The sequence below is a fragment of the Streptomyces phaeofaciens genome (assembly GCF_014648915.1).
In the GTDB taxonomy this organism is placed as follows: domain Bacteria; phylum Actinomycetota; class Actinomycetes; order Streptomycetales; family Streptomycetaceae; genus Streptomyces; species Streptomyces phaeofaciens.
Genome location: NZ_BMSA01000026.1, coordinates 115,344 through 156,329 on the forward strand (window position 1 = coordinate 115,344; position 40,986 = coordinate 156,329).

At 73.4% G+C, this 40,986-nt stretch carries 35 protein-coding genes and 3 tRNA genes (1 of these 38 cut by a window edge); 14 read left to right on the forward strand and 24 right to left on the reverse strand.

The genetic code is table 11. The features are described 5' to 3' along the window. The 4 genes from IE275_RS34545 to IE275_RS34560 form a co-directional block, all read right to left on the reverse strand. Nucleotides 1-66: the start of a GDP-mannose 4,6-dehydratase gene (locus IE275_RS34545; protein ID WP_189716565.1), read on the reverse strand. Its footprint begins 936 nt before the window's first position; 66 of the gene's 1,002 nt are visible here — the first part of the coding sequence; its start codon is at nt 64-66; the stop codon falls past the left edge of the window. Between the two features lie 76 nt (nt 67-142). Continuing rightward, nucleotides 143-1,576 (reverse strand): hypothetical protein, encoded by a 1,434-nt coding sequence (locus IE275_RS34550; protein WP_189716567.1) that lies wholly within the window; start codon nt 1,574-1,576, stop codon nt 143-145. After that, the gene (gene pelF, locus IE275_RS34555; protein ID WP_189716569.1) at nt 1,573-3,084 is read right to left on the reverse strand and encodes a GT4 family glycosyltransferase PelF; all 1,512 of its coding nucleotides are present in this window, start codon (nt 3,082-3,084) and stop codon (nt 1,573-1,575) included. Before pelF ends, IE275_RS34550 begins: the two co-directional genes overlap by 4 nt. A gap of 119 nt (nt 3,085-3,203) precedes the next feature. Beyond that, nucleotides 3,204-3,398 carry a hypothetical protein gene (locus IE275_RS34560; protein ID WP_189716572.1) on the reverse strand — a complete coding sequence of 65 codons (195 nt, stop codon included), beginning with the start codon at nt 3,396-3,398 and terminating at the stop codon, nt 3,204-3,206. 619 nt (nt 3,399-4,017) lie between these two features. Between IE275_RS34560 and IE275_RS34565 the strand changes: the two genes are divergently transcribed. Together IE275_RS34565 and IE275_RS34570 are read left to right on the forward strand one after the other, a co-directional pair. Further along, nucleotides 4,018-6,063: a phosphocholine-specific phospholipase C gene (locus IE275_RS34565; protein ID WP_189716574.1), complete on the forward strand. Its 2,046-nt coding sequence runs from the start codon at nt 4,018-4,020 to the stop codon at nt 6,061-6,063. An 80-nt stretch (nt 6,064-6,143) separates the two neighbouring features. Continuing rightward, nucleotides 6,144-6,965, forward strand: a complete 822-nt coding sequence (locus tag IE275_RS34570) for an LURP-one-related family protein (RefSeq protein ID WP_189716576.1) — start codon at nt 6,144-6,146, stop codon at nt 6,963-6,965. A 215-nt stretch (nt 6,966-7,180) separates the two neighbouring features. Here the strand turns inward: IE275_RS34570 and IE275_RS34575 are convergent, their stop codons facing one another. Beyond that, nucleotides 7,181-8,128: a DMT family protein gene (locus IE275_RS34575; protein ID WP_189716578.1), complete on the reverse strand. Its 948-nt coding sequence runs from the start codon at nt 8,126-8,128 to the stop codon at nt 7,181-7,183. Beyond that, a complete protein-coding gene (locus tag IE275_RS34580) occupies nt 8,125-8,928 on the reverse strand; it encodes a phosphatase PAP2 family protein (RefSeq protein ID WP_189716580.1) in 804 nt (267 codons plus the stop codon). Before IE275_RS34580 ends, IE275_RS34575 begins: the two co-directional genes overlap by 4 nt. A gap of 244 nt (nt 8,929-9,172) precedes the next feature. Between IE275_RS34580 and IE275_RS34585 the strand changes: the two genes are divergently transcribed. Beyond that, nucleotides 9,173-9,835 carry a TetR/AcrR family transcriptional regulator gene (locus IE275_RS34585; protein WP_189716582.1) on the forward strand — a complete coding sequence of 221 codons (663 nt, stop codon included), beginning with the start codon at nt 9,173-9,175 and terminating at the stop codon, nt 9,833-9,835. A gap of 119 nt (nt 9,836-9,954) precedes the next feature. Here IE275_RS34585 and IE275_RS34590 read toward each other — a convergent pair whose 3' ends face one another. Further along, nucleotides 9,955-11,040, reverse strand: a complete 1,086-nt coding sequence (locus tag IE275_RS34590; RefSeq protein WP_189716584.1) for a DUF2510 domain-containing protein — start codon at nt 11,038-11,040, stop codon at nt 9,955-9,957. A 296-nt stretch (nt 11,041-11,336) separates the two neighbouring features. On the opposite strand from IE275_RS34590, the gene IE275_RS34595 reads away from it, so the two are divergent. Beyond that, nucleotides 11,337-14,027 (forward strand): ATP-binding protein, encoded by a 2,691-nt coding sequence (locus IE275_RS34595; RefSeq protein ID WP_189716586.1) that lies wholly within the window; start codon nt 11,337-11,339, stop codon nt 14,025-14,027. Between the two features lie 205 nt (nt 14,028-14,232). Here IE275_RS34595 and pcaDC read toward each other — a convergent pair whose 3' ends face one another. Genes pcaDC through IE275_RS34630 form a run of 7 tightly spaced genes read right to left on the reverse strand, consistent with a single transcriptional unit; the run spans nt 14,233 to nt 20,662 of the window. Further along, complete coding sequence (pcaDC, locus tag IE275_RS34600; RefSeq protein WP_189716588.1) at nt 14,233-15,348, reverse strand: bifunctional 3-oxoadipate enol-lactonase/4-carboxymuconolactone decarboxylase PcaDC; 1,116 nt, start codon at nt 15,346-15,348, stop codon at nt 14,233-14,235. Then, nucleotides 15,345-16,673, reverse strand: a complete 1,329-nt coding sequence (pcaB, locus tag IE275_RS34605) for a 3-carboxy-cis,cis-muconate cycloisomerase (RefSeq protein WP_189716590.1) — start codon at nt 16,671-16,673, stop codon at nt 15,345-15,347. Before pcaB ends, pcaDC begins: the two co-directional genes overlap by 4 nt. Continuing rightward, the gene (pcaG, locus tag IE275_RS34610; protein ID WP_189716592.1) at nt 16,670-17,275 is read right to left on the reverse strand and encodes a protocatechuate 3,4-dioxygenase subunit alpha; all 606 of its coding nucleotides are present in this window, start codon (nt 17,273-17,275) and stop codon (nt 16,670-16,672) included. Before pcaG ends, pcaB begins: the two co-directional genes overlap by 4 nt. A gap of 6 nt (nt 17,276-17,281) precedes the next feature. Continuing rightward, nucleotides 17,282-18,055, reverse strand: a complete 774-nt coding sequence (pcaH, locus tag IE275_RS34615) for a protocatechuate 3,4-dioxygenase subunit beta (protein ID WP_189716593.1) — start codon at nt 18,053-18,055, stop codon at nt 17,282-17,284. 5 nt (nt 18,056-18,060) lie between these two features. Beyond that, on the reverse strand, nt 18,061-19,263 hold the full coding sequence (locus tag IE275_RS34620; RefSeq protein ID WP_189716594.1) for a thiolase family protein: 1,203 nt from the start codon (nt 19,261-19,263) through the stop codon (nt 18,061-18,063). After that, on the reverse strand, nt 19,260-19,907 hold the full coding sequence (locus IE275_RS34625; RefSeq protein ID WP_189716595.1) for a CoA transferase subunit B: 648 nt from the start codon (nt 19,905-19,907) through the stop codon (nt 19,260-19,262). The genes IE275_RS34620 and IE275_RS34625 overlap by 4 nt, the downstream gene beginning before the upstream one ends. Next, nucleotides 19,907-20,662 carry a CoA transferase subunit A gene (locus tag IE275_RS34630; protein ID WP_189716596.1) on the reverse strand — a complete coding sequence of 252 codons (756 nt, stop codon included), beginning with the start codon at nt 20,660-20,662 and terminating at the stop codon, nt 19,907-19,909. The genes IE275_RS34625 and IE275_RS34630 overlap by 1 nt, the downstream gene beginning before the upstream one ends. Nucleotides 20,663-20,958: 296 nt before the next feature. Between IE275_RS34630 and IE275_RS34635 the strand changes: the two genes are divergently transcribed. Further along, nucleotides 20,959-21,423: a MarR family winged helix-turn-helix transcriptional regulator gene (locus tag IE275_RS34635; protein ID WP_189716597.1), complete on the forward strand. Its 465-nt coding sequence runs from the start codon at nt 20,959-20,961 to the stop codon at nt 21,421-21,423. A 3-nt stretch (nt 21,424-21,426) separates the two neighbouring features. On the opposite strand, the gene IE275_RS34640 is transcribed toward IE275_RS34635, so the two are convergent. After that, nucleotides 21,427-22,446: a DUF3048 domain-containing protein gene (locus IE275_RS34640; RefSeq protein ID WP_189716598.1), complete on the reverse strand. Its 1,020-nt coding sequence runs from the start codon at nt 22,444-22,446 to the stop codon at nt 21,427-21,429. 326 nt (nt 22,447-22,772) lie between these two features. Between IE275_RS34640 and IE275_RS34645 the strand changes: the two genes are divergently transcribed. Further along, a complete protein-coding gene (locus IE275_RS34645; protein WP_189716599.1) occupies nt 22,773-23,963 on the forward strand; it encodes an alcohol dehydrogenase catalytic domain-containing protein in 1,191 nt (396 codons plus the stop codon). Between the two features lie 10 nt (nt 23,964-23,973). Here IE275_RS34645 and IE275_RS34650 read toward each other — a convergent pair whose 3' ends face one another. Then, complete coding sequence (locus IE275_RS34650) at nt 23,974-25,050, reverse strand: ATP-dependent DNA ligase (RefSeq protein WP_189716600.1); 1,077 nt, start codon at nt 25,048-25,050, stop codon at nt 23,974-23,976. 74 nt (nt 25,051-25,124) lie between these two features. On the opposite strand from IE275_RS34650, the gene ligD reads away from it, so the two are divergent. Together ligD and IE275_RS34660 are read left to right on the forward strand one after the other, a co-directional pair. Continuing rightward, nucleotides 25,125-26,144: a non-homologous end-joining DNA ligase gene (ligD, locus tag IE275_RS34655; protein WP_189716601.1), complete on the forward strand. Its 1,020-nt coding sequence runs from the start codon at nt 25,125-25,127 to the stop codon at nt 26,142-26,144. Between the two features lie 251 nt (nt 26,145-26,395). Beyond that, entirely contained in the window at nt 26,396-27,421 is a 1,026-nt protein-coding gene (locus IE275_RS34660) for a LacI family DNA-binding transcriptional regulator (RefSeq protein ID WP_189716602.1), read from the forward strand. A 66-nt stretch (nt 27,422-27,487) separates the two neighbouring features. On the opposite strand, the gene IE275_RS34665 is transcribed toward IE275_RS34660, so the two are convergent. Beyond that, the gene (locus IE275_RS34665; protein ID WP_189716603.1) at nt 27,488-28,279 is read right to left on the reverse strand and encodes a VOC family protein; all 792 of its coding nucleotides are present in this window, start codon (nt 28,277-28,279) and stop codon (nt 27,488-27,490) included. A 279-nt stretch (nt 28,280-28,558) separates the two neighbouring features. Here IE275_RS34665 and IE275_RS34670 point away from each other — a divergent pair, with 279 nt between their 5' ends. The 5 genes from IE275_RS34670 to IE275_RS34690 all read left to right on the forward strand — a co-directional run bounded on the left by IE275_RS34670 (nt 28,559) and on the right by IE275_RS34690 (nt 31,687). After that, nucleotides 28,559-28,801, forward strand: coding sequence for a WhiB family transcriptional regulator (locus IE275_RS34670; protein ID WP_189716604.1), 243 nt, complete (start codon nt 28,559-28,561; stop codon nt 28,799-28,801). Between the two features lie 76 nt (nt 28,802-28,877). Continuing rightward, nucleotides 28,878-28,949: transfer RNA gene (locus IE275_RS34675), tRNA-Gly, on the forward strand. A gap of 8 nt (nt 28,950-28,957) precedes the next feature. Then, nucleotides 28,958-29,029, forward strand: a tRNA-Asp gene (locus IE275_RS34680). A 28-nt stretch (nt 29,030-29,057) separates the two neighbouring features. Further along, nucleotides 29,058-30,452, forward strand: a complete 1,395-nt coding sequence (locus IE275_RS34685; protein ID WP_229870892.1) for an SDR family NAD(P)-dependent oxidoreductase — start codon at nt 29,058-29,060, stop codon at nt 30,450-30,452. Continuing rightward, nucleotides 30,449-31,687 (forward strand): leucine-rich repeat domain-containing protein, encoded by a 1,239-nt coding sequence (locus IE275_RS34690; protein WP_229870894.1) that lies wholly within the window; start codon nt 30,449-30,451, stop codon nt 31,685-31,687. The genes IE275_RS34685 and IE275_RS34690 overlap by 4 nt, the downstream gene beginning before the upstream one ends. Before the next feature lie 51 nt (nt 31,688-31,738). On the opposite strand, the gene IE275_RS34695 is transcribed toward IE275_RS34690, so the two are convergent. Both IE275_RS34695 and IE275_RS34700 read right to left on the reverse strand, forming a co-directional pair. Further along, complete coding sequence (locus tag IE275_RS34695; RefSeq protein WP_189716605.1) at nt 31,739-33,553, reverse strand: MoxR family ATPase; 1,815 nt, start codon at nt 33,551-33,553, stop codon at nt 31,739-31,741. Beyond that, the gene (locus IE275_RS34700; protein WP_189716606.1) at nt 33,554-34,960 is read right to left on the reverse strand and encodes a vWA domain-containing protein; all 1,407 of its coding nucleotides are present in this window, start codon (nt 34,958-34,960) and stop codon (nt 33,554-33,556) included. A 99-nt stretch (nt 34,961-35,059) separates the two neighbouring features. Between IE275_RS34700 and IE275_RS34705 the strand changes: the two genes are divergently transcribed. Next, a tRNA-Trp gene (locus IE275_RS34705) sits at nt 35,060-35,135 on the forward strand. Nucleotides 35,136-35,168: 33 nt separating this feature from the next. Here the strand turns inward: IE275_RS34705 and IE275_RS34710 are convergent. The 5 genes from IE275_RS34710 to ssgD all read right to left on the reverse strand — a co-directional run bounded on the left by IE275_RS34710 (nt 35,169) and on the right by ssgD (nt 40,720). Beyond that, a complete protein-coding gene (locus IE275_RS34710; RefSeq protein WP_189716607.1) occupies nt 35,169-36,011 on the reverse strand; it encodes a hypothetical protein in 843 nt (280 codons plus the stop codon). Between the two features lie 225 nt (nt 36,012-36,236). After that, nucleotides 36,237-37,211: an acyl-ACP desaturase gene (locus IE275_RS34715; protein WP_189716608.1), complete on the reverse strand. Its 975-nt coding sequence runs from the start codon at nt 37,209-37,211 to the stop codon at nt 36,237-36,239. 219 nt (nt 37,212-37,430) lie between these two features. Continuing rightward, on the reverse strand, nt 37,431-38,207 hold the full coding sequence (ddaH, locus tag IE275_RS34720; protein ID WP_189716609.1) for a dimethylargininase: 777 nt from the start codon (nt 38,205-38,207) through the stop codon (nt 37,431-37,433). 166 nt (nt 38,208-38,373) lie between these two features. Next, the gene (locus IE275_RS34725) at nt 38,374-39,996 is read right to left on the reverse strand and encodes an ABC-F family ATP-binding cassette domain-containing protein (RefSeq protein WP_229870897.1); all 1,623 of its coding nucleotides are present in this window, start codon (nt 39,994-39,996) and stop codon (nt 38,374-38,376) included. A gap of 307 nt (nt 39,997-40,303) precedes the next feature. Further along, the gene (gene ssgD / locus IE275_RS34730; RefSeq protein WP_189716611.1) at nt 40,304-40,720 is read right to left on the reverse strand and encodes a spore wall synthesis regulator SsgD; all 417 of its coding nucleotides are present in this window, start codon (nt 40,718-40,720) and stop codon (nt 40,304-40,306) included. Nucleotides 40,721-40,986 lie beyond the last annotated feature (266 nt).

The following is a 40,986-nucleotide window of genomic DNA, read 5'->3' on the forward strand; positions in this document are numbered from 1 at the left end:
CTCGGTGAGATGCGAGCCGATGAAACCCTCGGCTCCGGTGACGGCGGCGAGCGGTGTGGAGGTCAACTCCGGTGTTCCTTCCGGTTGATTGGTCGGTCGGTCGGATGTGCAGGTGTAGGTGCGTGTGGGGGAAGCGGGCCGCTCAGGCGTGCGGCGCGGGGCGGCCGAGCCGCCACAGCGCGTACGCCGTCAGACAGAGGGCGGCCGCGCCGCAGCCCAGGGAGAGCGCCGCGGCCGGGCCCGGCGGCAGGCCGAACAGCGTGACGGCCCCGGCGCCCCCCGCCGCGAGGAGACAGATGACGGCCGACGGCCAGGCGGCCCCGAACGCCTGGAGCAGCAGTGCGGTCCACAGGGCGGCCGCGAGCGGCAGCAGCCCGGCGGGGTCCGCACCGGCCAGCAGGGCGGCCGGCCACAGGGGCAGCAGATAGACGGTCAGACAGAGCCCGAGGGTCCCGGCCGAGCGCAGCAGGAACCCGGCGGGTGTGGCGGTGGTCCGCAGCGCGACGACCGACAGACCCCGGTAGCGGTACAGCAGCCACTCCGCCGGCCCCATGCTGACGGTCAGCACGATCACCGCGTACGGCTCCCGGCCGCACTCCAGCAGGACGAGCACCCCGGCCGCCAGCCCGAACAGGCCGTACGGCAGGGACGACAGCGGGCTCGGCCGGACGCCGCCCGCCACCGGCGGATCGGCGAGGGCGCTCCACAGCACCCGGCCGGTCAGGGTGAGGGTGGCCGACAGGGCCAGCGCCGGCAGCCCGGCCCGCAGCGGGCCGCCCGGCTCCCACCAGGGCAGCACGGTGGCACCCGCGATCAGCGGGCTGAGCGCGGCGAGCAGCAGCAGCTCCCGGGCCAGCACCAGCAGCACACCGGCGGCCGCCAGGTACAGCGACTGCGCGGCCACGACCAGCGTCACCGGGCCGCCCCCGGCGGGCACCGCCCCGGCGGGCACCGCCCCGGCGGCGGTGGCCAGGACCGCCCCGACGGGCGCGCCGACGAGCAGCGTGCGGCCCGCCTCCCGCGGTCCGGTCGCCCTCCGCAGATGGGCGCGGTGGCCGAGCGCCTGCCCCCAGGCCCAGGAGACCAGCCCCGCCACGATCAGCGCGGGGGCGTGCCGGCCGGCGTTCCACAGGGGCACGGTGAGCAGATGGGCGAGGCCCGGCAGCGCGAACAGCACGCCCCGCAGCAGGCAGCGCACGGTGTCCGGCCGCCAGGGGTCGGGTGCCCGCGCGGGCTCCGGGAAGGTCCGCGGCACCTGTTCGTACAGCGCGGCGGCCAGCGAGAACAGATCGGGGTGGCCGTAGCGCTCCTTGATCAGGGAGGCGGTGAGGCCCTCCGCCTCCAGCAGCGCCGCCACCTCGTAGGGGTGGACGGCCGGGCCGACGCGGTCGGCGAGTTCGGCGGCGAGTTCGCTGACCGCCTCCTCGTCGGGGCCGTGCCGGGGCGGCCGGACGGCGAGCGCGGTGTCGTCGGCGGCCCGGCGGGGACGGCGGCGCGGCGGCCGGGTCTCGGCCAGCCGCAGGGCCAGTGTGTCCTGTTCGGCGCCGCCGGGCTCCAGCCACATCGGCCCGCTCATCCGGCCACCGAGCCCACCGGTGCGGCGAGCGGGACCGGCGGAGCCGGTATCGGCGCCGACGCCCGTGCCCGCGAGGGCAGTTCGCGGTAGAGGGAGCGGAAGGTGTCGATGGTCCGGCGCAGCGTGAACCGTTCGATCACCCTGAGCCGTGCCGCCTCGCCCATGGCCCGGCGCCGCGCCGGGTCGCCCAGCAGTTCCAGGGCGGCGGCCGCCATCGCCTCCGGGTCGCGCGGCGGCACCACGAGCCCGGTGTCGCCGACCGCCTCCCGCACTCCGCCCACGTCGGTCGAGACGGTGGCACGCCCGCACGACATGGCCTCGATCAGGGTGAACGGGAAACCCTCGCTGATGCTGGAGAGCATCACCACGTTCCCGGCCGCGTAGGCGTCCTTGATGTCGTCGACCCGGCCCTCGAAGGTGACCGCGTCCGCATGGCCCAGTTCGGCGGCCAGCGCCTCGCAGCGCTCCCGGTACGCCTCGCCGCCGCGCGGGGTGCCCCCGAACAACCGCAGCCGGGAGTCGGGGACTTGGGCGCGGACCAGGGCGAAGGCCCGGATCAGGGTCTCCAGGTCCTTGATCGGGTCGACCCGGCCCGCCCAGCTGAGGGTGGGGGTCCGCGGCTCGGGACCGGCGGGCGGGAAGGCGGCCGGGTCCACGCCGTTGTAGACCGTGCGGATCGACTCCGGGTCGGCGCCGCCCTGTTCCTCCCAGAGCCGGTTGTAGCGGTTGCCGGGGGTGATCAGGGCGGCCCGGCGGTAGCTCTCCTCGGCCAGCAGCCGGAAGAAGCCCAGGACGACCGCCTTCACCGGCCAGCGGTAGGGCGCGGTGCGGTAGCCGAGGTAGCGCTCGCGCAGATAGACGCCGTGCTCGGTCAGCAGCAGCGGTACGCCGTGCCGGTCGAGCGCGGCGAGGCCCGGCAGCACGGCGACACCGCCGCTCACCGCGTGCGCGACACCCGTGAACGGGGCCGGCGCGGCCAGCGGGCGCAGGGCGTGTTCCAGCAGAGCGGTCGCGGTGAGCGCGTCGTGCACGGTCGGCCGGGCCTCGCGCACGGCCAGACCGGGCCGGTTCCACACCGAGGCGAGGAGGGCGATCGCCCGGTCGCCGCGCAGGAACGGGCTGAGCGCCCCGTCGGCGGCGGCCCGGGACAGCGCGTACAGGGCGGGGGCGAAACCGTCCTCGGCGCGCGGGTCGAGCAGGGCGGTGAGGAACTCCTCGTAGGCGGCGGCGAGTCGGGTGCGGGCGCGGCCCCGGGGTGCGCGGCCCTCGGGCGGGGCGCCCCACATGGGGACGGACAGGACGTGCGAGACGTGGGCGGGCAGGTCCCAGACGACGGCCTCGCGGCCGGTGCCGGTGACGGCGATGACGTCGAAGTCGATGTCGGGCATGCCCTGGACCAGTTGGTCGCACCAGACGCTCACGCCGCCGTGGCTGTGCGGGTAGGTGCCTTCGGTGAGCAGGGTGACGCGCGTCGCGCCGGGGCGTCGCGCGACGTGGGGAACGTGCATGGAAGTGCTCCACGGCCGAGGTGTGGGGTGGTTCGTGCCCGGTGGGCCCCGGGCGAGGGGCCACCGGTGGGTGCCGGCCGCGTACGGCGGCCGGATCGGTCCTGGGGTCGGTGCGCCGTTCAGCCGCCCGCGGTGGACGGAGTGTGGGCGGTCAGGGCCGCGGGGACACGGGCGTCCGGTGCGGGCTCGGTGGCCGAGCGAGCCGCCGTCTCCGAGGAACCCGGGGCGAACGGGTGGTCCTCGGCGTGGGCCGTGCCGGCCGGCAGGCCGAGTGCGGCGATGAGCGCGTCCGCTGTCGGCGCAGCGGTGCGCATGGTCCGCTTCATGCGGTGAAGTCCCCTCCCCGGGCAGGGGTGAGCGCGGCTCCCATGGAGCGGACGCACCCCCTTGCGCGACGCCGGCGTCCCCCTCAGAAGCCGGTCGTCCCGCATCCGTCGCGTCAACATAGTGATGTGTCTGTGTAGCTTTCGTGGTCATGTTGCGAAAGGTGACGGAAAAGCGCAGGTGTCCCAGAGGTCCGTCACGGGGCCGAATCATGTGATTTTCCGTCAGGGGGTGCGTGGGGCCCGGTGGGCGTGAGGGCTCCGTGTGCTGGTCCGGGCGCCGAACGGCGCACCGGCGGACCGCTCGGGCGCACGGGGCGTACTGCCACTGGTCCAGACCATGACGGGGGGCTGGTCATAGGCCACTTTCCAGTCACCCGCTCGCCGGGCCGACCTGGTTTGACGGGTAGTCGGGTGTGGTCGACGGGTAGTCAGGTGCGGGGTGCGCGGGTGACCGGCGTCCCCGCACACCGTGCGTACGGTCGACTTTCACCCGGGCGCCACCGGGGCCTTCCCTGACGTTCGGTGCTCTTGGAACACTCCTTGCGCGCGCATCACGACCCGAACCGGCCGGACGAGATTCTCCTTCCGCTTGAGAGGTCCCTCACCCATGTCCGAAGTCAACCGGCGCCGCTTCCTCCAACTCGCGGGCGCCACCTCGGCGTTCACCGCGCTCTCCGGCAGCATCGAGCGTGCCGCCGCGCTGCCCGCGAACCACCGCACGGGGTCGATCGAGGACGTCGAGCACATCGTCGTCCTGATGCAGGAGAACCGATCCTTCGACCACTACTTCGGCACCCTGAGGGGCGTGCGCGGCTTCGGCGACCCGCGCCCGGTCACGCTCGCGAACGGAAAGTCGGTGTGGCACCAGCCGAACGGCACCGGGGAACTGCTGCCCTTCCACCCCACCGCCGACGACCTGGGCATGCAGTTCCTGGAGGGACTCCCGCACAGCTGGCCCGACGGACAGGCCGCCTACAACGGGGGCAAGTACGACAAGTGGGTACCCGCCAAGGGCACCACCACCATGGCGTACCTCACCCGTGACGACATCCCCTTCCACTACGCGCTCGCCGACAGGTTCACCGTCTGCGACGCGTACCACTGTTCCTTCATCGGTTCCACCGACCCGAACCGCTACTACATGTGGACCGGGCACACCGGCAACGACGGCGTGGGCGGCGGTCCCGTCCTCGGCAACGAGGAACTCGGCTACGACTGGACGACCTACCCGGAGCGTCTGGAGGAGGCGGGCGTCTCCTGGAAGATCTACCAGGACATCGGCGACGGCCTCGACGCACAGGGCTCGTGGGGCTGGATCCAGGACGCCTACCGCGGCAACTACGGCGACAACTCCCTGCTGTACTTCAACAAGTACCGCAACGCCCAGCCCGGCGACCCGCTCCACGACAAGGCCCGCACCGGCACCGACGTCAAGAACGGCGACGGCTACTTCGACGTGCTGAAGGCGGACGTCACGGCGGGCAGGCTGCCGCAGATCTCCTGGATAGCCGCCCCGGAGGCCTTCTCCGAGCACTCCAACTGGCCCTCGAACTACGGCGCCTGGTACATCTCCCAGGTCCTGGACGCGCTCACCTCCAACCCGGCGGTGTGGGCGAAGACGGCCCTGTTCATCACCTACGACGAGAACGACGGCTTCTTCGACCACGTCGTGCCGCCGCTCCCGCCGGCCTCCGAGGACCGGGGCAAGTCCACGGTCGACGTCACCCTGGACCTCTTCCCGGGCAGCAAGAGCCGCGTCGCCGGCCCCTACGGACTCGGCCCGCGCGTGCCGATGCTCGTCGTCTCCCCGTGGAGCAAGGGCGGTTACGTCTGCTCCGAGACCCTCGACCACACCTCGATCGTGCGGTTCATGGAGCGCCGCTTCGGCGTGCGCGAGCCGAACATCTCGCCCTGGCGGCGGGCCGTCTGCGGCGATCTGACCGCGGCCTTCGACTTCTCCCGCAAGGACACCGGGCCGGTCGCGGTGCCCGACACCGACGCCTACGAGCCCCCGGACCGCGAGCGTCACCCCGACTACAGGCCGGCCCCGCCCGCCGAGGGTGTCCTGCCCCGGCAGGAGCGCGGACTGCGCCCCGCCCGTCCGCTCAAGTACGTTCCGTTCGTGGACGGTTCGGCGGACGTCGCCTCCGGAGGCATCACGCTCACCTTCGCCTCCGGCGCGAAGGCCGGCGCGGTCTTCCTCGTCACCGCCGGCAACCGCACCGACGGGCCCTGGAGCTACACGACCGGTGCCGGCCGTTACGTCTCCGACACCTGGAACTCGGCGTACTCGGGCGGCGCGTACGACCTGACCGTGCACGGCCCCAACGGCTTCCTGCGCGCCTTCAAGGGGAAGGCCGTCGGACCCGAGGTGGTCGCCCGGCACGTCGGTGACGACATCGAACTCACCTTCACCCACCAGGGGCCGGGCACCGCGGTGCTGAAGCTGAGGGACGGCTACCGCGGCCGGACGAGCACCGTCCGCGTTCGCTCGGGTGCCGTCGTACGGCGCACCGTCGACCTGAGCGCGAGCCGGCGCTGGTACGACCTCACCGTCACCGTGGACGGAGATGCGTCCTATATGCGGCAGTTCGCCGGACATGTCGAGAACGGGTGTCCGGGAGTGAGTGATCCGGCGATCGTCACGGAGTAGCCGAGCCGGGGTAAAAGCCAGGTGAACACCGCATGGTGGGGTCTGGTCAGGTCCCGGTGGGCTCGGGATAGTGTGCCCCGGTGACCACGCATTCGAACACCCCTGCAGGCTGGTACCCGGATCCGCACGGAGCGGCCCAGACCCTGCGCTACTGGGACGGCACCCAGTGGACCGAGCACACCCACGCCGACCAGCAGGCGCAGGGCGCGCCCAAGGTGCCGCAGCAGCCGGCCGGGCCCGACGCGCGCGTCCAGCGCCAGGTGCAGCAGCAGGCCGGGGTCGCCCCGAGCGGCCCCGGCGGCGGCACGCTGTTCAGCGAGCCCGTGCTGGTGGTGAACCAGAAGGCGAAGCTGATCGAGCTCACCAACGAGTACAAGGTCATGGACCAGCAGGGCAATCAGCTCGGCTCGGTCGTACAGGTCGGGCAGAGCGCGCTGCGGAAGATCCTGCGCTTCCTCGTCAGCCTCGACCAGTTCATGACGCACCGGCTGGAGATCCGCGACGCCTACGGGCAGCCGGTGCTGCTGCTGACCCGCCCGGCGAAGTTCCTCAAGTCGCGGGTGATCGTGACCCGTCCGGACGGGCAGCCGGTCGGCGAGATCGTTCAGCAGAACGTCTTCGGGAAGATCAACTTCGCCATCAACGCCGGCGGCCACCAGGTCGGCGCGATCAAGGCGGAGAACTGGCGCGCGTGGAACTTCGCCATCGTCGACCACGCGGAGAACGAGGTCGCCCGGATCACCAAGACCTGGGAGGGCCTGGCCAAGACGATGTTCACCACCGCGGACAACTACGTCCTCCAGGTCCACTACCAGCTGCCCGAACCCCTCCTGAGCCTGGTCGTGGCCACGGCCCTGACCGTCGACACGGCGCTCAAGCAGGACTCGCGCGGGCTCGGCTGAGCCCGGGCCCACGGTCGACGGCGTGATCCTGGGCCGCACTCGACGGTGCCGGTGTGAGCCCGGGGCGCCGCGCCCGGAGCGATCCCGGGTCACAGCCCCTGGCGTGATCCCGGGTCACAGCCCCTGGCGTGAGCCCGGGTCACAACCCCTGGCGTGAGCCCGGGTCACAACCCCCGGCGTGAGCCCCGGATCGCAGCCCCCGGCGTGAGCCCGGATCACAGCGGCGTGAGGTGTTCCGGTCCGGTCGTGGGCCGGGGCAGCAGGGCCGGTTCGGCCGACGCCGTCTCCGGCTTCAGGGCCAGCACCGCCGCCACGGGGTGGTCCTCGTCGGGGACGGGAGCGGGCTCCGGTGCCGCCCGGGTCAGCAGCACCACACCCCACCCCGCGAGGCCCGCGCCCGCCAGCGCGAGCAGTACGCCCGCGGGCCCGCCCTGAAGCCGCTCGCCCAGGAGGGCCAGGCCGATCACGGCGGCGGCCGTCGGGTTCGCCAGCGTCACCATCGCGAGCGGGGCGCCCAGGCCGCCGCGGTAGGCCGTCTGGGACAGCAGCAGCCCGCCCGTCGCGAACGCGGCGACCAGCAGCGCCACCCCGATCACCTGCACGCTCAGCATCGGTGCCGAGCCGTCCGTCGCCGCCACCGTCACCGTCTGGGTGAGGGCCGAGGCCACCCCGGAGGCGAAGCCCGACGCGGTCGCGTGCCGCAGCCCGGGCCGGGTGCCGGGCCGGGCCAGCAGACCGATCACCGCCGCCGTCGCCCCGGCCACGGCGACCGCCTCGGGGGCGCTCAGCACGTCCTCGGGGACCGGACCCGACGCGGTGACCAGGATCGCCGCCAGACCGGCCAGCGTGTAGGCGGTGCCCCGCCATTCGGCCGCGCCGACCCGCCGTCCCGCGACCCGCGCGCCCAGCGGCACCGCCGCGACCAGGGTCAGCGCGCCCAGCGGCTGCACCACCGTCAGCGGGCCGTACCTCAGTGCCACCACGTGCAGCAGCGCGGCCGAAGCGTTCAGGCCGACCGACCACCACCAGGCGCCGCGACCCAGCAGCCGCAGCAGGCCCGCCCCCGGGGACCGGGAGGCCAGCCGCTCCTGGGCGACGGCCGCGGCCGCGTAGGCGACGGCGGAGAAGAGGGAGAGGACGACGGCGAGGAGCGTGGCGTTCATCGGGCCGCCCCCGCCAGGACCTGGTCCCCGGCCTTCGCCGGAGCCGGGAGTGCCACCCCGCGTCCCGCGGTCGTCGCGGTGCGCCGGGGTGCGTGGATCAGGGTGAGCGCGACCCCGAGCAGGGCGCCCGCCACGATCGCGTCGAGCCAGTAGTGGTTCGCGGTGCCCACGATCACCAGCAGGGTGAGCAGCGGATGGAGCAGCCATAGCCGGCGCCACCGGGACCGGGTCGCGACGATCAGGCCGATCGCGACCATCAGCGCCCAGCCGAAGTGCAGCGAGGGCATCGCCGCGAACTGGTTGGAGAGGTGGTCGGTGCGCGGCGGCCCGTACACCGACGGCCCGTACACGCGGGCGGTGTCGATCAGGCCGGTCGCCGCGAGCATCCGCGGGGGCGCGAGCGGGAACGCGAGGTGCAGTGCCAGGGCGGCCGCGGTGACGGCGGCCAGGACCCGGCGGGCCCAGACGTAGTGCGCCGGGCGCCGCAGGTACAGCCAGACCAGGAAGGCCAGCGTGGCCGGGAAGTGGACGGTCGCGTAGTAGGTGTTCGCGGCCCTGGTCAGGGTGTCGCCGTGCAGCAGCAGGGACTGCACGGTGCCCTCGCCGGGCAGGTGCAGCCACCGTTCGGCGTGCCAGACGTCGTGGGCGTTGCGGTAGGCCTCGGCGGTGTGCCCCGTGGCCAGCTGCCGTCCGAACTTGTAGACGAGGAAGAGTCCTGCGACGAGCAGGAGCTCGCGGACTATCGGCGGCCGCGCCGGTGTGACCGGCTCCGCTTCTGCAGGCTCGGTGCGGGCATTCATCCCCCGGCCCCTTCACTGACGGTGGTGCGTGTGGAACGGCGTCCGCCGGGCGGAAACCCGTGCAGACGCCATCGATACGATGTCGTACCGATACGCCAGTGTACCGATACGCTCGGGTACCGGTACACTGGCGTATCGATTGACATGCGCCACACTGGAGTGAGGCCCCGCACGGGGCCCTCGCGACAGCCGGCGGCAGCAGCCGGCAGTGCGCGGCAGCGCCCGGAGACAAGGAGAAGAGACGATGACGTCGCAGGCCGCGGACGGACCGGAGCCGGTCACCGCCACGCGCCGCTCCAAGCTCACGCCCCAGCGCGAGCAGGAGTTCTTCGACGCCGTCCTCGAACAGATTCGCGAGTGCGGATACGAAGCGGTCACCATGGAGGGCGTCGCCGCCAGCACCCGGTGCAGCAAGTCCACGCTCTACCGGCAGTGGAAGACCAAGCCCCAGTTCGTCGTCGCCGCCCTTCGCTCGCGCCGCACCGCGCGACTCGCCGGCATCGACACCGGGTCGCTCGCCGACGACCTGCGCGAGGCCGCGCGGGCCACCGGCCGCTGGTCGACGAACGACACCAAGCTGCTCCAGGCCCTCGGCCACGCCGTCACGGGTGACGAGGATCTCGCGCGGGCGCTGCGCGAGGCGCTGATCGACCCCGAGATCGAGGCCCTGCGGGAGATCCTGCGGCGCGGCGTCGAGCGCGGAGAGGTCCGCGCCGGCCATCCCGCGCTGGAGTACGTCCCGGCCCAGATGTTCGGCGTGATCCGCGCCCGGCCCGTCGTGGACGGCCAGTACGCCGACCAGGACTACCTGGTGCGCTTCGTGGAGGCCGCCGTACTCCCGGCGCTCGGGCTCGTCCACGACCCGCCACAGACTCAGGCCGCCGTCCATGGGATGACTGGACGGTGACCTGTCCGCGCCGCACCGTGGGGACGGGGGCGGCGCGCACCCCCGGCCGGGTGGGGCTCCCCTTTGAGCGGAGGGGCGCTCCACCCGGCCGACTTTTTCGCGCAACTGGTCAGGGGCGGTCAGACGTCCTGGCCGCTGCCGCCGCCCTTCGACACCTTGATGCCCTTCGTGATCGTGTCGATGACCGACACGCTCTGGTCGGCGTCGACGCCGAAGCGCAGCACCACCAGGCGCGAGGTGTCCGCCGGCGCCGGGAACGCCAGCGACTCGACGTAGCCGTCGGCGCCCTTGCTGGTGACCGCCTTCCAGCGCACCAGGTAGCCCTTCTGCCCGGCCACCGTCACCGCCTTGGAGGCCAGCACCTTGTGCGAGGTGATCTCGCCGTAGGTGGTGCCGCCGTAGGATTCCTCCGCGTTCTTGGAGATGTCCGCCTTCGCCACCTCCTCGGCGGTGTCGCCCGCGGTGCCCAGCGCCTCGGCCGGGACCGAGTACACGCCGCCCTTGGTGCAGGTCTTGGTGGTGTCGCCGGGGCAGTCGTAGGAGGAGTCGGACGTCACCGCCGCGCCGACGCTCATCTGCTGGCCGGTCCAGCCGTCCGGGATCGGGATGCTGATCCCGTTGACCGTGTCCGGCACCGAACCGCTCTTGATCTTCGGCGCCTCGGACTCGTCGGGGGAGGGCGACGCGCCTCCGGAGCCGCCCGAGCCGCCGGATCCGCCCGACCCGCCGGATCCGCCCGACCCGCCGGATCCGCCCGACCCGCCGGAGCCACCGGAATCGCCCTGGCCGCCCGAGCCGCCGAACGGGCCGCCCTGGCCGCCGTCCTGCCCGCCCTGGCCGCCGCTCTGACCGCCCGGCCCCTGCGCCGTGCCGTTGCCGCCGCCCGAGCCGTCGTCCTTGGCCAGCGCCCACACGCCGACCCCGATGCTGGCGAGGACCGCCACCGCCGCCGCGACGGCTATGCCCGTGCGCAGCCCGCGCCGCGGCCCCGCGCCCGGCGGGGGTGCGGGATGTCCCGGATAGGTCGGATACGCGCCGTACGCGCCGTCGGTCGACGCCTGCGCGGGCGCACCCCATGCGGCGGCCGAGCCCGCGAGGCGGGTCTGGTCCGTCCATGCCGTGCCGTCCCACCAGCGTTCGGTGGCGGGACCGTCATTCGTCTGCCCCGGATCGGGGTACCACCCGGGAGGAGTCACCTGCGTCATGACACCACCGTATGAGGCATCGGTGAAAGGCGGATGAGAGGGAGGGCATTCCGTGACCGGCGCCCGGTCGGCGGCGGCCGGCCCGCAGCCGCCCCGCTGGCGTGAAATCGACGTCAATTCGGTGCGCGTCGACCGCTGTTGACGTTCCGGGCCGTCCCCGCAGGCCCGTTCGGCCCTGTCGCGGTTCCCGTGTCACCCGTGAAGGCAAGACCTGCGCGGACCGCCCTCCGCCGGGGCCCTCGGACGGCTACGCTCGTGGTCGGTACGTCTTTCGGGCGACTTGGGGAGGTAGCGGGATGACGGAGGTACGGCCGGCGGCGGCCGCCTCGGCTTCCCTCTGGGAGCGCGATGCGGAAGTCGCCGTTCTGGCGCAGGCGGTGGACACCCTCTGCGCCGACCGGTCCTCCTCGGGCCATCTGCTGGTGCTCCGGGGCGAGGCGGGACTCGGCAAAACGGCATTGCTGGCCGAGACTCGTCGCATCGCCGAGTCCCGGAACTGCACGGTGTGGTCGGCCCGCGGCGGCGAGACGCTGCGGTCCGTCCCCTTCAACGTCGTCCGGCAGCTGCTCCAGCCGGCGCTGCTGTCCCTGCTGCCGGAGGAGGCCCGCGAGTACCTCGGCGACTGGTACGACATCGCGGGCCCCGCCCTCGGCATAGCGGAACCAGGTGACGCGCCCGCCGACCCGCAGGGCGTGTGCGACGGCCTGGTCGCCGCCGTACGGCGACTCGCCAAGCTCTGCTACCCGCTGGTGCTGCTGATCGACGACGCGCACTGGGCCGACCAGGAGACCCTGCGCTGGCTCGCCGCCTTCGTCGAACGCCTCGACGACCTGTCCGTCCTGGTCGTCGTGGCCCGCAGGCCCGGCGAGGTCAAGGGCGACGCCGCCCGCCATCTCGAAGCGATCGGCGCGGTCGCCGGCCACTCGGTCACCAGCCTCAGCGCGCTCACCCCGGCCGCCGTCGCCGGCCTCACCCGGGCCACCCTCGGCCCCCACGCCGACGGCGCGTTCTGCCGCGAGGTGTGGGCCGTCACCGACGGCAACCCCTACGACACCGTGGAACTCCTCGCCAAGGTCGGCGACAGCGGATTCGAACCGAGCGAGGCCTCGGCCATCGAACTGCGCCCGCTGAGCAAGTCGGCGCGCGGCGGCGGACTCGTCGCCCGCCTGGAGGAACTGGGCGTCGACGCCACCCGGTTCGCCATGGCCGCCGCCATCCTCGGCGTCGGCATCTCCATCGACGAGGCGGCCCGGCTCGCCGTCATGGGCCGCGACGACGCGGTGCGCTGCGCCGAACTGCTGCGCACCGCCCGCATCCTGACCGAGCCCGACCCGACGGCCGTGGCCGCCGCCGACGGCGACCTGGAGTTCGTCCACCCGCTGATCGCCACCGCCGTCTACGACTCCATCCCCGGCAGCCTGCGCACCGCGATGCACGGCATCGCCGCCCAGGTCGTCGCCGACGCGGGCAAGGGGCTCGCGGCCGCCTCCCGGCACCTGATCCAGGTCCACCCCGAGGGCGACCAGGAACTCGTCGAGCAGCTGCGCGGAGCCGCCGGCGAACACCTGGCCGTCGGCGCCCCCGACGCGGCCCGCCGCTGTCTGGAACGCGCCCTGGAGGAACCACCCGCCCCCGAGGTGCACGCGCGGGTGCTCTACGACCTCGGCTGCGCCACCCTGCTCACCGCGCCCGCGAAGACCGTCGACCACCTGCGCACCGCGCTCGCCCTGCCCGGCCTCGACGGCGACCTGCGCGTGGACGCCGTCTACCGGCTGTCCCAGGCGCTGCTGTACAACGACCAGCTGGAGGAGGCCGTCCGCACGGTCGAGGCGGAGGCCGCCCGGCACGCACCGGGCCCGGCGAAGATGCGGCTCCAGGCCGTGCAGTTCATGTGGGAGGGCGTCCACGCGGGCGAGACCACCTCACCCGGCCGCTCCGAACGGCTCGCCGCCCTCGCCGCGACCTGCGCCGGCCGGGACAACGCCGAGCGCGCCCTGCTCATCCTGCGCGGCTTCGACGCCGTGACCCACGGGGAGAACGCCGAGGAGGTCGTCGAGTTCTGCGACCGTGCCCTCGTCAACGGCCGCCTCGCCCCGGGCCTCGGCTGGACCGACCAGGAGTGGGGCATCGAGCTGCTGATGATGCTGGCCAGCTCCTACGCCTACACCGACCGGCTCGACCGCGCCGACACCCTCTTCAACGAGGCCGTCCGCGCCTACGAGTCGGCCGGCTGGAGCGGCGGCCACACCTCCCTGGCCCACGCCTACCTCGGTCTGGGCCTGCGCCGCCGGGGCCGGCTGAAGGAGGCCGAGGAGTCCCTGCGGAAGTCCCTGAGCCTCGCCGAACGCGTCGGCCGGGGCCTGCCCCTGTACTGGTCGGCCACCTGCAACCTCGTCGACGTCCTGCTGTCCCGGGGCCATGTCGAGGAGGCCTGGCGGATCGCCGAGGAGTACGGCTTCGGACCGCCCTACCCGTCCACCATCGTGCTGCCCGACCCGCGCTCGGTGCGGGGCCGGCTGCTGCTCGCCGTCGGCCGGTTCAAGGACGGCGTCAACGAACTGGAGGAGGCCGGGAAGGCGGCCGCCGCGCGCGGTCACCTCAACCCGGTGATGGTCCCGTGGGCCGTCGACCTCGCCCGGGCCCTCGCCACGCAGGACCCGGCCCGCGCGGCCCAGCTCGCCTCCGAGGCGCGCCGCCAGGCGGAGCGGTTCGGCACCGACACGGCGATCGGCGAGGCCCTGCGCTGCGCCGCCGCCCTGGAGACCGGGCAGCGCGCGGTCAGGCTGGCCCAGCAGGCGGCGGCGTACCTGGAGTCCTCTCCCTGCCAGTACGAACACGCGGCCGCCCGGGTGGAGTACGGTGTCCTGTCCCGCTCGGTGTCCGAACTCAACCGGGGTCTGGCACTGGCGCGCAGCTGCGGCGCCGACAGCCTGGCGGCCAAGGCGGAGCGGGCGCTGGCGAGCCTGATGGCACTGGACCCACGCTAGGTCGTGTCCGCAAAGTGGCGTCGTCTGCCCGCAGGGCAGGGCTCGCGGCGTCCGGTGCGGTGCATCGCAAGGCGGAGGGTCGCCCGCGTACTGGGTGTACGCGGGTGATCCCGACAACGCGGCGAGGTGCCGTGCCGGGCGTCGCGAGCCAGACGGGACTTTGCGGACACGGCCTAGGACCTTCCCCCGGCTTGCCGGGGGAACGTCAGCCCTCCTCCTCCAGCACCCGCTGCGCCGTCGCGAACGCCGAGTTCGCCGCCGGGACCCCGCAGTAGACGGCGGTCTGGAGCAGGACGGCGCCGATCTCCTCAGGGGTGAGCCCGTTGCGCCGGGCCGCGCGGACGTGCATGGCCAGCTCGTCGTAGTGGCCGTGGGCGACCAGCGCGGTCAGCGTGATCATGCTGCGCTCACGGCGGCTGAGCGTCGGGTCGGTCCAGATCTCGCCCCAGGCGTAGCGCGAGATGAAGTCCTGGTAGCGGGCCGTGAACGGCGACTGCCGGGCCTGCGCCCGGTCCACGTGCGCGTCGCCGAGCACCTCGCGCCGCACCTCCATGCCCCGGCGGGCGGGGCCGTCGAAGTGGGTCCGCAGCGCGGTCAGCACCGCCTCCGGACGCTCCGCCGGTGCCAGATGCGAGGCGCCGGGGAGTTCGACGAGCGCGGCGCCCGGCACCGTGTCCGCGATCTCCCGCAGATGCGCGGGCGGGGTCGCCGGATCCTGGCGTCCGGCGATCAGCAGGGTGGGCACGGTGATCTCCGCGAGCCGCTCCCGCAGGTCGAACGCGCCCAGCGCGTCACAGCACGCGGCATACGCCTCGGGGTCGGCGTCCCGGTGGTCGGCGACCAGCCTCGGCACGGTGAACCCCGGCGTGAACCAGCGGGCGTCGGCGGACTCCGCGAGCTTCGCGAGCCCCTCGCGCCGCACCAGCGCGGCCCGCTCCTCCCACGGCTTCGCCCCGTTGAAGTGGGCCGACGAACAGATCACGGCCAGACAGGACAGCCGTTCGGGGTGGTGCACCGCGAGGTGCAGTCCGACCGCGCCGCCCAGCGACACACCCGCGTACGCGAACCGCTCCAGGCCGAGGGAGTCGGCGAGTGCCAGGACCAGGCCGGCCAGGTCGCCGACCGTGGCGCCGGGGCCGATCAGCCCGGCGGGGGAGCCGCCGTGCCCCGGCAGGTCCCAGCGCACCACCCGGTGGGTGGCGGACAGTTCGGGCGCGACCTTGTCCCACAGCGCGTACGAGGTGCCCAGCGAGGGGCCGAGCAGCAGCGGAGGCGCGGAAGCGGGGCCCTCGGCGCGGTGGTTGAGCAGCTTCTCGGTCAACGTCGCTCCAGAGCACGGTCGGTGAGGGTTCCGGCGGAGCCGGTGTAGCGGGCCGGGTCGGTGAGGTCGTCGACGTCGACGCCCCGCAGGTCGGGCTCCTCGGCGAGGAGTTCGGCGAGTGTGCGGCCCTCGGCCCAGGTGCGCGGGGCGAGGGCGCTGAGCAGCTCCTTGGCGCGGGCCCGGCCCAGCAGCGCCGACAGTTCGGCGGACAGCCGTTCGGAGACGATCAGCCCATGGGTGCGGCCGAGGTTCGCGCGCATCGCGTCCGGGTGCACCCGCAGGCCCTCGGTCAGCTCGGCGGCGTCCCGGGCCGCACCGCCGACCAGCCGCAGCAGGTCCCGCAGCGGCTCCCACTCGGCGTGCCAGGCCCCGGCCGGCCGCTCGTCCTCGGCCGCCAGCGACCCGTACAGCACGGCCGCGAGCTGCGGGGCGCGCCGGGCGGCGGCCGCGATCAACGTGGCGCGGACCGGGTTCGCCTTGTGCGGCATGGCCGAGGAGCCGCCCCCGCGTCCCTCCGCGACCTCGGCGATCTCGGTGCGGGCGAGGGTGAGGACGTCCACCGCGATCTTCCCGAGCGCGCCCGCCGTGAACGCCAGGCATCCGGCGAGGTCGGCGATCGGTGTGCGCAGGGTGTGCCAGGGCAACAGGGGTGCCCGCAGCCCCAGTTCGCGCGCGTACGCGGCGGGCAGCGCGGTCGCGTCCTCGGCGCCGTACGCCGTGAAGGCGGCCAGTGTCCCGGCCGCGCCGCCGAGCTGGGCGGGCAGCGCGTCCCGTACCGTCCGCACCCGGTCCCGGGCGTCCAGGACCAGCGAGCGCCACCCGGCCGCCTTCAGCCCGAAGGTCGTCGGGACGGCGTGCTGGGTGAGCGTCCGGCCCGGCATCGGGGTGTCCCGGTGCTCGGCCGCCCGCCGGGCCAGCGCCGACCCGGTGCGGTCGAGGTCGGCCAGGACCAGGTCCAGCGTGCGCACCGCGACCAGCATCGTCGCCGTGTCCATGATGTCCTGGCTGGTCGCGCCCCGGTGCACGTACGGCCCGTGGGCGGCGTCGGTCGCCCCGGTGAGGTCGGCGACCAGGGGGATGACCGGGTTGCCGCCCGAGCGGGCCCGCTCGGCCAGGGAGCGGACGTCGTAGGGACCGCGGGCCGCCTCGGTGACCGCCGCGCCGGCCCCCGCCGGGGCCAGCCCCAGGGACTCCTGGGCACGGGTCAGCGCGGCCTCCGCGTCGAGCAGCGCCCGCAGGAACGCGTCGTCACCGGTCGCCGAGGCGGCGGGGGAGCCGGTCCACCCGGGGGAGAGCAGACCGGCGTCGGAGTGAGCAGGGGTCACTGGAACTCCAGGAAGACCGTCTCGCCTTCGCCCTGAAGGCGGATGTCGAAACGGTAGGTGCCTGCGGCGTCCCGCGTGGCGATCAGCGTGTCGCGCCGCGCCGGGTCCAGCTGGGAGAGCAGCGGGTCGGCGGCGAGCGCGGCGTCGTCGCCGGGCAGGTAGATCCGGGTGTAGAGGTGCATCAGCAGGCCGCGCGCGAACACGCACACGCTCACGTAGGGGGCGCTGGCGCCGCGTGCGCCGGGCCGCAGCGTCCGCGCCGTCCAGTGTCCGTTCGCGTCCGTCTGGATGCGGCCCCAGCCGGTGAACTCCACACCGTTGCGGCCGAGGAAGCCGCCGGTCGCCGGGTCGCGCCGCATCGATCCGTCGGCCCGCGGGACACCGCCGTCCGGGTCGGCGCCCCACAGCTCCACGAACGCGTCCGGCAGCGGGTCGCCCTCGCCGTCGTACACGTACCCCTGGAGGGCGATGGCGGCCGGATGGCCGGCCGGGGCGATGTCGCCGCCGCCCGGGAACGGCAGGGCATGGCCGTAGAAGGGGCCGACCGTGTGCGACGGGGTCGGGAGCACGGTCTCGGGGCGACTCGGGTCGATCTTCGTCATGGCAGGTCAGCGCCCTTCTTCGATCCAGGTGGCCTGCGGCCCGTCCAGCACGATGTCCCAGTGGTAGCCCATCGAGAACTCCGGCACCGACAGACTGTGGTCGTACGTCGCGATCAGCCGCTGCCGGGCCGCGTCGTCCGTCACCGACTGGATGATCGGGTCGTACGGGAACAGCGGGTCGCTCGGGAAGTACATCTGCGTCACGAGCCGCTGGGTGAACGCCGAGCCGAAGAGCGAGAAGTGGATGTGGGCGGGCCGCCAGGCGTTGACGTGCTGCCGCCACGGGTACGGGCCCGGCTGGACGGTGGTGAACCGGTACCGGCCGTCGTCGTCCGTCAGGGTGCGGCCGACGCCGGTGAAGTTCGGGTCCAGCGGGGCGTCGTGCTGCTCGCGCTGGTGCGCGTAGCGGCCCGCCGAGTTGGCCTGCCAGATCTCGATCAGCTGGCCCCGGACCGGACGCCCGGACCGGTCGAGGAGCCGGCCGGAGACCGTGATGCGCTCGCCGATCGGCTCGCCGTGGTGCTGCCGGGTCAGGTCGTTGTCGATCTCGGTGATGTCCCGCTCCCCGAACGCGGGGGAGTGCAGCTCCACCAGCTCCGGGTCCTTCGTCACATCGATGGTGACCGGCGGCTGTTTCGGATGCCGCAGCACCGACGAGCGGTACGGCGCGTAGCCGCGGCGCGGCTGGTGCTCGACGGGGCCTCCGTCGGCGATCCGCTTCTCGTACGCGGCCCGCTCGGCCGCGATCTCCTGGTCGATGTCGTGCTGGGTGAGAGTCATGGTTCCTACCGTTCGAGGACGAGGGCGAGGCCCTGGCCCACGCCGATGCAGAGGGTGGCGACGCCGATGCCGCCGCCCTTGCGGGCGAGCTGGTGGGCGACGGTGCCGGCGAGCCGGGCACCGGAGGCGCCGAGCGGATGCCCGAGGGCGATGGCACCGCCCTGCGGGTTGAGGACCGCCGGGTCGAACTCGGGCCACTCGGCGACACAGCCCAGCACCTGGGCGGCGAAGGCCTCGTTCAGTTCGAGCACGGAGAGGTCGTCGAAGCCCTTGCCGGCCTTGGCGAGCGCGCGGTTCACCGCCTCGACGGGGGCGAGCCCGAAGTAGTCCGGGTCGATCGCGGAGACCCCGGTGGCGCGGACGCGGGCGAGCGGCTCGCGCCCGGTGGCCTTCAGGCCCTCCTCGTCGACGAGGAGCAGCGCGGCGGCCCCGTCGTTGAGCGGCGAGGCGTTGCCCGCGGTGACCGTGCCGTGCTCCGGCCGGAAGGACGGCTTCAGCCTGGCCATCGCCGGCAGCGAGGCGTCGGGCCGTACGCTTTCGTCGGCGTCGAAGAGGACCGGGTCACCCTTGCGCCGAGGGACGGCGACGGGTGCCAGCTCGGCCTCGAACAGGCCCTCGGCCTGCGCCTTCGCGGCCTTCTGGTGGGAGTCCAGCGCGAACTGGTCCTGCTGCTCACGGCTGATCTTGTGCTTGTCGGCGATCAGTTCGGCCGACTCGCCCAGCGGGACGGTCCACCGCGGGTCCATCCCAGGGTTGACCATGCGCCAGCCCAGGGTGGTGGAGTACAGCTCGGCGTGCCCGGCGGGGAACGGCCGGTCCGACTTCGGCAGCACGTACGGGGCCCGGGTCATCGACTCCACACCGCCCGCGACGGCTATGGAGGCGTCGCCGGCCGCGATGGCGCGGGCCGCCTGGATCACCGCCTCCAGGCCTGAGGCGCAGAGCCGGTTGACCGTCACCCCGGGAACGGAGGTCGGCAGGCCCGCGAGCAGCGCGGCCATCCGGGCGACGTTGCGGTTCTCCTCGCCGGCGCCGTTGGCGTTGCCGAAGTACACGTCCTCGATCCGGGCGGGATCCAGGCCGGGCGTACGGGCGAGCAGTTCACGCAGGGCGTGGGCGGCGAGGTCGTCCGGACGCACCGACGACAGCGCGCCGTTGTAGCGGCCGATCGGGGTGCGGACGGCGTCGACGAGGTAGACGTCCCTCATGACCGGGCCTCCTGCGGGACGTGGACCTCGGCGGAGGTCCTGGTGACGATCTCCTCGACGGTGACGCCCGGCGCGGTCTCCACCAGCACCAGACCCTCGTCGGTGACGTCAAGGACCCCGAGGTCGGTGATGATCCGGTTGACGCAGGCCCGGCCCGTCAGCGGCAGCGCGCACTCCTGAAGGATCTTCGGCGAGCCGTCCTTGGCGGTGTGGGTCATGACGACGATGACCGTACGGGCGCCGTGGACGAGGTCCATCGCACCGCCGATCCCGGTGATCATCTTGCCGGGGATCGCCCAGTTCGCCAGGTCGCCCCGCTCGGAGACCTGCATCGCACCCAGTACGGCGACATCGATGTGACCGCCGCGGATCATGCCGAAGGAGAGCGCGGAGTCGAAGAAGGAGGCGCCCGGCAGAACCGTCACGGTCTCCTTGCCGGCGTTGATCAGGTCCGGGTCGACCTGGTCCTCGCCGGGGTAGGGGCCGGTGCCGAGGATGCCGTTCTCGCTCTCCAGCACCACCTCGACGTCCGCCGGGAGGTAGTTGGGGATGAGGGTCGGCAGTCCGATGCCGAGGTTGACGTACTGGCCGTCGCGCAGTTCGCGCGCGGCGCGGGCCGCCATCTCCTCGCGTGTCCAGGCCATTACTTGCTCACCGTCCGCTGCTCGATCCGCTTGTCGGCCGCCTGCTCCGGGGACAGGGCGACCACCCGCTGCACGAAGATGCCCGGCAGATGCACCGCGTCCGGGTCGATCTCCCCGGGCTCCACCAGCTCCTCGACCTCGGCGACCGTGATCCGTCCGGCCGTCGCGGCCAGGGGGTTGAAGTTGCGGGAGGACTTGTTGAACACCAGGTTGCCGTGCCGGTCGCCCCTGGCCGCCCGCACCAGCGCGAAGTCGGTGCGGATGCCGCGCTCCAGCACGTACTCCACGCCGTCGAACTCCCGCACCTCCTTCGGCGGGGACGCCAGGGCGACGCCGCCCTCACCGTCGTAGCGCCAGGGCAGACCGCCCTCGGCGACCTGCGTGCCCACACCGGCCGGGGTGTAGAAGGCGGGGATGCCGGCGCCGCCGGCCCGCAGCCGCTCGGCCAGCGTGCCCTGCGGGATCATCTCGACCTCGAGCTCCCCGGCCAGGTACTGGCGGGCGAACTCCTTGTTCGCGCCGATGTAGGAGCCCGTGACACGGGAGATCCGCCCGGCGGCGAGCAGGACCGCCAGGCCCGACTCCATCGCCCCGCAGTTGTTGGAGACGACCGACAGCCCGCTCACGCCCCGCTCGTACAGCGCCTGGATGAGGGCGTTCGGCACACCGCTCAGTCCGAAGCCACCCACCGCCAGCGACGCGCCGTCCGGCACATCGGCCACCGCCTCCTGGGCTGTGGCGACCACCTTGTCCATCCGTGAAGCCCCATCTCTCCCGATCGCCCAGTGGAAATTTAATCAGGGCACTGACTATTTCGCCGAGCTTGCTCACACGCTGCCACCGCAGCCGGGACCAGTCAAGACCCCAGGCCGGAGCTGGGGCGCAGGTCATCGCGGGGCGAGACGGCGGCGGTCGCAGAGGGGTATCGTTCAGTACACCGACGAAGTTCAGTACACCGACGGAGTTCGGCGCGGCGATAAGGTCGGCGCGGCGCCGAGCGAGTCGGCGCACCGGACGAGACATCCCAGCCCACCCACGCCGAGGAGCGCACATGGCCGCCGTGGACCTCACCAGTCACCCCGGACATCTGGCGCGGCGGCTCCAGCAGGCGCACTACCTGTTGTGGAACACCATGGTCTCCGAGGAGATCACCTCGCCGCAGTTCGCGGTCCTCAACGCGCTCGTCGCCGAGCCGGGCCTCGACCAGCGCACGGTGGGGGAGCGGGTGGGGCTCGACCGCTCCACCATCGCCGAGGTGATCAGCCGGCTCGGCCGGCGGGGGCTGCTGGACAAGGTCCGCGACCCGCAGGACGGCCGCCGCTTCCTGCTCGCGCTCACCGAGGACGGGCTGCGCACCCACCGCAAGCTGGCCGTGCGCACCGCCCGGATGAACCAGGTCTTCCTCTCCCCGCTCTCGGCCGAGGAGCAGACGCTGTTCCTCGAACTGATCCGGCGGGTCTCGGACGCCGCCGAAGGGCTGCGCAATCCGGGCGAGCCGCTCGTGGCCCGGCCCTGACCGTCACGCCCGGGGCGCCTTCGCGAACACCACCCACACCTGACCCCCGGCGAGATCGACCGGGGTGCCGTCCGCGGTCGTGAACCGCGTGCCGTCCAGGGCCGTCGGACGCGTCCAGGTCACGTCGTAGGACCGGCCCCCGCGCAGCACCTCCGCCCGCCCGGAGCCGACCGTCTCGGTGTACGGCGTGTTGTTGCCGAGGAAGTCCTGGAAGCCGGATCTGCGCACGGTCACGTATTGCACGACCACGGTGGCCGGGGCCACCCGCGCGCCGTCGGGCGTCACCGTCGGCGTGCCGTCCATCGAGACCAGCCAGCGGTCCCGTTCCCCGGACCAGGTGAAGGTGAAGCGGGCCGCCGGGTAGCGCACGGTGCGCGAGGTCTCGGGCGTGCCGCCGTCGGGCGCGGGGCCGAAGCGGAAGCCGGTGGTCAGCCCGGCCGCGCCCGGCAGGGAGGGCAGCAGCCGCGCCGGACGCACATAGAGGTTGTGCGGGGCGGGCCGGCCCGTGCCGCGGTAGTAGGCGCCGGACACGTCGGTGGGCGTCACGGCGTCCAGCGGCGCCCGGTCGATCAGCGGCAGCAGCTTGCTCTGCGCCCCCGAGAAGGCCAGCACCGGCTCCTGGAACTGGCGCAGCAGCTCCAGATCGGACTCGCGGGCGCTGCGCACCGGACCGACGGCCTTCGGTGTGTTCGTCGCGTACACCGCCATCAGCCGGCTCAGCCCGCCCTCGACCTGCTCGACGTAGACGAGGTCCGCGGAGTCCAGTCCGGTCTGCGGCCGGGCCGCGGGGGCGTTGTCGATCTTCACGGCGAGCACCGGGCCGACGACCGGGGCCGTGGTGGGAGCGGGGCCGGTCGGGGGCGCGGGCCAGGTGGGGGACGGCTGCCGGTCCGCGCTCCGGCTGTCGTCCGTCGGCGGGGGGCCCGAGGACGTCGTGCAGCCCACCGCCAGGGAGAGCGTCACCGTGGCGGCCAGCACCGCCGCCGCCACGGTCCGTCTCGCGCGTCGTTCGTCCACCACCATGCGGGACCCCCGTTCCGTGTCTTGATTGTGCGCTTGTCCGACTGGTGTGCGCCATTGCGGGCGGGGTGGTTCTCACCGGGAGGCGGTGTGCCGGGGGTGTGCCAGGCGTGCCGGGGCTGCCAGGTGTGTCGGGTGCGAGGCGTGGGAGGGCTGCGTGGTGTGTGCGAGGTGTGCGAGGTCTGCGTGGTGCGGCGTGCGTGGTGTCCGAGGTCCGCGTGGTGTGTGCGGGGCGGGTCGCCCGGGTACCCGGTGCCGCATCCGGTACCCGGGACCCCGATCCCCGGACCCGCCGGGCGGACCGGGCCCCGCGGAGGGAGCGCGGCACCATGAAGGCAGTGACCTGGCAGGGGAAGCGGGACGTCCGGGTGGACACCGTGCCCGACCCGGCGGTCCAGGAACCGACGGACGCCGTCATCCGCATCACGTCCACCGGGCTGTGCGGTGCCGACCTGAACCTCTACGAGGTGCTCACGCCGTTCATGACCCCGGGTGACATCCTCGGCCACGAACCCATGGGCGTCGTCGAGGAGGTCGGCGCCGGCGTCCCCGATCTGAGGGCGGGCGACCGGGTCGTGGTGCCCTTCCAGATCGCCTGCGGCGACTGCTGGATGTGCCTCAACGCCCTGCCCACCCAGTGCGAGACCACCCAGGTCACCGGCGAGGGCATGGGCGCCGCGATGTTCGGCTCCAGCCGGCTGTACGGCGCGGTGCCCGGCGCCCAGGCCGAGTATCTGCGCGTCCCGCAGGCCCAGTTCGGGCCGATCAAGGTCCCCGAGGGCCCGCCCGACGACCGGTTCGTCTACCTCTCCGACGTCCTGCCCACCGCCTGGCAGGCCGTCGCCCACGCCGACGTCCCCGAGGGCGGCAGCGTCGCCGTGCTCGGCCTCGGCCCCGTCGGCGACATGGCCTGCCGGATCGCCCAGGTGCGCGGCGCCGGCCAGGTGTTCGGAGTGGACCTCGTCGGCGAGCGGCTGCGCCGGGCCGAGGCCCACGGTGTACGGACGCACGACCTGCGGGCCTTCGACGGCGAGAAGGAACTCGTCGCCGTGATCCAGGACGAGACCGACGGCCGCGGCCCGGACGCCGTGATCGACGCCGTCGGCACCGAGGCCCACGGCAGCGCGGCCGCCCGTATGGTCCAGAGCGCCGCCGCCCTGCTGCCGCGCAAGGTCGCCGGCCCGCTCGCCGAACGCTTCAGCGTCGACCGCCTCGCCGCCCTGTACACCGCCATCGACCTGGTGCGCCGCGGCGGCACGCTCTCCCTGGTCGGCGTCTACGGCGGCACGGCCGACCCGCTGCCGATGATCACCCTGTTCGACAAGCAGCTCCAGATCCGCATGGGCCAGGCCAATGTGCGCCGCTGGAGCGACGACATCCTGCCCTACCTCACCGACGAGGACCCGCTCGGCGTCGACGACTTCGCCACCCACCGGCTGCCGCTGAGCGAGGCACCGCACGCCTACGAGATGTTCCAGCGCAAGCAGGACGGGGCGGTGAAGATCCTGATGACCCCGTGAACGGGGCGCTTCACGACCCGGGCGGCGTCCCCAGGATCTCCGCGAGGTCGTAGCGCACCGGCTCGTCCAGCTGCCCGTACGTGCAGCTCTCGGGCGTACGGTCCGGGCGCCAGCGGCGGAAGCGGGCGGTGTGCCGGAACCGGGCCCCGTTCTCCATGTGGTCGTACGCCACCTCGGCCACCCGCTCCGGCCGCAGCGGCACCCACGACAGGTCCTTCTTGCCCGACCAGCGGCTCGGCGCGCCCGGCAGCCGTGCCGACTCGTGCGCCGACTCGTCCGACCAGGCCGCCCACGGATGGCCCTCGGCGTCGGCCATCCGCAGCGGCTCCAGCTCCTCCACCAGTTCGGCCCGCCGTTTCATCGCGAACGCCGCCGACACCCCGACGTGCTGAAGGGCGCCCCGGCCGTCGTACAGGCCCAGCAGCAGCGAGCCGACCACCGGCCCGCTCTTGTGGAAGCGGTAGCCGGCGACGACCACGTCCGCGGTGCGCTCGTGCTTGACCTTGAACATGGCGCGCTCGTCCTGGCGGTAGAGCAGAGTGAGCGGTTTGGCGATCACCCCGTCCAGGCCCGCGCCCTCGTACTGCTCGAACCACCGCCGCGCGACCTCGACGTCCGTGGTCGCCGGCGCCAGATGCACCGGCGGAGTCACCCCGTCGAGGGCCCTGGCCAGCACCTCCCGCCGGTCGGTCAGCGGGACGTCGACGAGCGCGGTGTCGGCCAGCGCCAGCAGGTCGAACGCCACGAACGACGCCGGGGTCCGCTCCGCGAGCGTGCGCACCCGGGAGGCCGCCGGATGGATCCGCTCGGTGAGCGCGTCGAAGTCCAGCCGCCCCTCCCGCGCGATCACGATCTCCCCGTCCAGCACGCACCGCTCGGGCACCCGCTCCAGCAACGCCTCCACCAGCTCGGGAAAGTACCTGGTCAGCGTCTTTCCGGTACGGCTGCCCAGTTCGACCTCGTCCCCGTCACGGAACACGATCGCCCGGAAGCCGTCCCACTTCGCCTCGTACTGCATGCCCGGCGGAATCGCCGCCACCGACTTGGCGAGCATCGGCTTCACGGGCGGCATCACCGGGAGATCCATGGTCCGATTCTGCGCCCGCCCCGCCCGGATCGCCCGGTATGCGTGCTTCAGGGGTTACGCCTACCGTGGCTCGCATGGGTGACGCGGTGGAACTGGAGGCGGGCGGCCGGAGCGTACGGCTGTCCAGTCCCGACAAGGTCTTCTTCCCGGAGCGCGGCTTCACCAAGCTGGACGTCGCCCGCTACTACCAGGCGGTCGCCCCCGGCATCCTGCGCGCCCTGCGCGACCGCCCCACCACCCTGGAGCGCTACCCCGACGGGGTGACCGGCGAGTCGTTCTTCCAGAAGCGGGCGCCGAAGAACATGCCCGACTGGATCCCGACCGCCCACATCACCTTCCCCAGCGGGCGCAGCGCCGACGAGATGTGCCCCACCGAGCAGGCGGCGGTGTTGTGGGCCGCCCAGTTCGGCACGCTCACCTTCCACCCCTGGCCGGTGCGCCGCGCCGACGTCGACCGCCCCGACGAACTCCGTATCGACCTCGACCCGCAGCCCGGCACCGACTACGACGACGCCGTCCGCGCCGCGCACGAACTGCGCGCCGTCCTCGACGAGTTCGGCGGCCTGCGCGGCTGGCCCAAGACCTCCGGGGGGCGCGGCCTGCACGTCTTCGTGCCGATCGAACCCCGCTGGACCTTCACCCAGGTGCGGCGCGCCGCCATCGCCGTCGGCCGCGAGATGGAGCGGCGGATGCCGGACCAGGTCACGATCAAGTGGTGGAAGGAGGAGCGGGGCGAGCGGATCTTCGTGGACTACAACCAGACGGCCCGCGACCGCACCATCGCCTCCGCCTACTCGGTACGGCCCCGCCCGTACGCCCCCGTCTCGGCGCCCCTGCGCTGGGAGGAGGTCGGCGAGGCGCACCCCCGCGACTTCGACATCGCGACCATGCCCGCCCGCTTCGCCGAACTCGGCGACGTCCACGCCGACATGGACGACCACGCCTTCTCCCTCGACGCCCTCCTCGACCTGGCCCGCCGCGACGAACACGAGCACGGTCTGGGCGACCTGCCGTATCCGCCGGAGTACCCGAAGATGCCGGGCGAACCGAAACGGGTCCAGCCGAGCCGGGCACGACGGGAGAAGGAGGCGTAGGAGGCCGAGGGTTCGGCCTTCCCTGGAGGGGTCCGGCGCCGTCTCCGTACGGGGTTCCGGCCCCCGCCACCCGGGCTCCGGCCCGCCTCCTCAAGGGGGCACGGCACCCTCCCCGCACAAGGGCTCCGGCCCCCGGACACCCGCGCTCCCGCCCCCGACCCGGTCGCTCCGCCCCCACACGCGAGAGCGCTCTCACCTCCCCCGACTCCCGGAGTTATCCTGATCCGCATCCACCGAGGAGGAGCCCCGACGTGACCGAGACCGCGCCGCGCCCCACCCTGGAGGCCGTGGCTGCCCGGGCCGGGGTCTCCAGGGCCACCGTGTCACGGGTCGTCAACGGCGGGGACGGTGTCCGGGAGCCGCTCGTGGAGCGGGTGCGGCGGGCCGTGGAGGAACTCGGGTACGTGCCCAACCAGGCCGCGCGCAGCCTGGTGACACGACGTCACGACGCCGTCGCCGTCGTCATCGCCGAACCGGAGACCCGGGTCTTCGCCGACCCCTTCTTCGCCCTCCAGCTGCGCGGCATCAGCAAGGAACTGACGGCCCACGACAACCAGCTGGTGCTGCTGCTCACCGAGGGCCGCGACGACCACGCCCGCGTCGCCCGCTACCTGGCCGGCGGCCATGTCGACGGCGCGCTGGTCTTCTCCCTGCACCTCGACGACCCGCTGCCCGGACTCATCCGGGGCGCCGGGATCCCGACCGTGTTCGGCGGCCGCCCGGGCTGGCACGACGGCGACGAGGGCGTGGTGTTCGTCGACAGCGACAACCGGGGCGGCGCCCGCGAGGCCGTCCGTCATCTCGCCGGCCTCGGCCGCACCCGTATCGCGCACATCACCGGCCCCCTCGACCAGACCTCCGCAGCGGACCGGCTCCAGGGGTTCCGGGACGTGCGGGGCGACGCCGACCCGCGCCTCGTCGTGGAGAGCGACTTCACGCCCGGCGGCGGCGAGCGCGCGATGCGGGAACTCCTCGCCCGCCGCCCCGACGTGGACGCCGTGTTCGCCGCCAACGACCTCGCCGCCTCCGGCGCCCTGCGGGTCCTGCGCGAACAGGGGCGGAGGGTGCCCGAGGACGTCGCCGTGGTCGGCTTCGACGACATGCTGCCCGTCGCCGAGGGCACCGACCCGCAGCTGACCACGGTCCGTCAGGACATCGAGGAGATGGGCCGGATCATGGCCCGCCTCCTGCTGCGCCGCCTCGACCCGAGCGGCACCGACGACCCCCCGGCCGGCGTCGTCCTGCCGACCACCCTGGTGCGCCGCGCCTCGGCCTGAACGCGCGGGGAGGCACGCATCCGCCGCGGCGGGACGCCCGTCCGCCTCAGGACGCCTCAGGACGCCTCAGGACTGCTGCGGCGCGCTCTTGATCACCGCGAAGCGCGCCCCGTACGGGTCGGCCAGCCGGGCCAGCCGGCCGACGCCCTTCACGTCCGCCGCCGGCATCCGGACCGTGCCGCCCAGCTCCTGCGCGCGGGCGACGAGCCCGTCCACGTCCGTGACCTCGAAGTACGGCAGCCAGTAGGCACCCGACCGCGCCTCGACCGGATCGTCGGCCAGCGGCACGATCCCGCCGAAGGCGGCGTCCTCGCCCAGGCCGGCGGGGTTGAGACAGGTGTAGGTGCCGCCGGGGAACGCCGCGGCGAACGTCTCCAGGCCCAGTGTCGCGTGGTAGAAGGCGGCCGCCGCCGCGATGTCCGGTGTGTACAGCTCGACCCAGCACAGCGAACCGGGATCGCCCGCCAGGTCCACCCCCTCGGTCCGCCCCGGCTGCCAGAGGCCGAACGGCACCGCGGCCTCGTCGGTGAGGATCGCCATCGTGCCCTCGCCCAGCACGTCCATCGGCGCGAACACCACCCCGCCGTGCGCCCGCTCGGCGGCCTGGGCCGTCGCGTCCGCGTCCGGCGTCCGGAAGTACACCGTCCACGCCGGCGGGCCCTGTTCGGACATGGTCTGCATACCCCCCGCCACGGTCTTCCCGTCCAGCTGGAAGAAGCCGTAGCCGCCGGCCTCGGGCCCCGCCGACGCGAACCGCCAGCCGAACAGGGCACCGTAGAAGGCGGCGGCGCCGTCGATGTCGGACGTGCCGACGTCGATCCAGTTCGGAGCGCCGTCGACGAAACGGGTGGTGAGCATCTTCGCCCTCCTCACAAGGGTCCCGTTGCCTGCACTGCCGAGTCTCGCATCGCCCACTGACAAGCGCCGCCGGAATGCGGCCACCGGCCCGGCCCGCCCCGCCGTCACCGTCGGTCACGGCCGATCTCCCACGGGTTCCGGCGCGTTCCGGCGCGTTCCGCGCGCCGCCGTGCGTACCGGCACCGCGGGAGGCCACCATCGGGGTGGCCGGAGGGCCCGCGGCGCCACGTATATGCGGCGTTGATCGAACGTTTTTCGCCGCACGGCACGATCCTCGCCATGTACACGGACACGATCCCCACTCCCGACCTCACCTGGCAGCGGGAGGCCCTGTGCGCGCAGACCGGGGCGGACTTCTTCTTCCCCGAGCCCGGCAGTTCGGTGCGGGAGGCGAAACTCATCTGCGGCATGTGCGAGATGCGCGCGGCCTGCCTCGACTACGCTCTCGCCCACGACGAGCGCTTCGGCGTCTGGGGCGGCCTCTCGGAGAAGGAACGGTTGCAGATACGACGTGCGCGCTGATGGCCGGCGCCGATCCGGCCCGGCGGAAATCCGGGCGACCGCGTCGCGGGGGTGCGGTTAGGATCCGGGGGCGCCACCGGACGTAGCGCAGAGGCAGTCGCGCCGGCTTGCCCAGCCGGATACGCCGGTTCGAATCCGGTCGTCCGGGCGCGACGGGGTCCCGTAGAGCAGAGGCAGACTCGCCGCCTTGTCAGGGCGGATACGCCGGTTCGAATCCGGTCGGGACCACGAGAACGGCGAGCACGGGGCGGGACGGATGGGCGAGGACACAACGGGGGCGGCGGCCGGCCCGCCGGTCACCGAGGACGACACGGGGACGGCGGTCCCCGGACCGGTGACCGAGGCGGAACTGGCCGCCTTCCACCAGATCGTGGGCAAGCTGCGGGCCCTGCCCGTCGACGATCCCGTACGGCTGCGCGCCGAGCAGGTCGCCGCGTCCTTCGCCCGCGACGGACGGCTCCGGCGGCGCAGGACGCGCGGCGCCGAGATGTCGGCCGCCGACGCCGCCGCGATGGCCGCGACCGCGACCGGCGCCGTGGACCGCCGGGAGGACGCACCCCTCGCGGACGCCGGGCACGGCGGCGTCTTCCACCGGCCCCGCACCTGCTACGTCTGCAAGTCCCCCTATCGACAGGTCGACACCTTCTATCACCGGCTCTGCCCGGACTGCGCCGCCGACAACACCGCCCGCCGCGCCCTCGCCACCGAGCTGAGCGGCCGCCGGGCCCTGCTCACCGGCGGCCGGGTGAAGATCGGCTTCCAGCTGGCGCTGATGATGCTGCGCGACGGCGCGGAACTCCTCGTCACCTCCCGCTTCCCGCACGACACCGTCCGCCGCTTCCGCGCCGCGCCGGGCAGCGAGAAGTGGCTGGACCGGCTCACCGTCCTCGCCGTCGACCTGCGCGACCCGCGCCAGGTGCTCGGCCTGTGCGAGGAACTCCGCGCCGAGGGCGAGCCCCTCGACATCCTCGTCAACAACGCCGCCCAGACCGTGCGCCGCCCCCCGCAGTCGTACGCCCTGCTGGCCGCCGGGGAGTACGACGCGCTGCCGGAGGGAGCGCGGCAGGCGCCGGGCTTCGCCCCGGTACGGATGCTGGCGAGCGGTGCCGGATCCCTGCCCGCGGTCCTCCGCGAGGCCGACGAGGCCGGTCTGCTGCCCGACCCCGCCCCGGAGAACTCCTGGTCGGCCCGGCTCGGGGCGCTCGACCCGGCCGAGGTCCTGGAGACCCAGCTCGTCAACGCCCTCGCGCCCGCGCTGCTCTGCGACCGGCTGCTGCCGCTGCTGCTCGCCTCTCCGCGTCCGCGCCGCTACGTCGTGAACGTGACCGCCGTCGAGGGCCGGTTCGCCGTACGCAACAAGATGCCGGGACACCCGCACACCAACATGGCGAAGGCCGCCCTCAACATGCTCACCCGCACCAGCGCCGCCGAACTCGCCGTCCAGGGCGTCCACATGTGCGCCGTCGACACCGGCTGGATCACCGACGAGAACCCGGCCCCGAAGAAGTCCCGCATGGCGGGCGCGGGCTTCCGCACCCCGCTCGACATCGTCGACGGAGCGGCCCGCGTCTACGACCCGATCGTGCGCGGCGAGGCCGGCGACCCGGTGTCGGGCGTGTTTCTCAAGGACTACCGGGAGGCCGAGTGGTGAGCGAGGAGCACGCGGAGGCCCGCTCCGGATCCGGGACCGAACCCGGGACCGAGCCGGAGACCGGGCCGGCGGGGTTCGCCGGAGTGCCGTCCGTCGTGCCCCGCCCGCTCGCCGACCTCGCGCCGCTGCTGGACTGGCTGCGCGCCGGGCGTCCGGCGGGGGAACGGCTGGACTTCGCCGCCGGTACGGCACTGCCCGACGGCCGTCTGGACCTGTGCAAGCAGGGCCTCGGAGCCCGGGGCGCCGCCCTGGTCGCCGAGGCCCTCGCCGACGGCCCCTCGCCGGTACGGCATCTGCTGCTGGGCACCGACGCGCTCGGCGACGACGGCGCCGCCGCCGTGGCCGGCACCGACGCGCCGGTCGAGACGCTCTACCTCGGCTGCAACGGCATCACCGCGGGCGGCGCCTGCCGGATCGCCGACCAGCTGCGCGCCTCGCCACAGGTCGTCACCGGTGTCTGGCTCAAGCGCAACCCGCTGGGCGGCGGCGGGGGCCGTGCGGCGGCCGAACTCGTCGAGTCCGTACGGACGCTGCGCACCCTCGACCTCGTCCAGACCGGTCTCGGCGCGGCCGGTGTCGCCGTGCTCGCCGACGCGCTGCTGGCCGCCGCCGGCCACGGGCGCCGTGTGGAGCGGCTGTTCGTCGGCGGCAACCCGCTGGGGGAGCGGGGCGCCGAGGCCCTCGCCGCGGTCGTCGAGGCGGGCGCGATCGACGAACTGTACGTCTCCGCCGCCCGGCTGGGCGACGTCGGCGCCCGCCGCCTCGCCGAGGCCCTGGACCGGGCCCCGTACGGACGGCTCACCCGGCTGTCCGTCGCCAGCAACGGCATCGGACCCCGGGCCGCCGCCCGGCTGGCCGCCACGGCCGCCACGGCCGGTGTCACCCTGCTGGATCTCGGCCGGGTCCGGGCCGCGGGCGTGCTGGGCGCGGCCGACAACCGGCTCGACCTGGCCGCCGCCGAGACCATCGGGCAGGCCCTGGCGGCCACCGAGCACCGCCTCACCCATCTGGTCCTGCGCCACACGGGCCTGCGCAGCCGTGAGGCCCACCGCCTCCTCGACCACGCGCCGCACGCCACCACGGCCACCCGCTTCGTCCTCGGCCAGGGCGTCGCCACCAGCATCAAACGCCGGCTGACCGCGCTCAGCGCCCACCTGCCGCCCCCGGCGGTACCGGCCGACGTCGCCGCCGTCCGCAGCGTGCACCGCACGGCCCCGGCGCAGGACACGGACTGAAGGGCCCGCGCCGAAGCCCCGGCGCCGAAGCCCCGGTAGCCGTCGCCGGCCTCAGCGCCGTATCCCGGTGAACACCTCGATCCAGAACCGCTCCTGCTGCTGCGACGCCCCCACCAGATACGTCGCCCGCAGCTTCGCCGGCAGATGGGCCACCAGGCGTGCCACCACCGCGCGGTGCTTGCGCAGCTGGGACAGCTCGGCGTTGGCGAGGATCTGGTGGACGACATCGCTGTCGTCGCCGCCCTCGGCGGAGTGCTCGGCGGCCCGGCGCAGCCGCGCCTCCCACTGGTCCGCGGCACGGGCCAGTTCCCGCAGCCCCGTCACCGGGCGGCCCCGGAGACGGTCGATCAGGGCGCCGAGCGGCACGGGCGCGTACTCGCCGTCGCCGAGATAGACCAGGCCCATCTCCAGCGGGAGCCCGCGCCGGTGCAGCTTGATCAGCCGCTCCAGCGTCCGCTTGGTGATCCAGGCCCGGCCCTCCTCGTCGATGTCGTGCTTCCACCACTCCAGCACCGTCTCGGCGTCCGACCCGTACCGGGCCAGCAGCCACTCGTTGGCCGGGATGTCCTCGGGCGCCACCTCCAGCGAGGCCGTGAAACGGGTCGCCTGCGCGATGTTGTTCCGCGACACCAGCAGCTTGCGGCCCAGGTGGTACGGCGGATTCTGCACGGCGACCTGGGCCCGCAGGTTCTCGATCCGCCGCCCGGCCAGCGACCACTCCTGGGTGATCTCCATCAGCTTGGCGAACGCGGCCTTGTCCTTGGGCCGGTTGTACTCGTCCCACACGACGGCCTTGGGCTCCGGGCCGGTGAACTTCGAGGCCAGGAGGTTGTCCAGGGTGCCGTCCGGCGAGGGCACCGGCGCGCACAGGTCCTCGACGTTGGTCACCGGCAGGGAGAAGTACAGCGCGTCCCGGCCGAGCCCCTCCCGGACCGTCTCCCGCACCAGCTCCGTCTTGCCGCAGCCGGGCGGCCCCTGAAGCAGCACCGTCCAGCGGTTGCGCAGCGCCGCCTTCACCACCTGCCGCACGGGGTCCGGGACGGTCGGCGGATTGGCCGCGCCCACCGCCGCGGCGATCCGGTCGAGGATCTCGGCCGTGCGGTTCGGCCCGGGCCTTCCGTCCGGGCCCGGCTCGGCCAGCCGCAGCCGCTCGCCGTCGATCAGCGGCAGGCCCCAGCGCAGCGGGAACCCCTCCCGCGCGTTGGCCAGGATGTGGTCGAGGGTGCGCGGGGAGAGCAGCTCGCGCACCGCCGACGGGAGCGACGCCCACAGGGCGAACACCGGGCCCAGGTCCCACGGCCGGTACGTGGCCGCGAGGTGCCGCCGCCAGGAGGTGTCGTTCGCCGTGATCCGCAGCGTGACCATGCGGTCCAGCAGCGCGAGATCGCCGCGCCGGGCGGAGGTCTCCGCCGACGACTCGTTGTCGGTGAGGAAGACGCCGACACAGCCCAGTGCGCGCAGATTGTGCTCCCCGAGCGTCCAGTCGCAGGCGATCTGCATCAGCTGCGACTGGATGGTGTCGCCCGCCTGGAGCGAGTCGTCGATGAGCAGCACGAACGGCCGCCCGGGCTTCAGCTGGCCCATCACCAGCTGCCGCAGCACCAGTTCACCGGAGCGCGGGTCCCGCACGGGCGCGTTGACCAGCAGGTCGTCCGGCGTCAGATTGGCCGCGGGCACGTACACCAGGGCGGTGTCCGGGTGGGCGCGCCCGATGTGCGAGAAGAACGTCGCCGTCTTGCCGATGCCGTGCTCGCCGAAGACCTGGCCGGTCTGCCCCATGTCGATCATCGCGTCGATGAAGGACTCCAGGCGTGAGGCGGGCGACTGCCGTGCGTCGGTGGGCATGTGCCGCGATTCCGTGGTCATCTACCGCGATCCTGTGGTCACGCGATGGCAGGCCATCGCCGGGGTGTGGGTCTCGGGCCAGTCGCTGCCGCCCTCGGTGATCAGCCAGATCCAGCGGTCGGGCTCCCTCGGGGTGATCGGCGGCGCGTACCCGTCGGTGAGGACGATCACCGCGTCCGGACGTACGTCGAAGCGGCGGCCGTTCACCTCCGTGCGGCCCTCCACGTGGTCGGCGACCGCCTGGAAGCTCGTGCCGCCGCCGCCGTACACGCGCTCGCCCGGTCCGAAGGGCATCACCACGGCGTCGAAGGACAGCCAGTGCGCCTCCACCCCGTCGATCCGGCCGACCAGCTCGGTGAGCCAGCCCACCACGTGGTCCGGCATCGAGCCCGAGGTGTCGTAGGCGATCACCAGGACCTTCTCGCGCACCGGGCCGCGCCGCGCCAGCATCGGGTCCTGGCCGAGGGCCGCGAGCAGCGCGCCCCGCTTCTTGGGGTACACCAGCCGCTCGCCGTCGCGCAGCTTCGAGCCGAGCACGTCGACCAGCCAGCGCTGCCACCAGTCGACCGTCCGGGTGCGCGGGGTCTCGCCGCGCAGCATGCCGGCCCCGAGCCGGCCCCAGAGCCGGGCGGCCCGCGGCGAGTCGCCCTCGGTGCGGCCCATCAGGTCGAGCAGCTCACGCTCCGCCCCGGTGTGTCCCCGGCGGGCCGCCAGCAGGGAGTTGAGCAGCGCCGAGGACGTCACCGCGTCGACGGTCTCCTGGTCGGCGGGGACCCCGCCGTCCGCCAGGTGCAGGCACAGCCGTGGCTCCGGGACCGGCGGGTGCCGCATCCGCTTCAGCTCGCCGTACACCCGCAGATCCGTCTCGGTGAACGCCTGGTGGGCCACCGGCTCCAGCCCATGGGCCGTCAGATCCTCGACGTAGGCGTCGTAGACCCGCCGCGGGTCGACGCCCGTCGGCCTGCCGTTCAGCAGGGGCAGGCTCTCGCGGCCGAGCCTGACCAGCGCCACATGGTTGATGGACACCTCGGCGGCCAGTTCGAACACCGGGTCCTCGCGCAGTTCCGGGGCGGCCAGCAGATGCCGGTGAACGAGATGGCGGGCCTCGTGGAACAGGACGAACTTGACGCCCTCCAGGCCGAGTCCGACGAAGAACGCCGGGTTGTAGAGCAGCAGGCAGCTGCCGTCGCCCGAGGCCACCACGGCCGCCGTGTCCACCGCCGTGGTCGGGATCTGGTGGTGGCACTTGGCGTACAGCCAGGACGCCACCGCGGACTCGGTCAGTCCGAAGTCCAGCAGCGCGGCCTCCTTCAGCCGCCGCGCCTCCTCGACGACCTCCGGATCCGCCGGACGGTACGCTTCCAGCGCTCTGCGGTCGGCGAGGTCCACCACCGCAAGACGCCGCCGCTCCGGCTCCCCGTACGCCATGTCCCGCCCCCCCGTGCCCCATTTGCCGTGCTTACCCCGTGGCTCATTGGTACCAGGCCCCACCGACAACGGGCCAAGGCATTACGCTCGGCGGCAAGGGCGGGGCCGTAGCGCAGAGGCAGGCGCACCGGTCTCCAAAACCAGAGCACGCTGGTTCGAATCCAGCCGCCCCGCCCCCTCGCCCCGCCCCGCCGTCGCCCCCGGGCGCTCAGGCGATCGCGCCGGCCGTCCGCACCAGCTCCGGGGCCGTCCCGTGGAACGTCCCGGCGATCTGGGCCAGCACCGCCCACGCCTCCTCGCGGTCGCCCAGGTGGTCCTGGACCAGGGGGCGCAGGGCGTCCTCGGCGTCGCGGACCCGGGTCGGGAACATCAGACGGCCCAGGGCCAGGACCTCGAGGACGTGTGCGGCCGGGCCGTGGTCCCTCGCGTAGTCCGCCGGGCCGGCGAGCACGCCCGCCTGCCGAACCCGGTGCGTGAACTTGGGGTGCGAACCGAACCGCGCGCGCAGCGCGGGCGGGCAGTCCGGCCGTACGGACAGCACCCAGCGGGTGTAGCCGGGCAGCGGGTGCTCGGCGTCCGCCGCCGCGACCGCCGCCCAGTCGTCCCGGGTCAGCACCATGGATCCGGCCTCGCGGGCGGCGGGCATGGTGGCGGCGGCCCGCAGGGCGCCGACCAGGCCGAGGCGGACATAGCTCTCCGGGATCGCGGGCTCCCCGCCCGGCAGCCGTCCGGGGCCCACCGGCACCGGTTCCGTACGGCCGGGACCGAAGGGCACCCCGCGGGCGACTGCGCGCCGCAGGCCGGCGTCCGTGTCGAGGTGGTGCCAGACCACGGCGTTGAGCGCGGGGTCGTCCTGCTCCAGCACCCACAGCACCACGGAGACGGGGACGCGCTGCCGCCAGGTCCATACGCTTTCGAGCCGGAGGCGGGCCGCCTCGGGGCTCTGGGGCGCAGGCAGGCCCGCGCGCGCCCGGATCCGGGCGGCGGTGTCCTCGTCGGTCAGACCGAGCAGGAAGCCGAGGGCCTGCTGGACCGTGTCACTGTGGCGCATGGCGGCATGATGCCGCAGACGGCGAACGGCCCGCACCGGGAAATCGGTCCCCTGTGCGAGCCGTGCATGCAGTGCCTCGGCGGGCCGTGCGCGCTCTCGCGGAGCGGGTACGCGCGCGTGGCCGACCGGTCGGCCACGCGCGTGGGCCGCTGCGACTGGGCCGCCCGCGACTGGGCCGCCCGCGCGGGTGCGGGCTCCGCGCGGGCGCGCCGGGCGTGCGTCCGGTCAGCCCGCGGCGCGGGCCGCCATCCGCGCCTTGCGCGCGGCCAGCTTCTCGTCGAACTTGGACGCCTCCGAGTCGAGGCCGCCCATGTACAGGCCGATCTCGTCCTGCGCCTTCTGGCCCTCGGGTCCGAGGCCGTCGATCTCCATGACCTTCAGGAAGCGGAGCACGGGCTGGATGACGTCGTCGTGGTGGATGCGCAGGTTGTAGACCTCGCCGATCGCCATCTGCGCGGCGAACCGCTCGAAGCCGGGCATGCCGTGGCCGGGCATGCGGAAGTTGACGAGGACGTCCCGCACGGCCTGCATGGTGAGGTCGGGGGCCAGCTCGAACGCGGCCTTCAGCAGGTTGCGGTAGAAGACCATGTGCAGGTTCTCGTCGGTCGCGATGCGCGCCAGCATGCGGTCGCAGACCGGGTCGCCGGACTGGTGACCGGTGTTGCGGTGCGAGACGCGGGTGGCCAGCTCCTGGAAGGCGACGTAGGCGACCGAGTGCAGCATCGAGTGCCGGTTGTCCGACTCGAAGCCCTCGCTCATGTGCTGCATGCGGAACGCTTCCAGCTTGTCCGGGTCCACCGCGCGCGAGGCGAGCAGGTAGTCGCGCATCACGATGCCGTGCCGGCCCTCCTCCGCGGTCCAGCGGTGCACCCAGGTGCCCCAGGCGCCGTCGCGGCCGAAGAGCGAGGCGATCTCGTGGTGGTAGCTGGGCAGGTTGTCCTCGGTGAGGAGGTTCACCACGAGCGCGATGCGGCCGATCTCGGTGACCTTCGACTGCTCCTTGTCCCAGGCCTCGCCGTCCTCGAAGAAGCCCGGGAAGTTGCGGCCGTCGCTCCACGGGACGTACTCGTGCGGCATCCAGTCCTTGGTGACCTTCAGATGCCGGTTGAGCTCCTTCTCGACCACTTCCTCCAGTGCGTACAGCAGCTTGGCGTCGGTCCAGACGGCGGGGCTGCCGAGGTGAGGGGAGGTGATCGTCACGGGGTACTCCAGGGGGACGCGAAACGGAGTCGAACACTCCGGCGGGCGGACGCCGGAACTTACGGGATCGTAGGCTACGAACCCGTAGGTTACGAAGCCGTAGGTTAAGTTCGCCGTAAAGTCCGCTGATCAACCAGGTTCCGCCGGGAAAATCCGGGCATGCGAAAGCGCCCCGGGAACCGCTGGTCCCAGGGCCGTAAAGGTGATCGATTCACCCATTCAGGCGTACAGCTCCCGCAGTCGCACCGAGAGACATGTCACACAGCCTTCGAGCTTCTCGAACTCGCCGATGTCCACCACGACCGGGTCGTGACCGAGGTCGGCGAGCAGCTCCGCGGTCTTCGGCGCGCTCGCCGCGATGAGCAGCTTCGGGCCGCCGAGCAGCACCACGTGCGCGCCGGCCTCCTCGGGCACCGACAGGAAGGTCGGGAACAGCGACGGCCGGTCCACGTGCGGGATGTGCCCGATCACGGTGCCGTCGGGCAGCGCCGTGACCGCCGACTTCAGGTGCAGCACCTTGCTCACCGGTACGGCGACCACCCGCGCGCCCAGCGGCTCGAAGGCGGCCCGCAGCTGCTGCACGCCGGCCGCGTTGGTGCGCCCGCCCCGGCCCACGTAGATCGTGTCGCCGACCTTCAGCACATCGCCGCCGTCGAGCGTGCCCGGCTCCCAGATCCAGTTCACCGAGCAGCCCAGGCGCGCCACGGCCTCCTCGACCCCGGCCACCTCGTCGCGCCGGGACTCCGCGCCGGAGCGCGCGATCAGCGCGACGTTCTTGTACATCACCACCGTGTCCTCGACGAACACGGAGTCCGGACAGTCGTCGGCCGGGTCGACCTCGACGGTCTCCCAGCCGTGCGCCCGCAGCGCCTCGGCGTACGCCTCCCACTGCTCCAGGGCGAGTTCCACGTCGACCTTCTCCCGCTCGACGTGCGTCACCAGGCCCTCGGCGAGGCGCGGGCTGGGGCGACGGATCAGGGCCTTCTTGCTGGGCACGTCCAGGTCTCCGAATCGGCGGGGGCGCAGGGCCTGCCCGGCGGATCGCGCCGCGGACGGCCCTGCCGGCGCCTTCGGTCGTGGCACCGGTCAGCCATCATGCAGCCCCGGTCCACCGGGACAAAACCCCTGGCGCCGTGCTGTGCCTCTCCTGAGACCCGCGGCCCTACGCCGGGTCCATCACCTCCTGTGCCGTCGTCTCCCGCAGTTCCCCGTCCAGCAGCAGCCAGCGGGTGACGCCGATCGACTCCAGGAACGCCAGGTCGTGACTGGCCACGACCAGCGCCCCCTCGTACGACTCCAGGGCCGTGGTGAGCTGGCGCACGCTCGCCATGTCCAGGTTGTTCGTCGGCTCGTCCAGCATCAGCAGCTGCGGGGCCGGCTCGGCCAGCATCAGCGCCGCCAGCGTCGCCCGGAAGCGCTCACCGCCGGACAGGGTGCCCGCCTTCTGGTCCGCGCGGGCGCCCCGGAACAGGAAGCGGGCCAGCCGTGCCCGGATCCGGTTGCGCGTGGCGTCCGGCGCGAACCGCGCCACGTTCTCGGCCACGGTCAGCCCGTCGTCCAGGACGTCGAGCCGCTGCGGCAGGAAACGCAGCGGCACGTGCGCGTGCGCCTCGCCCGCCACCGGCGCCAGCTCCCCGGCGATCGTGCGCAGCAGCGTCGTCTTGCCCGCGCCGTTGCGCCCCACCAGGGCCACCCGCTCGGGACCGTGCAGCTCGAAACCGCCCGCCACGCGCGCGCCGTGGGCGAGTTCCAGGTCCATCAGGGTGAGGACCCCCCGGCCGGGCGGGACGGCCGTGTACGGCAGGTCGACGCGGATCTCGTCGTCGTCCCGGACGGCCTCGACCGCCTCGTCGAGCCGCTCCTTGGCCTCGGCCAGCCGTTCCTCGTGCAGGATGCGGTGCTTGCCCGCGGACTCCTGTGCCGCGCGCCTGCGCGCCCCCATGACGATCTTCGGTTCGCGCTTCTGGTCCCACATCTTCTGCCCGTACCGCTTGCGGCGGGCGAGCTTGACCCGGGCGTCGGTCAGTTCGCGCTTCTGCTTGCGCAGGTCGGCCTCGGCGACCCGCACCATGCGTTCGGCGGCCTCCTGCTCGGTGGCGAGGGCCTCCTCGTAGGCGGAGAAGTTCCCGCCGTACCAGGTGATCTCCCCGGAGTGCAGGTCCGCGATCTGGTCGACCAGGTCGAGGAGCTCCCGGTCGTGGCTGACGACGATCAGCACGCCGGGCCAGGACGCGACGGCCGCGTGCAGCCGCCGGCGGGCGTACAGGTCGAGGTTGTTGGTGGGCTCGTCGAGCAGCAGGACGTCCGGGCGGCGCAGCAGCAGCGCGGCCAGCCGCAGCAGGACCGATTCGCCGCCCGACACCTCGCCGATGGTGCGGTCGAGGCCGATGTGGCCGAGCCCCAGCTCGCCGAGGGTGGCCAGGGCGCGCTCCTCGACGTCCCAGTCGTCGCCGAGGGTCTCGAAGTGCTCCTCGGAGGCGTCGCCCGCCTCGATGGCGTGCAGCGCGGCCCGCCGGGCGGCGATACCGAGGGCCTCGTCGACCTTGAGCGCCGTGTCGAGCGTGACGTTCTGCGGGAGGTGGCCGACCTCGCCGGCGACCCGTACCGACCCGTCGGACGGGGTGAGCCGTCCGGCGATCAGTTTGAGCAGGGTCGACTTGCCGGAGCCGTTGACGCCGACCAGTCCGGTGCGGCCGGAGCCGAAGGCGGCGTCGAGGCCCTCGAAGACGGGGGTGCCGTCGGGCCAGGAGAAGGCGAGTGAGGAACAGGTGATGGAATGACTCAAAACGGGCCTCGCGGTGGTGTGTGCGGTCAGGGGCAGCACGTGTCGAGACACCGGAGGGCGGTGACCACCGCGGGAGCGGGGGCGTGGGAGCGGGAAGCGCGGGGGCATGCCAAAAGCCCTGTTGCGCAAGGACGGCTCGAACGCCGAGGTCGCACGCAGCGTCCACACGTGTGCACGTGTGGCGTGGTGTCTCAGGACCTCAGACGAGCAACGTCCTTCTCCAATCGGCGGCAACAGGACCGTTTCAGACGGTAGAAGGGGCCGGGGGCGGTGTCAAAGGATTAATCGCGCCGCCCGCGTCGGCGGATCAGCAGGCGTCCCGCATCAGCTCCGCCAGGTCGTGGTCGAGGTCGAGCTGGAGGTGCTCGAGGCCGGCCGGCACCAGCTCGCTCGTGGCCCGCAGGAAGCGCCGGATCTCCGCCGAGTGCACATGGATCACGGCGGTTCCCTCGGGGGCGTGGAACTCCAGCACCGTGCGGTCGTACCCGTACGGGCGCACGCGGACGTCGCCGTGGCCCTCGGCGTCGTCCAGGCCCGCGGCGAGCAGCTCGCGGGCGAAGGTCCAGCAGACCTCCACGCCCTCCAGGGTGGCCGGTGCCGGGAAGGTCATCCGGACGGCGAAGGGGTCGCTGCGGTCGTAGTGCAGCGTGGCGGGGATGCTCGGCATCCGAGGTGCGGCGGCGACCAGGCGGGCCTCTACGGGCTGCTCGATGACGGTGGACAACGCCTTGCTCCCTTGCGACGACGACGTGACGGGTGCCGGTCGGATGGGGCCGGACACTGGAAGAGACGCTGGAACCGGCCGATCCGTGCACACGGATTCCGAGTGACCTCGGTCACCGCGTTTCATGCACACGAGTGATGTGAGTCATCTCCCGTGCCTGGTAAGACGGTTGGGGCGGCAGAGGTCCTCTGGACGTCACCGAAACCGTCGGCTAGAGGTTGTCCCGTATGGGGTGTGAGTTATCCAGTGAGGGCCAGGTTGTGGAG

Excerpts from the sequence above, each read along its gene's own strand:
- IE275_RS34580 (WP_189716580.1), bottom strand. The coding sequence starts at position 8,928 with ATGAATGCCCGCACCGAGCCTGCAGAAGCGGAGCCGGTCACACCGGCG.
- IE275_RS34630 (WP_189716596.1), bottom strand. The coding sequence starts at position 20,662 with ATGGACAAGGTGGTCGCCACAGCCCAGGAGGCGGTGGCCGATGTGCCG.
- IE275_RS34625 (WP_189716595.1), bottom strand. The coding sequence starts at position 19,907 with ATGGCCTGGACACGCGAGGAGATGGCGGCCCGCGCCGCGCGCGAACTG.
- IE275_RS34700 (WP_189716606.1), bottom strand. The coding sequence starts at position 34,960 with ATGGCGTACGGGGAGCCGGAGCGGCGGCGTCTTGCGGTGGTGGACCTC.
- IE275_RS34635 (WP_189716597.1), top strand. The coding sequence starts at position 20,959 with ATGGCCGCCGTGGACCTCACCAGTCACCCCGGACATCTGGCGCGGCGG.
- IE275_RS34565 (WP_189716574.1), top strand. The coding sequence starts at position 4,018 with ATGTCCGAAGTCAACCGGCGCCGCTTCCTCCAACTCGCGGGCGCCACC.
- IE275_RS34550 (WP_189716567.1), bottom strand. The coding sequence starts at position 1,576 with ATGAGCGGGCCGATGTGGCTGGAGCCCGGCGGCGCCGAACAGGACACA.
- IE275_RS34560 (WP_189716572.1), bottom strand. The coding sequence starts at position 3,398 with ATGCGCACCGCTGCGCCGACAGCGGACGCGCTCATCGCCGCACTCGGC.
- IE275_RS34665 (WP_189716603.1), bottom strand. The coding sequence starts at position 28,279 with ATGCTCACCACCCGTTTCGTCGACGGCGCTCCGAACTGGATCGACGTC.
- IE275_RS34590 (WP_189716584.1), bottom strand. The coding sequence starts at position 11,040 with ATGACGCAGGTGACTCCTCCCGGGTGGTACCCCGATCCGGGGCAGACG.
- IE275_RS34575 (WP_189716578.1), bottom strand. The coding sequence starts at position 8,128 with ATGAACGCCACGCTCCTCGCCGTCGTCCTCTCCCTCTTCTCCGCCGTC.
- IE275_RS34710 (WP_189716607.1), bottom strand. The coding sequence starts at position 36,011 with ATGCGCCACAGTGACACGGTCCAGCAGGCCCTCGGCTTCCTGCTCGGT.
- IE275_RS34620 (WP_189716594.1), bottom strand. The coding sequence starts at position 19,263 with ATGAGGGACGTCTACCTCGTCGACGCCGTCCGCACCCCGATCGGCCGC.
- IE275_RS34595 (WP_189716586.1), top strand. The coding sequence starts at position 11,337 with ATGACGGAGGTACGGCCGGCGGCGGCCGCCTCGGCTTCCCTCTGGGAG.
- IE275_RS34695 (WP_189716605.1), bottom strand. The coding sequence starts at position 33,553 with ATGACCACGGAATCGCGGCACATGCCCACCGACGCACGGCAGTCGCCC.
- pcaH (WP_189716593.1), bottom strand. The coding sequence starts at position 18,055 with ATGACTCTCACCCAGCACGACATCGACCAGGAGATCGCGGCCGAGCGG.
- IE275_RS34685 (WP_229870892.1), top strand. The coding sequence starts at position 29,058 with ATGGGCGAGGACACAACGGGGGCGGCGGCCGGCCCGCCGGTCACCGAG.
- IE275_RS34640 (WP_189716598.1), bottom strand. The coding sequence starts at position 22,446 with ATGGTGGTGGACGAACGACGCGCGAGACGGACCGTGGCGGCGGCGGTG.
- ligD (WP_189716601.1), top strand. The coding sequence starts at position 25,125 with ATGGGTGACGCGGTGGAACTGGAGGCGGGCGGCCGGAGCGTACGGCTG.
- IE275_RS34585 (WP_189716582.1), top strand. The coding sequence starts at position 9,173 with ATGACGTCGCAGGCCGCGGACGGACCGGAGCCGGTCACCGCCACGCGC.
- pelF (WP_189716569.1), bottom strand. The coding sequence starts at position 3,084 with ATGCACGTTCCCCACGTCGCGCGACGCCCCGGCGCGACGCGCGTCACC.
- IE275_RS34645 (WP_189716599.1), top strand. The coding sequence starts at position 22,773 with ATGAAGGCAGTGACCTGGCAGGGGAAGCGGGACGTCCGGGTGGACACC.
- IE275_RS34670 (WP_189716604.1), top strand. The coding sequence starts at position 28,559 with ATGTACACGGACACGATCCCCACTCCCGACCTCACCTGGCAGCGGGAG.
- pcaG (WP_189716592.1), bottom strand. The coding sequence starts at position 17,275 with ATGACGAAGATCGACCCGAGTCGCCCCGAGACCGTGCTCCCGACCCCG.
- IE275_RS34650 (WP_189716600.1), bottom strand. The coding sequence starts at position 25,050 with ATGGATCTCCCGGTGATGCCGCCCGTGAAGCCGATGCTCGCCAAGTCG.